Source organism: Pseudonocardia adelaidensis, from assembly GCF_039543345.1.
GTDB classification, from domain to species: domain Bacteria; phylum Actinomycetota; class Actinomycetes; order Mycobacteriales; family Pseudonocardiaceae; genus Pseudonocardia; species Pseudonocardia adelaidensis.
This window is the reverse complement of record NZ_BAABJO010000019.1, coordinates 114,835-155,819: the sequence shown is the minus strand read 5'-3', so window position 1 is coordinate 155,819 and position 40,985 is coordinate 114,835. Positions and strand designations below refer to the sequence as shown.

The following is a 40,985-nucleotide window of genomic DNA, read 5'->3' as shown; positions in this document are numbered from 1 at the left end:
ACTCGGCGCTGCTCGACTCGGCGCTGCTCGACTCGGCGCTGCTCGACTCGGCGCTGCTCGACTCGGCGCTGCTCGACTCGGCGCTGCTCGACTCGGCGCTGCTCGTCTCGGCGAGGTAGCGCCGGAACCGCCGGCGCACCACCTCGGCGATCGCCGCGACGTCACCGCCGTCGGCCCCACCCCGGATCTCGAACCGGCGGTACTCCGACTTGCGGGCGAGCCCGTCCTCGAACACCACGAGCGACGCCACGACGTTGCTGCCCTGCACGTGGCTCACGTCGACGCACTCGATGCGCAGCGGCGCGCTGTCGAGGCCGAGCGCGTCCTGGATCTCCTGCAACGCCGCGGAGCGCGCGGTGAGGTCGCCCGCGCGGCGCAGCTTGTGCTGGGTGAACGCCTCCGCGGCGTTGCGCGCGACGGTCTCGGCCAGCGCGCGCTTGTCGCCCCGCTGCGGCACCCGCAGGTGCACCCGCGATCCGCGCAGCCCGGACAGCCATTCGGCGATGGAGCCTGCGTCCGAGGGCAGTTCCGGCACGAGGATCTCGCGGGGTACGGGCTGGGTGGCGTCGTCGGCCGACCCGGCGAGCGCCGCCTGCTCGCCGTAGAACTGGGTGAGGAACCGCTCCACGAGCTGCGCGGTGTCGGTGGGCTCGACCTTGTCGATCACCCATCCGCGCTGGCCGCGCACCCGCCCGCCGCGGACGTGGAAGATCTGCACCGCGGCCTCGAGCTCGTCCTCGGCGAACGCGACGACGTCGGCGTCGGTGCCGTCGCCCAGCACCACGGCCTGCTTCTCCATGGCCCGGCGCAGCGCTCCGATGTCGTCGCGCAGCCGGGCGGCCCGCTCGAACTCCAGCTGCTCCGATGCGTCGGCCATCTTCCGCTCGAGCTGGCGGACGAGGTGGTCGGTGCGGCCGGAGAGAAAGTCGCAGAAGTCCTCGACGATGCGGCGGTGCTCGTCGGCGTCGACCCGCCCGACGCACGGCGCCGAGCACTTGTCGATGTAGCCCAGGAGGCAGGGCCGCCCGATCTGGCCGTGGCGCTTGAACACCCCGGCGCTGCACGTGCGCGCCGGGAACACCCGCAGGAGCAGGTCGAGGGTCTCCCGGATGGCCCACGCGTGCGCGTACGGCCCGAAGTAGCGCACACCCTTGCGCCGCGGGCCGCGGTAGACGTGCAGCCGCGGGAACTCCTCGTTCATCGTGACCGCGAGCACCGGGTAGGTCTTGTCGTCGCGGTACCGGACGTTGAACCGCGGGTCGAACTCCTTGATCCAGTTGTACTCGAGCTGCAGCGCCTCCACCTCGGTGGTGACGACGGTCCACTCGACCTTCGCCGCGGTGGTGACCATCTGCCGGGTGCGCGGGTGCAGGCCGGTGAGGTCGGCGAAGTAGGAGTTGAGCCGCTGCCGCAGGCTCTTCGCCTTGCCGACGTAGATCACGCGCCCGTGCGGGTCGGAGAACCGGTAGACCCCGGGCGCCTCCGGGATGGAGCCGGGCGCCGGGCGGTACCGGGAGGGGTCGTTCGAGACGGGATCGCGCATGGCTCCTCAAGGGTAGGACCGCGGCGCGACACGCCCGGGCGGGGCTGCCTGCCCGGCGCGTCGCGGGCGTGGTGTAGGCGCTCCCCGGAACTGTCACCGCCCCGTGGTTACATCTCCCCACCACGAACAGACGTTCGATCCGGGGGGATGTCATGGGTGCGGAGAAGATCGGCACGGCCGCGATCGGAACAGCGAAGCTCGCCACCGTCCGCAAGCTGCTCGCCAAGGCCGAGCGTGCGGCCACCGCGGCCGAGTCGGAGGTCTACACCGCCAAGGCCGTGGAGCTGATGGCCCGCCACGGCATCGACGCCGCCCTGCTCGCCGCCGCGCATCCCGGGAGCGACGGAATCGGCCCGCTGCGGATCGCGATGCAGGACCCCTACAGCGCCGGCAAGGCCCGCCTGCTCGGCTGGACGGCCGCCGCCCTCGGGTGCCGATGGGTGCTGCACGGCGCGTGGGGCGGCAAGGTCGCCGCCGTCACGGTGTTCGGGCACGCCTCCGACCGCGAACGGGTGGAGCTGCTCTACACGTCGTTGCTGCTGCAGGCCACCACGCAGCTCGTACGGGTCCGACCACCCCGGCCGGGTGAATCGGTGGCGGCCTACCGGAGGTCGTGGCTCGAGGGGTTCGCAGCACAGGTCCACCGCCGCCTCGCCGATGCCGAGGAGCGCGCCGCCGGCCACGCCACCACCCGCACCCCCGCGGGCCCGCACCCCGGCGTCGCCGTGGTGCTCGCCGACCGGCGCCGCCGCGTCGACGAGGAGTTCGCCTCCGCCTACCCCCGCCTCGCCACGCTGCGGCCGAGCGTCCTGTCCGGCTCCGGCCGCGCCGCAGGCGCCCTGGCCGGGCAGCGCGCGGACCTCGGCGGGGCCGGTGGGCTCGGGGTGGGGAGGCGGCGGGCGCTCGGAGCGTGAGGGCGGGCCGCCGGGACAGAGCCGGGCCGGGTCCCCCGGGGCAGGGCCCCCGGGGCAGGGCCCCCGGGGCAGGGGTGACGGGGCAGGGACCGCCCGGGCAAGGGGTGCAGGGGCAGGAGCAAAGCCGCCCGGGGCCGGTTGAGACCGGGCCGAGAGAACCGCCCGGGCACGAGCCCGGCCTGGCGGGACAGGGCCGCTGTCGGGCCGGGCTGCCATTGCCGCAGGCTTGTGATCGTCGTTTGCGGTTGTAGAGCCGCAGACAGTGATCAGGCCCTCCGCCGCCGAATCGGCGATCAACAGATCGCGCCGCGCGTCCACCCGGGCAGGCCCCGGCCTGTCCGCGAAGCTGCCCGGAGCGGCGGCACCGCACGATGCCGCACGATGCGCGGCGCCACCGGAGGCCCTCGAGGTGGGACTCCGGGACAGAGGCGCCGGAATCGGCCTGCAGGCACCTGATCAGCAGGAATGGGACATGAGCTGCAGGGATGCAGCTCACGTCCCGATCCGGCCGATCACCACGCCCGGCGCCGTCCTCGGGTTGGCGAGACCACGGCGATCAGGGCCGACCGACGCGCTCCCGGGTCAGACCGGCAGGGCGATGAGCCGGTCCACCACCGTGTCCAGCCGCTCCGCGGCCACGTGCGGGCGCTCCACCACGTCCGGCACGGCCCCCTCCAGCCGGGTGGCGAGGCCGCCGATGAGCCCGGCCCGCACGGCGCCGTGCACGTCCCAGGAGTGGGCGGCCACGAGCGCCACCTTCTCGGGCGCCAGCTCCACCCGCTGGCAGGCCCAGTGGTACACGCGCGCGGGCGGCTTGAACGAGGCGATCCGCTCCGTGGAGAACGTGTCGCGCAGGTAGGTGCGCAGGCCGGCCTTGTCGAGGGCGTCGCAGGCCACGGACTCGGTGCCGTGGGTGAACCCGAACGCCGGGATCCGGGCCCGGGCGAGCGCCATCAGGGCGGGCTCGACGTCCGGGTGGGGCGGCAGCTCGCGGAACCCGGCGAGCACGTGCTCCACGGCCTCGTCGGAGAGGGAGTGGCCGACGGTGGTGCGCAGTGCGGCGCGGGCGACGTCGCCGAAGGGGCGCACCGCGCCGGCGAGCGTGTGGGCCATCCCGTCACGGAGCGTGCGCACGAAGAAGAGCTCCCACTCGTGCTCGGGGCGCCCCACGTCCACGAACCGGGTCCGGAGGGCGTCGACCTGCAGCATGGTCTCGAACACATCGAAGAGCACGGCACGCGGCCGCCTATCGGGAGCTCGCACCCCGCCCGTGACGGCGGCGCCCGACGCGATCGTCATCGGTCCCCTTCCTGGGATTGCCCGTGGCCGGCACCCCGTTCGGGTGAAGATCGTCTCTCAGCGCGACGGGGCGTTGCGTTTCGGCAGCGGTGAGTAGCGCCGAACGGCTCGCAACACGCGCCGAACGCGCAGCGCCCGCAGCGGGGCGAGTGCGTAGCCCGGGTAGCTCGCCAACCACGTCGCGCTGCCGAGGCTCACCGCGTCGGCGCCCGCCCAGAAGTACTCGCGGCAGTCGGCCACCGTGCGGATGCCGCCGGTGGCGATGATCGGGAGCGTCACGCCGGCCTCGCGCAGCTCACTCACCACGCGCAGCGCGATCGGCTTGACCGCGCGCCCGGAGAGGCCGCCGTAGCGGTTGGCGAGCCACGGGGTGCCGGTGCGCGGGTCGAGCCGCAGCGCCTTCACCGTGTTGATCGCCGTGAGCGCGGACACCCCGGCCGCCGCGGCCTGCTGGGCGTTGCGCAGGTAGTCGTAGTCGGGCGAGAGCTTGAGGATCACCGGGTGGTTGCTGCGGGGCACGGCCTCGTCGAGGACGTCCCGCAGGATCGTCGAGAAGTCGAAGTTGACGTTGTGGCAGCTCACGTTGAACTCGACGGCGGCGATGTCGCCCGCGGGCACCGCGGCGTTCACCCGGTCCACGAGCGTCACGAACTCCTCGGCGGAGAAGCCCCCGAGGGAGATGATCGTGCGCTGGTCGCGGGTGCGGGGGTAGTAGTCGCGCAGATAGGCGTCGATGCCGATGTTGCACCAGCCGAACGCGTTGAGGAACCCGCTGTCGGTGCCGCGCAGCACGGTGCCGTACCGCTTGAGCAGGCCGGGCAGCTCCCGCAGCGTCCAGTCGTCGCGGGTGGTGAAGTGCCCCTCGCGCGGCTCGACGGTGAGCGTGCGCGTGGTGACGGCACCGAACTCCGACAGCGGCACGAACAGCGACACCGGGCTCATGCCGTACGGCAGGAGCGGCGAGTTGGCCACGCCGTACCCGAGCAGGCTCGAGGAGGTGACGAGGCGGTTGCGGAGCACGATGTCACCCAGCCGCACGCTCTCGGGCGGGTCGAGGGGACGCGTCTCGCGGGAGCGCAGCACGGCCCCGATGCTACGTGGGCTCGTCAGGTGGGCGTCAGGAGGAGGAGCGCGAGCGGGCGTGCAGGGCACGCACCCGGGTGATCGCGTCCACCGCGCGCTGCCCGTCGACGGCCTGGATGGCGAGGACGGGCAGGTACTCGTCGTCGGGCAGGTCCAGCCGGGCCCACGAGGCGCCGTCCGGGAACGCCACCCGCAGGACGAGCGACCAGGGCAGCCGCCGCGTGACGAGGATGTTGCGCACCTCGATGCCCTCGAGGTCGGCCCGGACCCGGGGGCGGGCGCACAGGAGCAGGCCGCCCGCGATGAACAGCCCGAGCAGCACCAGTGCCACCTGGTCGGCGAACCGGAAGAACACCCCGGTCTGGACCGTCCTCAGCACCACGGCGATCCCGGCGAAGAGCCCCACGATGACCACCGCGCCCACCCAGGACGCGACCAGCATCTTGCGCGGGCGCACCACGACGACGTCGTGGTCCGTGGTGCTCACGGCGCCCACCGTACCGGCCTGCGGACCGGTCACCGCCCGGTCCTCAGGTCACGCAGCACGAGCGCCGTCCGCAGCGCGGCGACACACGCCTCCTCACCCTTGTCCTCGGCGGCGCCGGGCCTGCCGGAACGGTCCAGGGCCTGCTCGCGGGTGTCGCAGGTGAGCACGCCGTTGCCCACCGGGGTGCGCTCGTCGAGCGCCACGCGGGTGAGGCCCGCGGTGACGGCGTCGCACACGTACTCGAAGTGCGGGGTGCCTCCGCGGATGACGACGCCGAGCGCCACCACGGCGTCGTGCCGCGCGGCCAGCTCCTGGCAGACCACGGGCAGCTCCACGGTGCCGGGGACGCGCACCACGGTGGGCGGTTCGGCGCCCGCCTTCGCCGCCGTGGCGACCGCCCGCTCCAGCAGCACGTCCACGATCTCCGCGTGCCACGTCGTGGCCGCGATCGCCAGGCGCAGGCCCGACGCGTCCGGCAGCGAGGCCTCCGGACGGCCCTCCCCGCTCATGTCTCCCCCTCTACGAACCCGTCCCTCTACGAACCCGTGCTGTCGGCGAGCGCCTCACCGAGATCGGGGAGATCATGCCCCATCCGGTCGCGCTTGGTGCGCAGGTACCGCAGGTTCTCGCGGTGGGCGCGGACGGGCAGCGGCACCCGACCGGTGATCGTCAGCCCGTAGCCCTCGAGCCCCGCGCGCTTGTCCGGGTTGTTGGTGAGCAGCCGCATGGACTTGATGCCGAGATCGGCGAGGATCTGCGCACCCGTGCCGTAGTCGCGGGCGTCGGCGGGCAGGCCCAGGGCGAGGTTGGCGTCGACGGTGTCGGCGCCCGCCTCCTGCAGCTGGTAGGCCTGCAGTTTGTGCAGCAGGCCGATGCCCCGGCCCTCGTGCCCGCGCATGTAGAGCACCACGCCACGGCCCTCGGCGGCGACGGCGGCGAGTGCGGCGTCGAGCTGCGGCCCGCAGTCGCAGCGCAGCGAACCCATGACGTCTCCGGTGAGGCACTCGGAGTGCACGCGCACGAGCACGTCCTCGCCGGTGCTCTCGGGGGTGGCGACGTCGCCGCGCACCATCGCGATGTGCTCGATGCCGTCCAGCAGCGAGTCGTAGCCGTACGCGATGAAGTCGCCGTGGGCGGTGGGGATGCGGGCCTGGGCCACGCGCACCACGTGCTTCTCGTAGCGGCGCCGGTAGGCGATGAGGTCGGCGATCGTGATGAGGGTGAGGTCGTGTTCCTCGGCGAAGACCTGCAGTTCGTCGGCGCGGGCCATGTCGCCCACGTCCTTCTGCGACACGATCTCGCAGAGCACGCCCGCCGGCCGGAGCCCGGCGAGGCGCGCCAGGTCGACCGCGGCCTCGGTGTGGCCGGGGCGGCGCAGGACGCCGCCCTCGCGGGCCCGCAGCGGGAGGATGTGGCCGGGGCGCACGAGATCGCCGGGGCCGGTGGACGGGTCGGCGAGCAGCCGGATCGTGTGGGCCCGGTCGGCCGCCGAGATCCCGGTGGTGACGCCCGCCTTCGCGTCGACGGTGACCGTGAACGCGGTGCGGAAGCTGTCGGCGTTGGTGTGGTGCATGGGCGGCAGGTCGAGCCGGTCGCACTCGCTCTCGGTGAGCGGCACGCAGATGTACCCGGACGTGTAGCGCACCATGAACGACACGAGCTCCGGCGTGGCCATCTCGGCCGCGAAGATCAGGTCGCCCTCGTTCTCGCGGTCCTCGTCGTCGACGACGACGATCGCCTTGCCCGCCCTCAGGTCGGCCACCGCGCGCTCGATCGACTCGAAGCCGCCCGGCGTCACCGGCCGCGCCGCCTCACCATCCACCCCTGCACTCACCGGGCCCCGGCCTCCTCAGTGTTCCGGCGGGGCGCCACCTCGTTGTTCCCGTACCCCGCCGTGAGCCGCTCGACGTACTTCGCCACCACGTCGACCTCCAGGTTCACGGTATCCCCCGGCTGCCGGAATCCGAGTGTGGTGTGTGACAAGGTCGTGGGGATGAGTGCCACGGTGAACGTGTCGGCCGACACGCCGGCCACGGTGAGCGACACCCCGTCCACCGTGATCGAGCCCTTCTCCACGACGTAGCGGGCGAGGTCGGGGGCGAGGCTGAAGCGAAGCTCGTCGGTGCGCTCGCCGGGCGAGCGGGAGAGCAGCGTGGCGACCCCGTCGACGTGGCCCTGCACGATGTGGCCGCCGAGCCTCCCGTTCACCGGTACGGCCCGCTCCAGGTTCACCCGCGTGCCGGCGACGACCGCCCCGAGGCCGGTGCGCTTGAGCGTCTCGGGCATCAGCTCGACGGTGAACGTGCCGTCGGTGCTGCCGCCCGGGTCCACCACCGTGAGGCAGACACCGTTGACGGCGATCGAGTCGCCGTGGTGGGCGTCGGAGGTGACGGTGCCCGCGCGCACGGTGAACAGCACGACGTCCGCGTCCTCCCGCACCTGCGTCACCTCGCCGATCTCCTCGACGATCCCCGTGAACATCCCCGCTGTCCCCTTTCCCACCTGGCCGCCTTCCGCACCTGCCGGTGCCAACCCGACTGGCGGGCCGATCGTTCCCGCTCAGCCCCAGCGGTGCGCGGACGCGCCGCGCACCTGCTCGCGCAGCGCCTCCACCGCGCGTGCCGGCTCGGCCGCGCCGTACACGGCGGACCCGGCCACGAAGCAGTCGACGCCCGCCTCCGCGGCCGCCTCGATCGTGTCCGCGTTGATGCCGCCGTCGATCTCGACCAGCAGCGTGAGGTGCCCGGTGTCGACGAGGCGGCGGGCGGTGCGCACCTTGTCGAGGACCTCCGGGATGAACTCCTGCCCGCCGAACCCCGGTTCGACGCTCATGACGAGCAGCGTGTCGTAGTGCCGCAACGTCTCCAGGTGCGGCTCGAGCGGCGTACCGGGCTTGATCGACAGTCCGGCGCGCGCCCCGGCGGCGCGCAGGTCCTTCGCCAGCGCGACCGGCTCGCGGGAGGCCTCCGCGTGCACCGTGACGTTGTGGGCGCCCGCCTCGGCGTAGCCGAGGGCCCACCGCTCCGGGTCCTCGATCATCAGGTGGCAGTCGAGCGGCACGTCGGTCGCCTTGCGCAGGGCCTGCACCACGGGCAGGCCCAGCGTCAGGTTCGGCACGAAGTGGGCGTCCATCACGTCGACGTGCAGCCAGTCGGCCCCGCGGCCGGGCGGTCCCGCCACCGCGGCGGCCTCGTCCGCGAGCCGGGCGAAGTCGGCCGCGAGGATGCTCGGCGCGATCATGGGGTGCACCCATGGAGGGTACGCCGGGCTCAGGTGGACGGCGGGGTCACCGCCACCAGGTACCGGGCCACCGAGGCATGCGGGTTGACGAAGCGGTGCGGGATCGTCGAGTCGAAGTGGCAGCTGTCGCCCGCGTCGAGGTCGTACACGTCCCGACCGACCTCGACGCGCAGGCGGCCGGTGAGCACCAGCACGCACTCCTCCGACGCGTGGGACCGCCGCTCGCCCGAGGACGCCGCCCCCGGTTCGATGGCCGCCTCCAGCAGCTCGAGCCTGCCGCCGGTGCGGGACACCTGCGAGTACACGATCTGCCCCTGCGGGGACGACACCCGCCGCCGCGCGTCCTTGCGGACCACCGTGACGGGCTCCGGCTCGTCCTCGCGGAACAGGTCGAACAGCGGCACGCCGAACGCGTCGGAGATGCGCCGCAGCGTCTCCAGGCTCGGGTCGGTGATGCCGCGCTCGACCTGGCTGATCATGCCGACCGACAGCCCGGTGAGGCCGGCCAGCTGGTGGAGGGTGAGCCCCTGCTGCTGCCGCAGCTCCCGGATCCGGCCGAGCGTCATGTCGTCATTGTGCCGACGGGGCCGGACGGCGGACCGGTGCCACGGCCGGGCCGAGGCCGACCGCCACCGCGTCCGCCGACGGCGGTCTCGTCAGCAGGCTGACCACGATCGCCAGCACGAGGTTGACGACGAGCGCGGGGAGCCCCACGACGGTCCCCGCGGGGAAGAGGGCCTGGGCGGGGGCGCCCAGCTGCGGGACGGCGACGATCAGCCCGCCCACGACCGCGCCCGCGGTGAGCCCGGCGGCAGTCACCCGGCGCCACAGCACGGACAGGAACAGGGCGGGCGCGAGCTGGCCGACCGCGCTGTAGACGCCGGTCATGATCGTCAGCAGCGTGTCGCTCCGCAGCGCCGTGAAGAGCACCGCGACCACGGTGAACGCGACGACCCCGACGCGGGTCGCCCCGAGCGACGACTTCAGGTCCGGCCGCGCGAGCCCCAGCACGTTGGAGGTGAACATGCTGCTCGAGGTGAGCATGAGCACCGCCGTCGGCACGAGCGCGACGAGCACCCCGGCCCCCGCGAGGAGCCCGACGACCCAGTCCGGGTAGTACTCCCGGACGAAGATCAGCAGTGAGCCGTTGGCGTCCGCGGCGGGCAGGTCCGGCATCGCGAGCAGCGCCGCCATCGCGATGATGACGATCAGCACGTAGAACAGCGAGTACAGCGGCTGGATGATCTGGTTCTTGCGGATGGTCCGGATGTCCTTCGCGCTGAAGCACACCTGGAACGCGTGCGGGAGCGCGAACGCGCCGAGCGGGGTGAGCAGCAGGAAGCTCATCCACCACCACTGGTTGGTCGCCGTTCCACCGCCGATCCCCGGCAGGGTCGCGGCGTCGGGGTGCGCCGCCCGCACGCCGTCGAACACCTCGCCGATGCCGCCGACGCCCGCGGCGCCCGCCGCCCCGGCCGCGACGACGAGGAGCATCACCACCAGCAGGACGTCCTTGACCACGGCGACGAACGCGGCGCTGCGCATCCCACCCACGAGCACGAACAGCGCCACGACGAGGCCGCCCGCCGACACGTAGGCGATCGCGGGCACGTCGAGGCCGAACAGCGTCTCGAGGATGAGCGCGAGGCCGGTGAGCTGGACCCGGCTGTAGAGCAGGAGCGCGATGACGCCGAACACCGTGAGCAGGGCGCCGAACCACGGGGCGTCGAAGCGGGCGGCGAAGAAGTCGCCCATGGTGACGAGGCCCCGCTCCTTGCCCGCCCGCCAGATCCGCGGCACGAGGAAGTAGCCGACGGATGCGGTGAGCACGACGGTGCCCAGCACGTAGAACCCTGCGGCGCCGGTGCTGAACACGCCCTGGGACGCGCCGAGCAGCGCGAACGTCGTGAACGTCTCGCCGACGAGCAGGAACCAGAACAGCCACGTGCCGAATCGCCTGCCGCCGACGGACCACTCCTGCACGTCCATCCTGGTGCCGCGCAGCGCCAGCAGGGTGCCGCCGAGTACCGCGCCGACGGCGACGACGAGCCCGATCGCCAGTGCCATCTCACACCCTCTCGACGTCGCCGTTGCGGCTGTCGATCGCGAACACGACGCCGATGGCGACGCTGCCGACGATGACGCCGGCCGTCATCCAGACCAGGAGGAACGGGACGGACCCCCAGACGTAGGCCTTCTGGTTGACGAACGGGACGGCCACGATGCACCACAGGAACGGGATCGCGAGCAGCCACCAGTGGCGTCGGGGCCTGCGTGGGGCCGACGTCGTCGTCGGCTCGTCGTCCGGCATGGTCGCTCCATCCGTTTCATCAGGAGTGAAACGCCGACAGTGTGGTGCTCATGTACCCGCACGTCAACGCGTGGACAGAGTCCGCGGCCGTGCCCTACTTTCACTACAGCTGAACCAGGGAGGTGCTCGTGCTGGTCGCGATCCGCGCAGACAGGCTGGTGCCCGACAGCGCAGCCGAACCGATCGCGGACGGAGCCGTCGTCGTCGACGGCGACACGATCGTCGCCGTCGGGCCGTGGGGTGACGTCGCGGGTGCGACGGGGGATGGCGAGGTGCTCGACCTCGGGGACGTCACGCTGATGCCGGGGATGGTCGACTGCCACGTCCACCTCACGATGGATCCGGCGGCGGGCCACACGTCGGCGGCCCCCACCCTGACCGACGCGGACGCCGAGCGCCTGATGGCCGCCAACGCGAGCAGGCTCCTCGACGCGGGCGTGACCACGGCCTGCGACCTCGGCGCCCCCGGCGTCGTCGCCACGACGGTCCGCGACCGCATCGCCCGCGGCGAGGTCGAGGGCCCCCGGCTGCTCGTCGCGAACGCCCCGATCACCGTGCCCGGCGGGCACGCGCACGCCATGGGCGGCGAGGCGAGCGGCGTGGACGAGGTGCGGGCGATGGTCCGCAGGCGGGCGGCCGAGGGCGCCGACCTGATCAAGGTGATGACCACCGGTGGGTTCATGACCGCGGGCAGCCGCCCGTGGGAGGCCCGCTACTCGCTCGACGAGCTCGTGGCCGTCGTGGAGACCGCGCACGAGCTGGGGATGCGGGTCACGACGCACGCCCTCGGCGTGGAGGGCATCGAGCGTGCGGTGGCGGCGGGAGTCGACACGATCGAGCACTGCGGGTGGGTCACCCGCGACGGGTCGCGGTTCGACGAGCGGATCGCGCGCGCCATCGCCGACAAGGGGGTCGGCGTCAGCCCCACGATGAACTCGGCGTGCCTGGCGCAGGACTACTTCTGCCCGTGGGACGAGCGCGACCACGTGGTCGACAACCTGCGTGCCATGCACCGCGCGGGAATCAGGCTCGTCGCGGGTACCGATGCGGGCATCGGCCTCGTCCACTTCGAGCGCTACGCCGACGGGCTCTCCGTGTTCGCCGATGCCGGCATGTCACCGCGGGAGATCCTCGCCGCGGCCACGTCTCTCGCGGCCGAGGTCTGCCGGGTCGCCGACCGGACGGGCCGGCTGGCCCCCGGCCTCGCCGCGGACGTCGTGGCCGTGGACGGCGACCCGACCGCCGACCACCGCGCGCTGGCCCGCCCGGTGTTCGTGATGGCGAGGGGAAGGCGCCACACCATGGCGCCGATCCCCGCGCTCGGGGAGCGCGCCGCCGAGGCCCGGCGCATCCAGCAGACCCTCCGCGCGGGGGCGGAGCGCACGTCATGAGCGAGCTTGCGAGCGAATCATGTTGCAGCGCCCGCGCGAAGCGCCGGCCGAGCGCAAGCGAGGCCGAGCGATGAGCGGCACACCCGAACGGTTCCGGCAGCGCTTCCCCGCCCTGCGCGACACCGTGCACCTCGCCAGCTGCAGCCAGGGTGCGCTGTCCGACGCGCTGTCCGCCGCGCTCGCCGAGTTCCAGTCCTCGCTGCTGGAGCACGGGGCCCCGTGGGGCATCTGGATGCAGCGCTGGGAACGGGCGCGGACGGCGTTCGCGGCGTTCATCGGGGCCGAGCCGGACGAGGTCGCGATCGTGTCCTCGGCGTCGCACGGCGCCTACCAGGTGGCCTCCACGCAGCGCTTCGGCGAGGGCAGGCGGCTCGTCACGACGGACCTCGAGTTCCCCTCGGTGGCGCACGTGTGGCTCGCGCAGCGCACCCGGGGGGTCGAGGTCGTGCACGTGCCCGCCCGGGACGGCGTGGTCCGGGTCGAGGACTACGCGCGCCTGGTCGACGAGCGGGCCGCGCTCGTGTCGGTGCCGCTCGTCACCTACGCGAACGGGTCGCGGCTGCCGGCCCGCGAGGTCGTCGCGCTCGCCCGCGAACGCGGCGCGCGCACGGTGGTCGACGCCTACCAGGGTGCGGGCGTCGAGCCCGTCGACGTCCGCGAGCTGGACTGCGACTACCTGATCTGCGGGAGCCTGAAGTACCTGCTCGGCATCTCCGGCATCGCGTTCCTCTACGTGCGCGATGGGCTGCGGGACGAGGTGCCGCCCGCGCAGACCGGGTGGTTCGGGCGGGTCGACCCCTTCGGGTTCGACCCCCGCTCGATCGACTACCCGGACACGGCACGGCGGTTCGAGAGCGGCACGCCGTCCGTGCCGTCCGCGTACGGCGCGGTCGCCGGGCTCGGGATGCTCGCGCCGCTCGACCCCCATGACGTGCGGCGGCACGTCGCCGGGCTCACGGCGTCGCTCGACGCCGAGCTGCGCGCCACGGGCGAGCGGCTCGACTCACCGGCCGACCCCGCGCTGCGCGGCCCGATGGTCGCGCTGGTCGACGACGACCCGGACGCGCTCGCCGGGTTCCTCGCCACGCGCCGGATCGTCGCGAGCCCCCGCGGCCGCGCGGTGCGCCTGTCGTTCCACTACTACAACGACGACTCCGACGTGCGGCGGCTGCTGGAGGCCCTCCGGGAGTACCGCCGCGGGTGAGGGGCCGTCAGGAAGGCCGGCGCAGCAGCGCGAGGAACATCGCGTCGGTGCCGTGCCGGTGCGGCCACAGCTGCGCGGTCGGCCCGTCGCCGAGGTCGGGCACGCCGGGCAGGCACTCGCGCGCGTCGAGCTGCTCCACGTCCGGGTGCTTGCGGCGCACGGCGGACAGCACACCCGCGGTCTCGGAGATGTGCGGCGAACAGGTCACGTAGGCCACCACGCCGCCGGGCCGCACGTGCCGCAGCGCGGCCGTGAGCAGCTCCCGCTGCAGCCCCGTGGACCGCGCGACGTCCGACGGCTGCCGCCGCCACCGCGCCTCCGGGCGCCTGCGCAGCGCCCCGAGGCCGGTGCAGGGCGCGTCCACGAGCACGCGGTCGAACGCCGCATCCGGCAGCGGGGCCGCGCGCCCGTCGGCCCGGTGCACGGTGACCGGGAGCCCGTCGGTGGCCCGCCGCACCAGGCCGGCGCGGTGCTCGCTGGGCTCGACGGCGTCGAGCGTGCCGCCGTCGAGGGCGACCAGGCCGCCGAGCAGGGCGGCCTTGCCGCCGGGCCCGGAGCACAGGTCGAGCCAGCGGCCGCCGTCCTCGCCGGTGAGCGGGGCCCGGGTGAGGGCGAGGGCCACGAGCTGGCTGCCCTCGTCCTGGACGATCGCGAGCCCCTCGCCCACGGCGTCGATCTCGCCGACGTCGCCGCCGCCGGGAGCGAGGTGCACGCAGTAGGGCGAGTAGGGGGCCTCCTCGCCGCCGGTGACGAGCGCGAGCTCGGCTGCGGTGATCTCCCCGGGCCGGGCCAGCAGGTGCACGGCGGGGCGCGCGTCGTCGGCGGCGAGCGCGGCCTCCAGCTCGGCCGCGGGGTCCGCTGAGCGGCCGAGCGCGTCGGCGAACGCCTGCGCGATCCAGCGCGGGTGGGAGTGGGCGAACGCGGCGTGCCCCACCGGGTCCTCGTCGGCGGGCGGCGCGAGTGCGGCCACCCAGGCCAGCTCGTCGCGTTCGCCGACCCGGCGCAGCACGGCGTTGACGAACCCGCCCGCCCGGCTCCCGGCCTCGGCCCGCACCAGCTCCACGGTGGTGGCCACCGCGGCGTGCGGCGGGATCCGGGTGCGCAGGAGCTGGTAGGCGCCCAGGCGCAGCGCGTCGAGCACGCCGGGCTCCACGCGCGCGAGCGGCCGGTCGGTGCACTCGTCGATCACGGCGTCGAGCAGGCCCTGCGCGCGCAGGGTGCCGTAGCCCAGCTCGGTGGCGAGCCCGGCGTCGCGGTCACGCAGGCGGTACCGGCGCAGGATCGCGGGCAGGGCGAGGTTGGCGTAGGCGTCCCGGGTGCGCACGGCGGTGAGCAGCTCGAGCGCGGCCAGCCGGGCCGGGTCCGGCTCCGGCGGCCGGGGTGGGCCCTCCCGGCCGCGCGGCGGCCCCGAACGGCGCGGGCTCGGGCCGCGGTCCCGCCGCGGCCTGCCGGGTCCTTCCCGCCGCGGACCGACGCCGTTCACGCCAGCCGCTCCCCCGCGGCGATCCGCACGCCGCGGGCCCAGTCCGCGGCCGGCATGGCCCGCTTGCCCACCGGCCGCACCTCGCCCAGCTGCACGGGCGCGCCCGCGGTGCCGACGAGCACACGCCGCTTCTCCGCGCGCAGATCCCCCGGCGCGAGCTCGGGCGCATCGTCGGGACGGGTGACCGGACCGAGCCCCAGCCGTTCCTCCCGGAACGTGGTCCAGGCTCCCGGGTCCGGGGTGACGGAGCGGATCAGCCGGTCGATAGCGACGGGCGGCGCGGTCCAGTCGACGTGGGCGTCCGCGGTGGTGACCTTCGGAGCGAGCGAGACGCCCTCGGCCGGCTGCGGCCGGGCCTCGAGGGTGCCGTCCTCGATGCCGTCGAGCGTGGCCGCCAGCAGGGAGGCGCCCGAGGTGGCGAGCCTGCCCAGCAGGTCGCCCGCCGTGTCGGCGGGACGCACCTCCTCGGTGACGACGCCGAAGACCGGCCCGGTGTCGAGCCCCTCCTCCAGCCGGAACGTGGTGGCACCGGTGATCTCGTCGCCGTGCCGCAGCGCCGCCTGCACCGGTGCCGCGCCGCGCCACGCGGGCAGCAGCGAGAAGTGCAGGTTGACCCACCCGTACCGGGGGACGTCGAGGGCCTTGCGGGGCACCAGCGCGCCGTAGGCGACCACCGGGCAGCTGTCCGGGGCGAGCTCGGCGAGCCGCGCGAGGAACTCGGGCTCGGACGGCCGCGCGGGGGTGAGCACCGGGACGCCCGCCTCGTCGGCGAGCCGGCCGACGGGTGAGCGCACCAGCTTGCGGCCGCGGCCGGCGGGTGCGTCCGGCCGCGTGACGGCGGCGACGACCTCGTGCCGCGGGGAATCCAGCAGCGCCCGCAGGGACGGCACCGCCGCATCGGGGGTGCCGGCGAAGACGAGACGCACTACCTGACCTTCCCGAACAGCGGGTGCGGGCTCTCCCGCACCTCCGGCATCGACCCCTGGAACCACTCCGCGGCGCGGATCTCGGCCATCGCCTGCCGGCGGGTCTCCGGGTCGAGGCGGTCGACGAACAGCACGCCGTCGAGGTGGTCGGTCTCGTGCTGGATGCAGCGGGCGAGCAGCTCGCTGCCCTCGACGACGACGGGCTCGCCGTGCATGTTCCAGCCCCGCGCCACGACGTGCAGGTGCCGGCGGCAGTCCCAGCGCAGGCCCGGGATCGACAGGCACCCCTCCGGCCCGACCTGTTCCTCGTCGCCGACGACGTCCCAGGTGGGGTTGACCAGGTGCCCGGCGAAGCCGTCGCAGTCGTAGGTGAAGACGCGCAGCCCCACCCCGAGCTGCGGCGCGGCGAGGCCCGCCCCGCCCTCGTCGTGCATCGTGTCGGTGAGGTCGGCCACGAGCTTGCGCAGCTCGGCGTCGAACGTGGTGACCTCGGCGGCGCGGGTGCGCAGCACCGGGTCGCCGAACAGCCGGACGGGAAGGACGGACACGCAGGCTCCTCCAGGGGGCGCCGCGCGGACGATCGGTGGCGCGGGAGCGGGACGCGCGGCGGCGACCCTCGATTCTGCCACGCGTCCGGGGCGACCCTTCAGCCGATCTCCACGGGGTCGAGCCGGACGCGGACGGGGTCGGTGGCCTTGCGCGCGGTGCGCCCGGCCTGCGCGGCGTGCAACGCGGCGGCGAGGGCCCTCCCCTGGGCACGCGGCACCCGCACCAACGCGCGCTCGCGCACCTCGGAGTCCCCCTGCCGGCCGTGTTCGGGCCGGTCGGGTTCGAGCTCGACCGGCCCGAGCACCTCGGCCGTGGGCAGGTCGGCGAGCACCCCGTCGACCACCTCGGCGACGGCGGTGGAGCCACCCTCCACCGATGCCATCCGCACGGCGGGCGGGAAGCCGACCTCGGCCCGGCCGGCGAGCTCGGCGTGCGCGTGACCCGCCGGGTCCCAGCGCACGAGCGCCTGCACGACGGGCAGCTCGGCGTCGGCCATCACGATCACGCGCCCGCCCGCGCCGTGCGGCACCACGAGCCCCGCCGCGGCGAGCCACCGGCGCAGGGTCTCCTCGACGACGCGCAGGTCGGGCCGGGAGAGCAGGGCCCACCCGTCCAGCAGCAGTGCCGCGCCGAAGCCGCCGGGGACGCGGGGCTCCGCGCCGGGCGTCGCCACCACGAGCTCCGGCCGCGCCGCCACCTCGGCGAGCACCGGCGCGCCGCCGCCGGACGCGCGGACCGTGGTGCCCGGGAACGCCCGGCCGAGCTCCTCGGCCGTGCGGCCGGCACCGACGACCCCGGCCCGCAGCCGGCGCGACCCGCACGCCGGGCAGCGGAAGGCCGTCTCGGGCCGCCCGCACCAGCGGCAGTGCGGCAGCTCCGCATCGCCGGCGTCGGCGGACCTGCGGCCGGTGAAACCCAGCGGGCCCGCGCAGTGCCGGCAGCGGGCGGTCTCCCGGCAGGCGCCGCAGGCGAGCCACGGCAGGTAGCCGGAGCGCGGCACCTGCACGAGCACCGGGCGCCCGGCGGACAGCGCGGTGCGCGCCGCCTCGAACGCCACGTGCGGCAGCCGCGCCGCCCGCGCGCTCGGGTCGCGCGCGAGCTCGGCGTCGGACTCCCCCGCCGCCGCCACCCGCGGCATCGCGTCCCGGACGGCGAGCCGGTCCGCCACCACCTCGCGCGCCCAGCCGGACTCGACGAGCAGGTGCGCCTCCGCGGTACGCGCGAACCCGGCCACCAGCAGCGCGGCGCCCACCCCGTGGGCGCGCAGCACGAGCACGTCGCGGACGTGCGGGTACGGCGCGCGCGGCTCGGCGTGCAGGTCGTCGCCGTCGTCCCACACCGCGAGCAGCCCGAGCGCCTCGACCGGCGCGAACGCGGCGGACCGCGTGCCCACCACCACCCTCACCTGCCCGCGCCGGACGGCGAGCCAGCGCCGGTACCGCTCGGCGGGTCCCAGGTCCGCGGTGAGCGCGACCACCGCACCGTCGCCGAGCAGCCTCGTGCAGGCGGTGTGCAGGGCGTCGACGTCGCGCTGGTCGGGCACCACGAGCAGCGCCCCGCGCCCGGCGGCCGCGGTGGCGGCGGCGGCCTCGGCGAGCCGCTGCGGCCAGTCCTCCCCCGGCAGGGCCTGCCAGACCGCGTGGGCCGCGCGGCCCCCCGCGAGGGCGTCGAGCAGGGCGGTCCCGCGCCCGTACCGCGCCCACCCGTCCCGGGCGACCTGCGGCGACCCGGCCCGCTCCCGCTCCTCCGGTGCCTCCCCCTCGACGCGGGCGTGCCGGGGCGGGACGGCGAGGCGCAGGACGTCGGCGAGGACGCCCGCGTACCGGTCCGCCACGGCCCGGCAGAGCGTCGCCACCTCCGTGGACAGCACCGGCTCCGCCGAGACGACCTTGTCCACCCATGCCAGGCGGCCGCCGTGCGCGGACTCCGCCACCCGCTCCAGCAGGTAACCGTCCACCGCGCGCCCGGCGAACCGCACCCGCACCCGCACCCCGGGCACCGCGTCGGCGTCGAGGTGCTCGGGCACCCGGTAGTCGAACGGCCGGTCCAGGTGCGGGAGCGGGACGTCGACGGCGACCCGCGCAACCGGGAGGTGGGCGGCCTGCTGCCACTCGCCCCGGTGGGAGGTGCGGGTGCGCCCCCGCTGGCGCTGGGCCACCGTGCTCACCTCTGGCGGCCCGGGGCGGTCGTCAGGCGCCTGCCGCGGCCTTCAGCGCGGCGGCGCGGTCGGTGCTCTCCCACGGCAGCTCGACGTCGGTGCGGCCGAAGTGCCCGTACGCCGCGGTCTGGGCGTAGATCGGGCGCAGCAGGTCGAGGTCGCGGATGATCGCGGCCGGGCGCAGGTCGAAGACCTCGCTGATCGCCGACTGGATCTTCACCGGGTCGACGTGCTCGGTGCCGAACGTCTCGACGAACAGGCCCACCGGAGCTGCCTTGCCGATCGCGTACGCGACCTGCACCTCGATGCGCTCGGCGAGCCCCGCGGCCACCGCGTTCTTGGCGACCCAGCGCATCGCGTAGGCGGCGGAGCGGTCGACCTTGGACGGGTCCTTGCCGGAGAACGCCCCGCCCCCGTGCCGGGCGAAGCCGCCGTAGGTGTCGACGATGATCTTGCGGCCGGTGAGACCCGCGTCACCCATCGGGCCGCCGACGACGAACCGGCCGGTGGGGTTGACCAGCAGCCGCACGTCGGCGACGTCCAGGCCGAGCTCCGAGATCTCCGGGCCCACGACGTGCTCGCGGATGTCGGGCGCGAGCAGCGCGTCCAGGTCGATGTCGGCGGCGTGCTGGGTGGAGACGACCACCGTGTCGAGGCGCACGGCCTTGTCGCCGTCGTACTCGATGGTCACCTGGGTCTTGCCGTCGGGGCGCAGGTACGGCAGCACACCGGACTTGCGGGCCTCGGTGAGGCGGCGCGCCAGCCGGTGGGCGAGCGCGATCGGCAGCGGCAGCAGCTCCGGGGTGTCGGTGTTGGCGTAGCCGAACATCAGGCCCTGGTCGCCCGCGCCCTGCCGGGCGATCTCGTCCTCGGAGGACTCCACCCTGCTCTCGTACGCGGTGTCGACGCCCTGCGCGATGTCGGCGGACTGCGCGCCGATCGCGACGTTCACGCCGCACGACGCCCCGTCGAAGCCCTTCGCCGACGAGTCGTAGCCGATCTCGAGGACCTTCTCCCGCACGAGCGTGGGGATGTCCGCGTACGCGCTGGTGGTGACCTCGCCCGCCACGTGGACCTGCCCGGTGGTGACGAGCGTCTCCACCGCCACGCGGCTGCGTGGGTCCTGCGCCAGCAGCGCGTCGAGGATCGTGTCGCTGATGGCGTCGCACATCTTGTCCGGGTGACCCTCGGTCACCGACTCGCTGGTGAACAGCCGCCGCCCTGGTGTCGCCACGCCGTACTCCGTCCGCTCTCTCGCCGGGATCCCCGCGCACCCCATGTCCGACGGGCGAGCCTAGTCGACGCATCGAACGGGGCCGGGGGCACCAGGTCACCTCGCTCGCCGAGCACGCAACGTCACGTCGTGCACGACACGCCCCCGGCTCGTCAGTCCATCCGGTGATGTTGCGCTCGGTAGCGAATCGGTAACGGAAACGCTCGTTGGTTCCCTGCGAAGGCCCAATTCCACGGAGGAAACCTGATCATGAAGGCCCCCAAGTCGCTGTTCGACCGACCCGGCCGCGCCACCGCCGTCGTCGGTGCGGTGGTCGCGGTCAGCGCGACCGCGGCCGTCGCACTGCTCTCCGGCACCGCCGCCGCCACGCCCGAAGCAGGCAAGGACGGCAAGTGCACCAAGAACGTCAACGTCCGGGCCGAGCCGAACGCCAGCTCGCGGATCGTCGCGCTGTGCGAGGAGGGCACCGCGGTCCAGGTCGGCGAGGCCCGCGACGGGTTCCTGCGGCTCACCAACCTCGGCGGCTGGGCGGCGCAGGAGTACGTCTCGGTGAACGGCCGCGCCCCCGCACCCGCCGCACGAGCGACCAACTCGGAGGACGACGACTCCGAGGGCGCGAGCAACCGCCACTCGGGCCGATCCGGCGACGCCCACGAGAGCGGCCGGGCCGGCCACCACGGCCGGCAGGGCACGCACGGCGGCAACAGCGGCGGCGCGGGTGGGAGCAGCGCCGACGACAACGACAACGCCGACGAGAACGCCGACGAGAACGCCGACTCCTCCGACCCGGCGGACACCGACGAGTCGGAGGACTCCGAGGACTCCGCCCCCGCGCCGGCGCCGCGTTCCGGCGGCCTCGGCGGCCTCATCGGCTGAGCCGCATCGGCGGCCACCCCACTCCGCGGGGCGGGCTGCGCCGGGTACCCCCGGACCCGCAGCCGCGCCCGCTCCGCGGGCTTTCCCGATCCGGGCGACTACCCCAGGCGGGCGGCCACCGCGTCCCAGACGTGGGAGGCCAGAAGCGCCTTCGAGCCGGACTCGAGCTCCCGCTCCGTGCCGTCGGCACCCAGGAGCCACCCCGCGTTGTCCGGCACCTCGAACGCGCGCCCGTCCCCGACCGCGTTGACGACGAGCAGGTCGCAGCCCTTCCGCGCCAGCTTGGCCCGGCCGTGGTGCAGCGGGTCGCCGGACGCGTCACCGGTCTCCGCCGCGAACCCCACGACGATCTGCCCCGGCTCCCGGGCGCCGACCAGCTCCACGAGGATGTCCGGGTTCAGCGCGAGCCGCAGCGGCGGTGGTTCCGAACCGTCTTTCTTGATCTTGTGTGCCGCGAGGGTGTCGGGCCGGAAGTCGGCCACCGCGGCCGCCATCACCACCGCGTCGGCCCCCTTCGCGGCGGCGTGCATCGCGTCGCGCAGCTCGAGGGCCGACCCCACCCGCACCACGTCGACGGCGGCCGGGTCACCCAGGTCGGCGGTGTGCGCGGCCACCAGCGTGACGTGCGCGCCGCGCTGGGCCGCGACGCGCGCGAGCGCGTAGCCCTGCCGTCCCGACGAGCGGTTGCCGAGGTAGCGGACCGGGTCGAGGGCCTCCCGCGTGCCACCGGCGGACACGACGACGCGGCGGCCGGCGAGATCCCGCGGCAGCGCGTCCCCGCGCTCCAGCAGCAGCCGGGCGAGCTCCGCGATCTCGGCCGGGTCGGGCAGCCGTCCGGGGCCCGTGTCGGCGCCGGTGAGGCGCCCGGACGCGGGCTCCATCACGACGACACCACGGGACCGCAGCAGCTCGACGTTGGCCCGCGTGGCGGGGTGCTCCCACATCTCCGTGTGCATCGCCGGCGCGAACAGCACCGGACACCGGGCGGTGAGCAGCGACGCGGTGAGCAGGTCGTCGGCCCGGCCGGCGGCCGCGCGCGCCATCAGGTCGGCGGTGGCCGGTGCCACGACGACGAGCTCGGCCTCCTGGCCGAGCCGGACGTGCGGCACCTCCGGCACATCGCTGAAGACGCCGGTGTGCACCGGCCTGCCGGACAGCGCCTCGAAGGTGGCGGCCCCGACGAACTCCAGCGCCGAGGGCGTCGGCAGCACCCGCACGGAGTGGCCTGTCTCGGTGAGCCGGCGCAGCAGCTCGGCGCTCTTGTAGGCGGCGATGCCCCCGGCCACGCCCAGCAGGACGCGGGGGGACACCGGCTACTCGCCTTCGGTGTGCTCGAGCAGCCCGGCCTGGATCTCGCGCATCGCGATCGACAGCGGCTTCTCGCGCGGGCCCGGCTCGACGAGCGGGCCGACGTACTCCAGCAGGCCCTCACCGAGCTGCGAGTAGTAGTCGTTGATCTGGCGGGCCCGCTTGGCGGCGTAGATCACCAGCGCGTACTTGGAGCTGACCTGGCCGAGCAGGTCGTCGATGGGCGGGTTGGTGATGCCCTCGGGCGTGGAACCGGCGACGACACCGGTCAGCGGCATGCTCACGAAGAAGACTCCTGGGGGAAGGGCCGTGCGGCGGGATGACCCGCACCGACCAGCAAGTCTACCAACCGGGAAACGACGTCCTGCAGATCGGCATTGACGATGACCACGTCGAACTCGTCGCAGGCCGCGAGCTCCTCGCGGGCGGTCCGCAGCCTGCGCCGGAACTGCGCGTCCGACTCGGTGCCGCGCCCGCGCAGGCGCCGCTCGAGCTCCTCGAGCGACGGCGGCGCCAGGAACACCGTGACCGCCTCCGGCAGCACGGCCTTGATGGTGCGGGCCCCGGCCAGGTCGACCTCGACGAGCACCGGCTTCCCGGCGGCCAGGGCCTGCTCCACCGGCTCCCGCGGGGTGCCGGAACGCTGCAGCCCGCCGTGGATCTCGGCCCACTCGAGGAGCTCGCCGCGGGCGATGAGCTCGTCGAACCCGTCGGGGCCGACGAAGCGGTAGTGCACGCCGTCGACCTCGCCCGGTCGCGGGTCGCGCGTGGTGGCCGACACGCTGAAGAACAACTCCGGCAGCCGGCCGCGCAGCGCGTCGACCACGCTGGACTTGCCGACGCCGGAGGGGCCGGCGAGTACCACCAGCCGACCCCTCCGCACGTCACGAGACACGGTGCTCAGTCTCCCAGTGCTCGATCCCTTTGAGCCCCGGACTCCCGGCCTCAGGACTCGAAGTCGGCCAGCAGCGCCTTGCGCTGCCGGTCGCCGAGCCCGCGCAGCCGGCGCGACGGTGCGATCTCGAGCCGCTCCATGATCTGAGCGGCGCGGACCTTGCCGACACCCGGCATCGCCTCGAGCAGGGCCGAGACCTTCATCTTGCCCAGAACCTCGTCGGTATCCGACTGCTTCAGGACCTCCCCGATGGTCGTCCCGCCACGCTTGAGCCGGTCCTTCAGCTCGGCCCGGGCCCGGCGTGCCGCAGCCGCCTTCTCCAGGGCGGCAGCACGCTGTTCCTCGGTCAGCTGGGGAAGGGCCACAGTCTCCTCCGTCTTTCTCCGTGCAGCCTGCAACCAGGCGCATCCTCACCACCGTCGCGGGCCCGGCCCGCGGCTCCCACCGAACGTACTCACGCCTGCCCCGGAAGGGGAAACGGGGGTGCCACCTGCCGGTTCTCCGAGCGACCCACCCGTCCGGGTGATACCACGGGAAAGCGCCTGATCGGGGATGCGACCCGCCCGCTCGGCGCACCGGACCGACCGCCGCCTGCGCGCCGGCGGGCCGCGAACCGCCTCGAACCCGACAGACCGACCGACTCCCCCAGACGGGCGAGCCGCACCCGCCCGCGCCGACGAGTCGTGCGGGCGCGCCGAGCTGCCGGGACCCGCTGCCGGCGGAGGCCGGGACGCGATGAACGACCGTGCGCCCTGAGCGATATCGCGACACGGATGGCGCGATGCCCGAGAAGCTGGGCGGATGACGGCGAGCACGTTCAGCGGTCAGGTCGCCGAGTTCTACGCGCGGTTCCGCCCGCGGCTACCCCGATGCGGTCCTCGACCGGCTCGCCGCCGCGCTCGGCCTGCACACCGGCTCCCGGGTGCTCGACATCGGCTGCGGCACGCGACGCAGCCACGATCGGGCAAGCGCTGCACTGGATGGACGTGCCCGCGTTGTTCCGCACGCTGCGCCGGCTCGTGCGCCCCGGTGGTGGCGTCGCCGTCGTCACCAACGGGAACCGCAGTGGGCTGCTGGACACGCCGTGGTCGCGAGCCCTGAAGGCGCACCTGGAGGCGTGGCTCGGGAAGCCGCTCACGGCGCGCTGCGGCACCGGCGGGGAGGCGCAGCGCGCGACCGGGAGGGCCTCCTGGTGGGCCGCAGCGCCGCCCTCGCCGTCACTCAGTAGCACCGCGCACACCCCCTGGGTACCGCACACACCGCGGGCGTGGTGTGCGGCCCCGATCCGGTGTGTGCGGTGGCTAGGCCAGGGCGGCCAGCTCGTCGCGGAGCGACTCCGCCGCCGCCCGCAGCGCGGTGACCGTAGGGCCGGCCGCGAGCACGGAGCGGGAGGCCGCGGGCAGGACGATGCCCCGCACGCCCTCGAAGATCGCGGCGACGTCCGCGGGACCCGCACCCTGGGCACCCAGCCCGGGGGCGAGCACCGGACCGTTCAGGGCGGACAGGTCGAGCCCGTGCTCGCGGGTGGCGCCGATCACCACGCCGACGTCGCCGAGGGGCGTCGCGCCCGCGTTGCGCGCCGCCGCCCCGTCCACCATCGCCTGGGCCGTGCACCGGCGGTGGTCGACGGGCCCGAACTCCGCCAGCTGCACCTCGGCACCCTCCGGATTGGACGTCCGGGCCAGCACGAACGCCCCCCGCCCCGCGTCGGCCGCCGTGTCGAGGGCCGGGGCGAGCGACCCGAAGCCCAGGTACGGCGACAGCGTCACGGCATCGGCCCCGAGCGGCGCGCCGACGCCGAGGTACGCGTCGGCGTAGCCGTCCATGGTGGAGCCGATGTCGCCGCGCTTGACGTCCAGGAGCGTGAGCGTGGGCGAGCCGGCGAACGCCGCGAGGAGGTCCTCCAGCACCGCGATGCCGCGCGCGCCGTGCCGCTCGAAGAACGCCGACTGCGGCTTCACCACGGCCACGTGCCCGGCGAACGCGGCCGCGCACGCCTCGGCGAACCGGGCGAGCCCGGCCGCGTCGTCGGTGAGACCCCACGAGGCGAGCAGGGCCGGGTGCGGGTCGATCCCCGCGCACAGCGGCCCGCGCTCGCCGACCGCGGCGGCCAGCCGGGCCCCGAACGCGCTGCTGCCACGCCCTGCTCCAGAGGGCGTCACGACCGCGCCTTCAGCAGGCTCGCGTGGGCGTCCTGCAGCGAGCGGACGCCGATCCGGCCCGCCTTCATGGCCTCGATGCCCTGGACCGCGGCACCCGCGCCCTGCACCGTGGTGATGCACGGGACGCCCCGGGCGACGGCCGCGGAGCGGATCTCGTAGCCGTCCACCCGGGGCCCGGAGTTGCCGTACGGGGTGTTGATGATCAGGTCGACGTCGCCGGCCAGGATCCGGTCGACGATCGTCTCCCCACCCTCTGTGCTGCCGTCACTGTGCTTGCGCACCACCGTCGCGGCCACCCCGTGGCGGCGCAGCACGTCGGCGGTGCCCTCGGTCGCGAGCACCTCGAACCCGAGGTCGGCCAGGCGCAGCACCGGGAACACCATGGCCCGCTTGTCCCGGTCGGCCATCGAGACGAAGACGCGGCCGGAGGTGGGCAGCGACCCGTACGCGCCGGCCTGCGACTTGGCGAACGCCGCCCCGAACGAGGCGTCGAAGCCCATCACCTCGCCGGTGGACTTCATCTCCGGGCCGAGCAGGGGGTCGACGCCGTGGCCCTCGACGGTGCGGAACCGGTGGAACGGCAGCACCGCCTCCTTGACCGCGATCGGGGCGTCGGGCGGCAGCTCGCCGCCGTCGCCGTGGCCCGGGAGCAGCCCCTCGGCGCGCAGCTCGGCGATCGTGGCGCCGAGCATGATCCGCGCCGCCGCCTTGGCCAGCGGCACGGCCGTCGCCTTGGAGACGAAGGGGACGGTCCGCGACGCCCGCGGGTTGGCCTCCAGCACGTACAGCGTCTCGCCGTGCAGCGCGTACTGGACGTTGAGCAGGCCGCGCACCCCGACGCCGTGCGCGATGGCCTCGGTCGAGCGGCGGACCTGCTCCAGCACCGAACGGCCCAGCGTGATCGGCGGCAGCGCGCACGACGAGTCGCCGGAGTGGACTCCTGCCTCCTCGATGTGCTCCATCACGCCACCGATGAAGACCTCGCTGCCGTCGCACAGCGCGTCGACGTCGATCTCGATGGCGTCGTCGAGGAACCGGTCGACCAGCACCGGCCGGTCCTCGCTGATCGTGGTGGCGCGCGAGATGTAGCCGGCGAGCGTCTCGTCGTCGTACACGATCTCCATGCCGCGCCCGCCGAGCACGTAGGAGGGCCGCACGAGCACCGGGTAGCCGATCCGCGCTGCGATGGCGCGGGCCTCGTCGAACGAGGTGGCCATGCCGAACGCGGGCGCGGGCAGCCCCGCCTTGCGCAGCACCTCGCCGAACGCGCCGCGGTCCTCGGCGAGGTCGATCGCGGCCGCGGACGTGCCGACGACCGGAACGCCCGCCGCGGTGAGCCGCTGCGCGAGCCCGAGCGGGGTCTGCCCGCCCAGCTGCACGATGACGCCTGCGACGGTGCCGGACACCTGCTCGGCGTGCACGACCTCGAGGACGTCCTCGAAGGTGAGCGGCTCGAAGTACAGGCGGTCGGCCGTGTCGTAGTCGGTGGAGACGGTCTCCGGGTTGCAGTTGACCATCACGGTCTCGAACCCGGCCTCGCGCAGCGCCATCACCGCGTGCACGCACGAGTAGTCGAACTCGATGCCCTGCCCGATGCGGTTCGGCCCCGAACCGAGGATCAGGACCTTCGGCTTCTCGGTCTGCGGCGCGATCTCGGACTCGGCAGCGGGGTCGGTCTCGTAGGCGCTGTAGTGGTACGGCGTCCGGGCGGCGAACTCGGCCGCGCAGGTGTCCACGGTCTTGTAGACCGGGCGGATGCCGAGCCGGTGCCGCAGCGAGCGCACGCCGTCCTCGCCCGCGAACTCGGGCCGCAGCACCGCGATCTGGCGGTCCGAGAGCCCGGCCCGCTTCGCCCGCCGCAGCAGCGGTGCGTCGAGCACCGCCGCGTCCTCGATCTCCTGCCGCAGCTCGGTGAGCCCCAGGATCTGGTCGAGGAACCACGGGTCGATACCCGACTCCGCGGCAACGTCGGCCACGCTGCGGCCCATCCGCAGCGCCTGCTCGACGGCGTAGATGCGCCCCTCGCGGCTCGCGGCCACGTCCGGGTCGCCGTCCGGGTCGAGGGCGGTCCAGAACCCGACGCGCGAGGTCTCCATCGACCGCAGTGCCTTGCCGAGGGCCTCCTGGAACGACCGGCCGAGCGCCATCGCCTCACCGACGCTCTTCATCGTGGTGGTGAGCTCGGGGTCGGCGCCGGGGAACTTCTCGAACGCGAACCGCGGGATCTTCACGACCACGTAGTCGAGCGTGGGCTCGAACGCGGCCGGGGTCTCGCCGGTGATGTCGTTGCGGATCTCGTCGAGCGTGTAACCGATCGCCAGCCGCGCGGCGATCTTCGCGATCGGGAAGCCGGTGGCCTTGGAGGCGAGCGCCGACGACCGCGAGACGCGCGGGTTCATCTCGATGACGACGAGCCGTCCCGTGCCCGGGTGCACCGCGAACTGGATGTTGCAACCGCCGGTGTCGACCCCCACCGCGCGCAGCACCGCGATGCCGACGTCCCGCATGCGCTGGTACTCGCGGTCGGTCAGCGTCATCGCCGGGGCCACGGTGATCGAGTCACCGGTGTGCACGCCCATCGGGTCGAGGTTCTCGATCGAGCAGACGACGACCACGTTGTCGTGCTTGTCGCGCATCAGCTCGAGCTCGTACTCCTTCCACCCGAGCACGGACTCCTCGATCAGCACCTCGGTGACCGGGGACGCGGCGAGCCCGGTGCTCGCCAGCCGCTCCAGGTCCTCCGGGGTGTGCGCCATGCCGGAGCCGAGGCCGCCCATCGTGAACGAGGGCCGGATCACCACGGGAAGGCCCAGGTCGGCGGCCGCGGCCCGTACCTCGTCCATCGAGTGGCAGACGGCGCTGCGCGGCACGTCGCCGCCGACCGACTGCACGATCTCCTTGAACTTGAGCCGGTCCTCGCCGCGCTGGATGGCGTCGATGTCGGCGCCGATCAGCTCCACGCCGTAGCGCTCCAGCACGCCGCTCTCGTGCAGGGCGACCGCGGCGTTCAGCGCCGTCTGCCCGCCCAGCGTCGGCAGGATCGCGTCCGGCCGCTCGGCGGCGATCACCTGCTCCAGGAACTCGGGCGTGACCGGCTCGACGTAGGTGGCGTCGGCGAACTCGGGGTCGGTCATGATCGTGGCCGGGTTCGAGTTCACCAGCGAGACCCGCAGGCCCTCGGCCCGCAGCACGCGGCAGGCCTGCGTGCCGGAGTAGTCGAACTCGGCGGCCTGGCCGATGACGATCGGGCCGGAGCCGATCACCATCACGTGCCGGATGTCATCGCGCCTCGGCATCAGCCCTTGCTCCCGTCCATGAGCTCGACGAACCGGTCGAACAGGTCCGCCGCGTCGTGCGGGCCCGCTGCCGCCTCGGGGTGGTACTGCACGCTGAACGCCGGCACGTCGATCGCCCGCAGGCCTTCGACGCACCCGTCGTTCGGGCAGGTGTGGCTGATCTCGGCGGCGCCGAACGGGGTGTCGAACCGCTCCCCCGCCTCGCCCTCGACGGCGAACCCGTGGTTCTGCGAGGTGATCGAGACGCGGCCGGTGGCGTGCTCGATCACGGGGATGTTGATGCCGCGGTGGCCGTAGCGCAGCTTGTACGTGCCGCGCCCGAGCGCACGGGCGAGGATCTGGTTGCCGAAGCAGATCCCGAACGTCGGGATCCGGCGCTCCAGCACCTGGCGGGTCAGCGCGACGGGCGCGTCGGCCGTGGCCGGGTCGCCGGGACCGTTGGCCACGAAGAACCCGTCCGGTGCCAGCTCGTCGATCTGCTCCATCGGCGTGCCCGCCGGCAGCACGTGCACCTCGATGCCGCGGGCCGCCATCATGCGCGGCGTGTTGAACTTGATCCCGACGTCCAGCGCCGCCACCCGGAACCGGCGCTCGCCGTCGGCGGGCACGACGTAGGGCTCGCGCGTGGTGACCGCGCCGTAGAGGTCGGCGCCCTCCATCTGCGGGCTTCCGAGCACCCGTGCCACGAGCTCGTCGTCGGGCCCGAGCGCGTCGCCGGAGAAGACCCCGGCGCGCATTGCGCCGCGCTCGCGCAGGTGGCGCACCAGTGCCCGGGTGTCGATCCCGGAGATCCCGACGATCCCCTGCTCCCGCAGCGCGTCCTCCAGGGAGCGGCGGGAGCGCCAGTTCGACGGCGTGCGCGCGGGGTCGCGCACCGCGTACCCGGCCACCTGGATGCCGCGCGACTCGTCGTCCTCGTCGTTCCAGCCGGTGTTGCCGATCTGCGGCGCGGTCTGCACCACGATCTGGCGGTGGTAGGACGGGTCGGTGAGCGTCTCCTGGTAGCCGGTCATCCCCGTGGTGAACACGGCCTCGCCGAGGCCCTCGCCGCGGGCGCCGTACGCCTCGCCGCGGAAGATCCGCCCGTCCTCGAGCACGAGCAGTGCCGTCTCCAGCAGCGCCGTCATGCTTGCGCCTTCCCTTCGGCTACCGATCCGTTCCGCGAGGTCACCCGACCCCGAAGCACCGTGGCAGCCACCGTCGCCGGCAGCCGCATCCCCTCGAAGGGGGTGTTGGACGCCCTGCTGGCCAGGGCCGCGCCCCGCACCGTCCAGGCGCCGTCCGGGTCGACCAGCGCGAACGTGGCGGGCTCGCCCACCGCGACCGGCCGGCCCTGGTCGGGCAGCCCCGCGATCTCCGCCGGCCGCTCCGAGAGCACGCGGGCGACCCCGCGCCAGTCCAGCAGGCCGGGCTCGACCATGGTGTGCACCACCACTGACAGCGCGGTCTCCAGGCCCAGCATTCCGGGACGTGCCGCGGCCCACTCCGTGTCCTTGTACTGCGCGGCGTGCGGCGCGTGGTCCGTGCCGACGACGTCGATCACGCCCTCGGCCAGCGCCGCCCGCATCGCCTTCGTGTCCTCGCCGGTGCGCAGCGGCGGGTTGACCTTGTTGACCGGGTCGTAGCCCGTGAGCGCCGCGTCCGTGAGCAGCAGGTGGTGCGGGGTGACCTCGGCCGACACCCGCACGCCCTGCGCCTTCGCCGCGCGCAGCACCTCGATCGTGCGCAGCGACGAGACGTGGCAGACGTGCAGCGCCGCGCCCGCCTCGCGCGCCAGCGCGCAGTCGCGGGCCACGATCGTCTCCTCCGCGGTGGCGGGCCATCCGGTGAGCCCGAGCTGCGAGGCCACCACGCCCTCGTGCGCCTGGGCGCCGGTGGTGAGCCGGTGGTCCTCGGCGTGCTGCGCGATCACGACGTCCAGGGCCGACGCGTATTCGAGGGCCCGCCGCATGATCACCGGGTCATGCACGCAGCGGCCGTCGTCGGAGAACATCCGCACCCGGGCGCGTGAGCGCGCCATCGTGCCGAGCTCGGCCATCTTGGCACCCTCGAGCCCGACCGTGACCGCGCCGACCGGGTGGACGTCGACCAGCCCGACCTCCTCGCCGCGGCGGCGCACGTGCTCCACGACCACCGCGGTGTCGGCCACCGGGTCGGTGTTGGGCATCGCGAAGACGGCCGTGTACCCGCCGCGGGCGGCCGCGCGGGAGCCGGTCTCGATCGTCTCGGACTCCTCGCCGCCCGGCTCGCGCAGGTGGGTGTGCAGGTCGACGAAGCCCGGAAGCAGCACGGCGCCCTCGGCGTCGAGCACCTCGACGTCCGCCGGCCGGTCCAGGCCCGCGCCGATGTCGGTCACCACGCCGTCGCGCACGAGCAGGTCGACCGCGTCCTCGCCGTACGGCCGCGCGTTCGTGATCAGCAGGTCGGTCCCGCTGCGGTCGGTCATTCGGGAGCTCCCGCGAGGAGGTGGTAGAGGACGGCCATCCGGACGTGCACGCCGTTGGAGACCTGCGCGAGGATCGCGGACGACGGGCTGTCGGCCACCGCGGGCGCGATCTCCATGCCCCGCACCATCGGGCCGGGGTGCATCACCACCGCGTGCCCGGGCAGCAGCCGCGCGCGCTCGTCGGACAGGCCGTAGCCGATCGCGTACTCGCGCGCCGACGGGAAGAACGCCCCGTGCATCCGCTCGGCCTGCACGCGCAGCATCATCACCGCGTCCAGCGCGGGCAGCTCGGCGTCCAGGTCGGGGCTCACGCGGCAGGGCCACTGCTCGATGCCCACCGGCAGCAAGGTCGGCGGTGCCACCACCACCACCTCGGCGCCGAGCGTGGCCAGCAGGAAGACGTTGGAGCGCGCCACGCGGCTGTGCAGCACGTCGCCGACGATCCCGATCCGGCGCCCGGCGACCCCGCCGAGCCGGTCGCGCAGCGTGGCCGCGTCCAGGAGGGCCTGGGTGGGGTGCTCGTGCGTGCCGTCGCCGGCGTTGACGATCGAGGTGTGCGTGCCGGTCTTCTCGGCGTCCCGGTCGATCCAGCCCGCCAGCCGGTGCGCGGCCCCGGACGCCGGGTGGCGCACCACCACGCAGTCGGCGCCGACGGCCGACAGGGTGAGCGCCGTGTCGCGCAGCGACTCGCCCTTCCCCACCGACGAGCCCGACGCGCTGACGTTGATGGTGTCGGCGCTCATCCACTTGCCCGCGGCCTCGAACGACACCCGGGTGCGGGTGGAGTTCTCGTAGAACATCGTGATCACGGTGCGGCCGCGCAGCGTGGGCAGCTTGCGCACCTCGCGGCCCAGGAGCGCCTGCTTGAGCCGGTCGGCCGTGTCGAGCAGGCCGGTGGCGGCCGCGGCGTCCAGGTCGGTGACCGAGAGCAGGTGCTTCACGACCCCGCCCTCCGCAGCCGGACGCCGTCCACCCCGTCGGTCTCCGCCAGCAGCACGAGCACCTGCTCGTCCCGCGCGGTGGGTACGTTCTTGCCGACGTAGTCGGCGCGGATCGGCAGCTCGCGGTGCCCGCGGTCGACGAGCACTGCCAGCTGCACCGCACGCGGCCGCCCGTGGTCGGAGAGCGCGTCGAGCGCGGCGCGCACGGTGCGGCCCGACATCAGCACGTCGTCGACGAGCACGACGAGCGCGTCGTCGAGCCCGCCCTCGGGGACCGCCGTGTCCTCGAGGGCGCGGGCCGGCCTGCGGCGCAGGTCGTCGCGGTACAGGGTGGGGTCGACGGAACCGACCCGCACGTCGGTGTCCTCGAACTCGCTGATCGCCGCCGCGAGTCGGCGGGCGAGGACGGCCCCGCGGGTGGGGATGCCGATCAGCACGACGTCGGCCATGCCGCCGTCGCCCGTCGCGGTCTTCTCGATGATCTGGTGCGCGATGCGCGCGATGGTGCGGGCGACGTCGGCGGCTCCGAGCAGCTCCCGGGTGGGAGCGCCCTCGCCTGCCGGGCCCCCGCGGCGGTGCTCCGCCACAGAGATTCTCCTTCCCCGCCTCACGGGACGGGCCTTAAAGGAACCGGTCGCCCGGACGCTACCAGCGCGCTGCCCGCCGGCCCGTGTTCGCGCGCCGTGACATCGCGGATGTCACAGGCCGTACGCTCCCGCGCCACCCACACATACCCCACCCGTCACGGCGTGATGGTGCGACTGAGACCATCACCCCGGCCATGCCTGCGTCGTGGGCGACGTAACGCCTGGCGGGGGACGCTCGATCAGCCGTTCGAGTGGTCTCGGTCCACTGTGGTACCGGGAGGGGGGACGACAACTTGACCGATTGTCGGGGCGCGCGCATGATTACTCTCCGTATCTAGACATTGCTCCCTGGGTGGCCGCGGTAGCGGGGGGTCCACCCGGGGCGCGAGGACCGGCGCCGAGGGCGCCGGGACCGCAGCACCACCGGAACAGCTCGGTCCCGCGGCCGGGCGAGCAGCAAGTGAGGAGGTCGCCAGATGGGCGACTACGCCAAGGCGCTCGGCGGGAAGCTCCGCGCCATCCGGCAGCAGCAGGGGTTGTCGCTGCACGGCGTCGAGCAGAAGTCCGGCGGTCGCTGGAAGGCCGTCGTGGTGGGCTCCTACGAGCGCGGCGACCGCGCCGTCACCGTGCAGAAGCTGGCCGAGCTGGCAGACTTCTACGGCGTTCCCGTCGCCGAACTGCTCCCCGAGGGCCGCGTCCCGTCCGGATCGGAGCCCGCCACCAAGATCGTGATCAACCTCGAGCGGCTCCAGCAGCTCCCCGCCGACAAGGTGGGCCCGCTCGCCCGCTACGCGGCGGCGATCCAGAGCCAGCGCGGGGACTACAACGGCAAGGTGCTGTCGATCCGCTCCGAGGACCTGCGGTCGCTGTCGATCATCTACGACATGACGCCCGGCGAGCTCACCGACCAGCTGATCGACTGGGGCGTGCTGCCGCCCGAGGCCCGTCCCAGCGCCTGATCACGAGGCGCCTGATCACGAGGCGCCTGATCTCGACGCCTGATACGCCTGATCTCGACGCCTGATCTCGGGCGCCTGCCCCCGGCAGCGCCTCGTGCACCGGGCGGCGCACCCGCCGTCGACGGGTGGCGCCGCGCCGCGGGGTCGCCGTTCACGCGGCGTCCACCCGGATCACGAGTTTCATCACGTCGCCGGGGCGGCGCAGCGCGTTCTCCACGGCCGCCGGGGCCTCCGGCAGCGGTACCTGGTGCGTCACGAGCCGCTCGACCTGCGCCCGGTGCCGCCCGACCAGCTGCACGGCCTCGGCGAAGTCGGCGCGGGTGCACACGGTCGAGCCGAGCAGGTCGAGCTCCTTGCGCGTGAACGCGTTGACCGGCAGCGCCACCTCGTCGTGCGAGATGCCGACGACGACCACGCGTCCGGCGGGCGACACCATCGTCACCGCGTCGGCGATCGCGGACGGCTGCCCGGTGCAGTCGACGACCACCGCGGGTCCCTCGTCGCCCGCCCAGTCGCGCGCCGCCGCCACGACGTCCGCCTCGTCGGCGCGGAGCACGTCCGCCCCCGCCGCCGCGGCCGGTGCCAGCCGGTCCGCCACCACGTCGGTGATCAGTACCCGGGCGCCGCGATCGAGCGCGCCGATCGTGACCGCCTGGCCGATCGGCCCGGCACCGAGCACGACCACCGGGTCGCCGCCGGCGACGGCGCCCCGCACCAGCGCCCGCACCGCGATCGACATCGGCTCGCAGAACGCCCCGAGGACCGGCGGCAGGTCACCGACGTCGAAGACCTGCCCGGCCGCCACCGTGACGCGCTCGGCGAGCGCGCCGTCGACGTGCACCCCGACCAGCCGGAAGTACGGGCACGCGTTCGGCCGCCCGATCCGGCACGCCCGGCACCGCCCGCACGACGAGAGCGGGTGCACGGCCACCCGCTGACCCACCGCGAGCCCCGGTGGGCCACCGGGGCCCAGCGCCTCGACGACCCCGGCGAACTCGTGGCCCTGCACCCGCGGGTACTGCGAGCCGAACGCGGGCGGCGTCGCCAGCTCCCCGGTGAAGAAGTGCAGGTCGGACCCGCAGATCCCGACCGCCTCCGGCCGCACCAGCACCTGGCCGGGCCCGGGCTCCCCGGGGTCGGCCACCTCGCCGACCTCCATGGTCCCGGCCCCACTCGTCACCACTGCCCGCATACCGCCGCACGCTAGTGAGAACGCCGGGGGGAGGCGGACGGCCGCCGGGACCTGTGCGCGGGGGCGCGGGAACGGTGCGCGCAGGCGCGGTTCCCGGTGATCCTTCCACGAGGCGGCACCGCGCCTTGACACCGCGCGGACGCGGCAACTGTGATTGGCCCGGGGTCAGGCGACCGCGAGGAGGCGGATCGACGATGGCCGTCCTCGTCGACACGCGCGGCGTCCCGCCCGGCGAACGGTTCGCGTGCTGGCACGAGGCCGCATCGAAGATCTTCTTCCCGCTGGAGATATCACTGCGGACATCACTGGGCACCGAGCGGGAACGGCCGAAGCCCTTCTTCGGGCGGGTGCTCGGGCACCGGCTCGGCCCGATCCAGGCGTTCCGGGTGACCGGCGACCCGAACACCTGCACCCGCACGCCGCGCGGGATCCGGGCGGGCGACCCGGAGGAGCTGCAGCTGCACCTCGTCCGCCGGGGTAACTGCCGGGTCAGCCAGCAGGACCGGGCGAGCGCGCTCGTGCCCGGCGACCTGGCCGTCCAGGACACCTCCCGGCCCTACACCATCGACGTCGTCGACGGTACGGGCGACGAGCCGTTCGAGCTGATCGTCCTCAACTTCCCGAAGTACCTCCTCGGCCCGCACGGCGACCGCATCACGGCCCGCTCGGCCGTGCGCGTCGCGGGCGACTCCGGCCTCGCGGCACCCGTCGGGTCGTTCCTCACCGGGCTGCTCGACGGGCTCGACGAGGGGTCCGTCGCCGAGACCGACGGGCTGACCGACAGCATGGTCGGCCTGCTCCGCTCGCTCTTCGGCACCGGCCGGGCGGCCGCGCCGGGCGATCCGGCCGCGCTCCTGCTGCGCCGCATCCACGCCTACATCGAGCGGCACCTGGCCGAACCGGGCCTCGGCCCGGAGCAGATCGCCCGTGCGCACTTCATCTCCGTGCGCTACCTGCACAAGCTCTTCCAGCGCCAGGGCGCATCGGTCTCCAAGCTCGTGCAGCGGCGCAGGCTGGAACGCTGCCGGCGCGACCTGGCCGACCCGGCGCTCGCCGGGCACACCATCGAGTCCATCTGCCGGGCGTGGGGCATGCCGAACCCCGACCACTTCGGCCGCGTGTTCCGGGCCGCGTACGGCTGTCCGCCCCGGCAGTGGCGCGCACGCGCGATGGGAACGCGCTGACCGCCGCTCCCCTGCGGTGGTCCGCCGTACGATCCCGCTGTGCATGAGGCCGGCAGGCTGCGTTCCTGGGCGTACGCGCTGCGCACCACCAACCCGCCCCCGGGCAGCGTCGAGGCCGGCCGGGTGGGCGTGGTCACCCGCTGGATCGTGGTGAGCCGCGCGGCCGTGCTGCCGATGACCCTGGTCTCGGGGCTGGTGGCCGCACTGCTGGCCGTCGGCGAGCCGGGGCTGGACGGGCGGTGGCTCACGCTCGCCGTGGCCGGGATCGTGCTCGCGCACATCGCGAACAACCTCATGAACGACCTGTACGACACGCAGGCCGGCAGCGACACGGCGAGCTACCCCCGCGCCCTCTACGCGCCGCACCCGGTGCTCTCCGGGCTGGTGTCGCGGCGGGCGCTCGTCGTCGCGATCGTGCTGGTCAACCTCGCCGACCTGGCGATCCTCGCGGTGCTGGCGCTCGCGCGCGGCGGGCTGGTGGTGGCGTTCGCCGTGGCCGGGTTCGTGCTGAGCGTCGCCTACACCGCGCCCCCGCTGCGGCTGAAGAAGCGCGGGCTCGGCGAAGCGGACGTGCTCGTGGTGTGGGGCCCGCTGATGGTCGGCGGCACCTTCTACGCGGCCACCGGCACGATCACCTGGGCGGTGCTGCTCGCGTCGCTGCCCTACGGCCTGCTCTGCACCACTGTGCTGATGGGCAAGCACACCGACAAGATCCCCTTCGACGCGCCGCTCGGGATCAGGACGCTGCCGGTGCTCCTCGGCGAGCGCCGCGCCCGGGCCGGGACGCTCGCGCTGATGGCCGGCTTCTACGTGCTGGTGGGCCTGTGCGTTCTGGTGGGTGCGATGCCGTGGCCCGCGCTCCTCGTGCTGCTCGCGCTGCCGCGGCTGTGGCAGGTGTGGCCGCGGTTCCGCCGCCCGCCCCCGGACGAGCCGCCGCCGGGCTTCCCGGTGTGGCCGCTCTGGTACGCGGCACTGGCCTGGGTGCACGTCCGGACGGCCGGCGCGCTCCTGGTGATCGGCCTCGCGGTGGGTGCGGCGTGGTAGGAGCCGGCTAGCGGGTGGCGCGCAGGTGCTCGGCGATGTCGGCGATGCGGCCGAGCACCCCGTTGAGGAAGCGCGGGCTGTCGTCGGTGGAGAGGGCGCGCGCCAGCTCGACCGCCTCGGTGATCGCCACCGGGTCGTCGATCTCGTCGACCCACAGCAGCTCGAACACGCCGATCCGCAGCAGGGTGCGGTCGACCGCGGGCATGCGCGCCACCGTCCAGCCCTCGGCGTGCTCGGCGAGGAGCTGGTCGATGCGCTCGCGGTGGGCCACGACGCCCTCGACGAGCATCGCGGCGTAGTCCGACACCGGCGGGGCGTCGTCGGTCTCGCGCCGGTGCGCCAGGACGGCCAGCGGGTCGTCGCCCCTGGCCTCGGACTCGAAGAGGATGTCGAGGGCCCGTTTGCGCGCCCTCGTGCGGGCCCGCTGCAGCCGCTCGGGCATCAGCCGGATACGCGGCCGAGGTAACGCCCGTCGCGGGTGTCCACCTTGACCTTCTCGCCGGTGGTGACGAAGAGCGGCACCTGGATCTCGGCGCCGGTCTCCAGTGTGGCCGGCTTGGTGCCGCCGGTGGACCGGTCGCCCTGCAGGCCCGGGTCAGTGTGGGAGATCACCAGCTCCACCGACGTGGGCAGCTCGACGTAGAGCGCGGTGCCCTCGTGGAAGGCCACCATCGCGGTCTGGTTCTCGAGCATGAAGTTGGCGGCGTCACCGACCGTGCCCTCCGGCACCGGGATCTGGTCGTACGTGTCGCCGTCCATGAAGACGAAGTCGGCGCCGTCCCGGTACAGGAAGGTCATGTCGCGGCGGTCGACGGTGGCGGTGTCGACCTTGGTGCCGGCGTTGAAGGTCTTGTCGACCACCTTGCCGGTGAGCACGTTCTTCAGCGTGGTGCGCACGAAGGCGCCGCCCTTGCCGGGCTTCACGTGCTGGAACGCCGTGACCGACCACAGCTGGCCGTCCAGGTTCAGCACCAGACCGTTCTTGAGGTCGTTCGTCGTGGCCACGTGCGCCTGACTCCTTGCGTCGTTGACGGGCGCGCAGGGTCGATCGCTCTCGTCACGCGCCGGGGGTTGCTCCATGAAGCGGCGCGCTGCAGCGGCGCCGTCGTCCGCGCTCCAGTTTACCGTCAGACCTCGAGCAGCTCGCGCGTGGTGTGGGTGAGCAGCTCGGGGCCGGAGTCCCGCACCGCGAGCGTGTCCTCGATACGCACGCCGCCACGGCCAGCGAGGTAGACCCCGGGCTCCACCGTCACCACCATTCCGGCGGCGAGCGCCCCGGTGCCGGTCTTGCCGACGTACGGCGCCTCGTGGATCTGCAGGCCCACACCGTGGCCCAGCCCGTGCACGAACTCCTCGCCGCGCCCCGCCCGCTCGACCACGCCCCGGGCGGCGGCGTCGACCGCCGTGACCTCGGCGCCGGGCGCCAGCGCCGCCCGGCCCGCCGCCTGCGCCTCGGCGACGAGCGCGTGCAGCTCGCGTTGCCAAGCGGCGGCCCGGCCGAGTACGACGGTGCGGGTCATGTCGGAGTGGTAGCCGTCGACGAGGGCGCCGAAGTCGAGCTTCACCAGGTCGCCCGGCCGCAGCTCGGCCGCCGTCGGCCGGTGGTGCGGCACCGCCGAGTGCGACCCGGCGGCCAGGATCGTCTCGAACGCGGGGCCGGTGGCCCCGTGGGCCCGCATCCGGTCCTCCAGGTCGAGCGCCACCTCCCGCTCGGTGCGCCCCGGGCGCAGCCCGCCCGCGGCGAGCAGGTCGGCCAGCGCGGCGTCGCCCACCGCGCACGCCCGCCGCAACGCCTCGACCTCGTCGGCGTCCTTCACCGCCCGCAGCCCCTGCACGAGCCCGGGCGCCCGGAGCAACGGCACCCCGGCGGCGGCCTCGACCAGCGCCTCGTGCGCGTCGACGGGGACCGAGTCGGACTCGAAGCCCAACCGCTCGACCGAGAGCGCCGACGCCCGCTTGGCCAGCTCCGGCGCGCAGGCCCGGTCGACCACCGCCTCCAGGTCCGGGACCTCGTCCGCGGCCTGCGCGCGGTAGCGGCCGTCCGTGCAGAAGCGGCTCGCGCCGTCGCCGTCCACATGCACGAGCAGCGCCGCGTTGGAGCCGGTGAAACCGGTCAGGTAGCGGACGTTGACCAGGTCGGTGACGAGCAGGGCGTCGACGCCCGCGCCGGGCAGCAGCGCACGCAGGGCCGACCGCCGGGCCGGGAAGGACATGACCCCACCCTATGTGTCTTCCCGGCCCGACCCGGGTAGGTCTCGGCATGAGAATCGGTACGAGCATCGGGCTGATCGCGCTCGGCCTGATCCTCGCCCTCGCCGTGCGAATCGACCTGGGCGGGATCGACCTCGAGCTCATCGGCTGGATCCTGACCATCGTCGGCGTCATCGGGCTGGTCGCGAGCGTCGTGCTGGCCCGCCAGGCCCGGCCCGTCGTGCGGCGGGAGGCCGAGTACCCGCCGCCGCACACCCACCCGCCGGACCCGCGCTACCCGGACCCGCGCTACTAGACCTGCGCTGCTAGACCTCGGCCTGGGTGTGGGCGGCGATCCACCGCAACGCGAGCGGGTAGCCGTCCACACCGAGCCCGACGATCACGCCGGTGGCCACCCCGGAGATGTAGGAGTGGTGGCGGAACTCCTCCCGCCGGTGCACGTTCGTGATGTGCACCTCGATCAGGGGCGCGGTGAGCTGGGCGCACGCGTCGCGCACCGCCACCGAGGTGTGCGTCCACGCGGCGGCGTTGAGCACAACGGGCGCGCCGGCGTCGGCGGCCTCGTGCAGCCAGCCCAGCAGCTCGCCCTCGTGGTCGGTCTGGCGCACCGAGACCTGCAGGCCCAGCTCGGCACCGCTGCGCTTGCACAGCGTCACCAGGTCGGCGTACGTGGTGCGGCCGTAGACGGCGGGCTCGCGGGTGCCGAGCCGGCCAAGGTTCGGCCCGTTGAGGACGAGAACCGTGGTCATACCGGCGCTCCCGTCGACACCGCCGCGTACGCGCGCTCCAGGAGCTCCGGCTCCGGGCCCTCCAGCCGGCCGGGCTTCGCCAGCCCGTCCAGCACCACGAACCGCAACGTGCCCGCCCTCGCCTTCTTGTCCCCGCGCATCGACTCGACCAGCTCGGGCAGCACGCCCGCCACGTAGCCGACGGGCAGCCCGAGCGAGGAGAGCACGGCCCGGTGCCGGTCGGCCGTCGCGTCGTCCAGCCTGCCCGCGGCCCGCGCCAGCTCGGCCGCGAACACGAGACCCACGCTCACCGCGGCCCCGTGGCGCCAGCGGTACTCCTCGCGCCGCTCGATGGCGTGCCCGAGGGTGTGGCCGTAGTTGAGGATCTCCCGCAGGTGCGACTCGCGCAGGTCGGCGGCCACGACGTCGGCCTTCACCCGGATCGAGCGCTCCACCAGCTCCGGGAGCACCGGGCCCGCCGGGTCGAGCGCCGCCGCCGGGTCCGCCTCGATGCGCTCCAGGATCACCGGGTCGGCGATGAACCCGGTCTTGACGATCTCCGCGCTCCCGGCGACCAGCTCCGGCGCCGGCAGCGTGTCCAGCACCGCGAGGTCGACGAGCACCGCGGACGGCTCGTGGAACGCCCCCACGAGGTTCTTGCCCGCCGCGGTGTTGATGCCGGTCTTCCCGCCGACCGCCGCGTCGACCATCGACAGCAGCGTGGTGGGCACGTGCACCACCCGCACACCACGCATCCAGGTGGCCGCGACGAAGCCGGCGAGGTCGGTGACCGCGCCACCGCCGAGCGACACCACGACGTCGGCGCGCGTCAGCCCGATCCGCCCGCAGACCTCCCAGCAGAAGCCGGCGACGGCCAGAGCCTTGCCGTCCTCCGCGTCGGGGACCTCCACGCGGTGCGCGTCGACGCCCGCGCCCTCGAGCTCTGCCCGGACCGCTTCCGCCACGTCGGCCAGCGCGGGCTGGTGCACGATCAGCGCGGCCGCGGCGCCCAGCCCGGTGACGGTGGCCGCCAGCTCCGCGCGGACCCCGCGGCCCACGAGCACCGGGTAGGGCCGCTCGGTGGCCACATCGATCCGCACGGTCGCGCTCACGGCGATCACCCTACTGACGGCCGCCGCGCCGACCGGCGGACGGGTCAGAGGCGGACGGTGGGGTCCGGCAACGCCGCGCCGCCCCGCGGGGTGGGCCGGTCGAGCGGGTCGTCCGGGTCGAGCGGATCCGGCGGCGCCGAGGCGGGGATCTCCCCGAGCGCCTCCAGCACCGCCCGCGCCACCTGGTTGGGGCTGCGCCGGTCGGTGGCCACCTCCACGGTG

The 40,985-nt window shown here is 74.3% G+C and carries 41 protein-coding genes (1 of these 41 running past the window's edge); 8 read left to right on the top strand and 33 right to left on the bottom strand.

The features are described from left to right. On the bottom strand, nucleotides 1-1,543 hold a 1,543-nt coding region (uvrC, locus tag ABEA81_RS24535), incomplete at its 3' end, for an excinuclease ABC subunit UvrC (protein ID WP_345607662.1). A gap of 152 nt (nucleotides 1,544-1,695) precedes the next feature. Here uvrC and ABEA81_RS24530 point away from each other — a divergent pair. Beyond that, nucleotides 1,696-2,457, top strand: coding sequence for a DUF2786 domain-containing protein (locus tag ABEA81_RS24530; RefSeq protein WP_345607661.1), 762 nt, complete (start codon nucleotides 1,696-1,698; stop codon nucleotides 2,455-2,457). Nucleotides 2,458-3,039: 582 nt separating this feature from the next. On the opposite strand, the gene ABEA81_RS24525 is transcribed toward ABEA81_RS24530, so the two are convergent. The 10 genes from ABEA81_RS24525 to ABEA81_RS24480 all read right to left on the bottom strand — a co-directional run bounded on the left by ABEA81_RS24525 (nucleotide 3,040) and on the right by ABEA81_RS24480 (nucleotide 10,877). Continuing rightward, nucleotides 3,040-3,756, bottom strand: a complete 717-nt coding sequence (locus ABEA81_RS24525) for an HAD-IA family hydrolase (protein WP_345607660.1) — start codon at nucleotides 3,754-3,756, stop codon at nucleotides 3,040-3,042. 57 nt (nucleotides 3,757-3,813) lie between these two features. After that, a complete protein-coding gene (locus tag ABEA81_RS24520) occupies nucleotides 3,814-4,839 on the bottom strand; it encodes a beta/alpha barrel domain-containing protein (RefSeq protein ID WP_345607659.1) in 1,026 nt (341 codons plus the stop codon). A 34-nt stretch (nucleotides 4,840-4,873) separates the two neighbouring features. Then, nucleotides 4,874-5,281, bottom strand: a complete 408-nt coding sequence (locus ABEA81_RS24515; protein WP_425570649.1) for a PH domain-containing protein — start codon at nucleotides 5,279-5,281, stop codon at nucleotides 4,874-4,876. A 74-nt stretch (nucleotides 5,282-5,355) separates the two neighbouring features. Further along, nucleotides 5,356-5,835: a 6,7-dimethyl-8-ribityllumazine synthase gene (gene ribH, locus ABEA81_RS24510; RefSeq protein WP_345607657.1), complete on the bottom strand. Its 480-nt coding sequence runs from the start codon at nucleotides 5,833-5,835 to the stop codon at nucleotides 5,356-5,358. 26 nt (nucleotides 5,836-5,861) lie between these two features. Further along, a complete protein-coding gene (locus tag ABEA81_RS24505; RefSeq protein WP_345607656.1) occupies nucleotides 5,862-7,160 on the bottom strand; it encodes a bifunctional 3,4-dihydroxy-2-butanone-4-phosphate synthase/GTP cyclohydrolase II in 1,299 nt (432 codons plus the stop codon). Further along, nucleotides 7,157-7,807, bottom strand: a complete 651-nt coding sequence (locus ABEA81_RS24500) for a riboflavin synthase (protein WP_345607655.1) — start codon at nucleotides 7,805-7,807, stop codon at nucleotides 7,157-7,159. Before ABEA81_RS24500 ends, ABEA81_RS24505 begins: the two co-directional genes overlap by 4 nt. 78 nt (nucleotides 7,808-7,885) lie before the next feature. Next, the gene (rpe, locus tag ABEA81_RS24495; protein ID WP_345607672.1) at nucleotides 7,886-8,566 is read right to left on the bottom strand and encodes a ribulose-phosphate 3-epimerase; all 681 of its coding nucleotides are present in this window, start codon (nucleotides 8,564-8,566) and stop codon (nucleotides 7,886-7,888) included. A 29-nt stretch (nucleotides 8,567-8,595) separates the two neighbouring features. Then, on the bottom strand, nucleotides 8,596-9,132 hold the full coding sequence (locus ABEA81_RS24490; protein WP_345607654.1) for a helix-turn-helix domain-containing protein: 537 nt from the start codon (nucleotides 9,130-9,132) through the stop codon (nucleotides 8,596-8,598). Between the two features lie 4 nt (nucleotides 9,133-9,136). Next, nucleotides 9,137-10,633, bottom strand: a complete 1,497-nt coding sequence (locus tag ABEA81_RS24485; RefSeq protein WP_345607653.1) for a sodium:solute symporter family protein — start codon at nucleotides 10,631-10,633, stop codon at nucleotides 9,137-9,139. 1 nt (nucleotide 10,634) lies between these two features. After that, complete coding sequence (locus tag ABEA81_RS24480; RefSeq protein WP_345607652.1) at nucleotides 10,635-10,877, bottom strand: DUF3311 domain-containing protein; 243 nt, start codon at nucleotides 10,875-10,877, stop codon at nucleotides 10,635-10,637. 128 nt (nucleotides 10,878-11,005) lie between these two features. On the opposite strand from ABEA81_RS24480, the gene ABEA81_RS24475 reads away from it, so the two are divergent. Both ABEA81_RS24475 and ABEA81_RS24470 read left to right on the top strand, forming a co-directional pair. Beyond that, nucleotides 11,006-12,268, top strand: coding sequence for an amidohydrolase family protein (locus ABEA81_RS24475; protein WP_345607651.1), 1,263 nt, complete (start codon nucleotides 11,006-11,008; stop codon nucleotides 12,266-12,268). A gap of 70 nt (nucleotides 12,269-12,338) precedes the next feature. Beyond that, nucleotides 12,339-13,472, top strand: a complete 1,134-nt coding sequence (locus tag ABEA81_RS24470; protein WP_345607650.1) for an aminotransferase class V-fold PLP-dependent enzyme — start codon at nucleotides 12,339-12,341, stop codon at nucleotides 13,470-13,472. A gap of 7 nt (nucleotides 13,473-13,479) precedes the next feature. Here ABEA81_RS24470 and ABEA81_RS24465 read toward each other — a convergent pair whose 3' ends face one another. The 5 genes from ABEA81_RS24465 to metK form a co-directional block, all read right to left on the bottom strand. Then, the gene (locus ABEA81_RS24465; RefSeq protein WP_345607649.1) at nucleotides 13,480-14,955 is read right to left on the bottom strand and encodes an RsmB/NOP family class I SAM-dependent RNA methyltransferase; all 1,476 of its coding nucleotides are present in this window, start codon (nucleotides 14,953-14,955) and stop codon (nucleotides 13,480-13,482) included. Next, nucleotides 14,952-15,881, bottom strand: coding sequence for a methionyl-tRNA formyltransferase (gene fmt / locus ABEA81_RS24460; protein WP_345607648.1), 930 nt, complete (start codon nucleotides 15,879-15,881; stop codon nucleotides 14,952-14,954). Before fmt ends, ABEA81_RS24465 begins: the two co-directional genes overlap by 4 nt. Further along, nucleotides 15,881-16,429, bottom strand: a complete 549-nt coding sequence (gene def / locus ABEA81_RS24455) for a peptide deformylase (protein WP_345607647.1) — start codon at nucleotides 16,427-16,429, stop codon at nucleotides 15,881-15,883. The genes fmt and def overlap by 1 nt, the downstream gene beginning before the upstream one ends. A gap of 98 nt (nucleotides 16,430-16,527) precedes the next feature. Next, the gene (locus tag ABEA81_RS24450; RefSeq protein ID WP_345607646.1) at nucleotides 16,528-18,588 is read right to left on the bottom strand and encodes a primosomal protein N'; all 2,061 of its coding nucleotides are present in this window, start codon (nucleotides 18,586-18,588) and stop codon (nucleotides 16,528-16,530) included. Between the two features lie 31 nt (nucleotides 18,589-18,619). After that, nucleotides 18,620-19,867: a methionine adenosyltransferase gene (gene metK, locus ABEA81_RS24445; protein ID WP_345607645.1), complete on the bottom strand. Its 1,248-nt coding sequence runs from the start codon at nucleotides 19,865-19,867 to the stop codon at nucleotides 18,620-18,622. A gap of 204 nt (nucleotides 19,868-20,071) precedes the next feature. On the opposite strand from metK, the gene ABEA81_RS24440 reads away from it, so the two are divergent. Continuing rightward, a complete protein-coding gene (locus tag ABEA81_RS24440; protein ID WP_345607644.1) occupies nucleotides 20,072-20,698 on the top strand; it encodes an SH3 domain-containing protein in 627 nt (208 codons plus the stop codon). A gap of 98 nt (nucleotides 20,699-20,796) precedes the next feature. Here the strand turns inward: ABEA81_RS24440 and coaBC are convergent, their stop codons facing one another. From coaBC to pyrR, 10 genes are all read right to left on the bottom strand, one after another. Next, entirely contained in the window at nucleotides 20,797-22,008 is a 1,212-nt protein-coding gene (gene coaBC, locus ABEA81_RS24435) for a bifunctional phosphopantothenoylcysteine decarboxylase/phosphopantothenate--cysteine ligase CoaBC (RefSeq protein ID WP_345607642.1), read from the bottom strand. Nucleotides 22,009-22,011: 3 nt separating this feature from the next. Then, nucleotides 22,012-22,284 (bottom strand): DNA-directed RNA polymerase subunit omega, encoded by a 273-nt coding sequence (gene rpoZ, locus ABEA81_RS24430; RefSeq protein ID WP_343945613.1) that lies wholly within the window; start codon nucleotides 22,282-22,284, stop codon nucleotides 22,012-22,014. A gap of 2 nt (nucleotides 22,285-22,286) precedes the next feature. Then, entirely contained in the window at nucleotides 22,287-22,889 is a 603-nt protein-coding gene (gene gmk / locus ABEA81_RS24425; protein WP_345607641.1) for a guanylate kinase, read from the bottom strand. A 62-nt stretch (nucleotides 22,890-22,951) separates the two neighbouring features. After that, the gene (mihF, locus tag ABEA81_RS24420; RefSeq protein ID WP_142101581.1) at nucleotides 22,952-23,266 is read right to left on the bottom strand and encodes an integration host factor, actinobacterial type; all 315 of its coding nucleotides are present in this window, start codon (nucleotides 23,264-23,266) and stop codon (nucleotides 22,952-22,954) included. Nucleotides 23,267-24,202: 936 nt separating this feature from the next. After that, a complete protein-coding gene (gene pyrF, locus ABEA81_RS24415; RefSeq protein WP_345607640.1) occupies nucleotides 24,203-25,063 on the bottom strand; it encodes an orotidine-5'-phosphate decarboxylase in 861 nt (286 codons plus the stop codon). After that, a complete protein-coding gene (carB, locus tag ABEA81_RS24410) occupies nucleotides 25,060-28,359 on the bottom strand; it encodes a carbamoyl-phosphate synthase large subunit (RefSeq protein ID WP_345607639.1) in 3,300 nt (1,099 codons plus the stop codon). The genes pyrF and carB overlap by 4 nt, the downstream gene beginning before the upstream one ends. Then, a complete protein-coding gene (carA, locus tag ABEA81_RS24405; protein ID WP_345607638.1) occupies nucleotides 28,359-29,486 on the bottom strand; it encodes a glutamine-hydrolyzing carbamoyl-phosphate synthase small subunit in 1,128 nt (375 codons plus the stop codon). The genes carB and carA overlap by 1 nt, the downstream gene beginning before the upstream one ends. Beyond that, the gene (locus ABEA81_RS24400; protein WP_345607637.1) at nucleotides 29,483-30,805 is read right to left on the bottom strand and encodes a dihydroorotase; all 1,323 of its coding nucleotides are present in this window, start codon (nucleotides 30,803-30,805) and stop codon (nucleotides 29,483-29,485) included. Before ABEA81_RS24400 ends, carA begins: the two co-directional genes overlap by 4 nt. Further along, nucleotides 30,802-31,746: an aspartate carbamoyltransferase catalytic subunit gene (locus tag ABEA81_RS24395; RefSeq protein WP_345607636.1), complete on the bottom strand. Its 945-nt coding sequence runs from the start codon at nucleotides 31,744-31,746 to the stop codon at nucleotides 30,802-30,804. The genes ABEA81_RS24400 and ABEA81_RS24395 overlap by 4 nt, the downstream gene beginning before the upstream one ends. Continuing rightward, nucleotides 31,743-32,333 carry a bifunctional pyr operon transcriptional regulator/uracil phosphoribosyltransferase PyrR gene (gene pyrR / locus ABEA81_RS24390; RefSeq protein ID WP_345607635.1) on the bottom strand — a complete coding sequence of 197 codons (591 nt, stop codon included), beginning with the start codon at nucleotides 32,331-32,333 and terminating at the stop codon, nucleotides 31,743-31,745. Before pyrR ends, ABEA81_RS24395 begins: the two co-directional genes overlap by 4 nt. Nucleotides 32,334-32,809: 476 nt before the next feature. Here pyrR and bldD point away from each other — a divergent pair, with 476 nt between their 5' ends. Continuing rightward, entirely contained in the window at nucleotides 32,810-33,292 is a 483-nt protein-coding gene (gene bldD / locus ABEA81_RS24385; RefSeq protein ID WP_324245992.1) for a transcriptional regulator BldD, read from the top strand. Nucleotides 33,293-33,443: 151 nt separating this feature from the next. Here bldD and ABEA81_RS24380 read toward each other — a convergent pair whose 3' ends face one another. Beyond that, nucleotides 33,444-34,484, bottom strand: coding sequence for an alcohol dehydrogenase catalytic domain-containing protein (locus ABEA81_RS24380; protein ID WP_345607633.1), 1,041 nt, complete (start codon nucleotides 34,482-34,484; stop codon nucleotides 33,444-33,446). A 194-nt stretch (nucleotides 34,485-34,678) separates the two neighbouring features. On the opposite strand from ABEA81_RS24380, the gene ABEA81_RS24375 reads away from it, so the two are divergent. Further along, on the top strand, nucleotides 34,679-35,668 hold the full coding sequence (locus ABEA81_RS24375) for a helix-turn-helix domain-containing protein (RefSeq protein ID WP_345607632.1): 990 nt from the start codon (nucleotides 34,679-34,681) through the stop codon (nucleotides 35,666-35,668). Nucleotides 35,669-35,707: 39 nt separating this feature from the next. After that, nucleotides 35,708-36,712, top strand: a complete 1,005-nt coding sequence (locus ABEA81_RS24370) for a prenyltransferase (protein WP_345607631.1) — start codon at nucleotides 35,708-35,710, stop codon at nucleotides 36,710-36,712. Between the two features lie 7 nt (nucleotides 36,713-36,719). Here ABEA81_RS24370 and nusB read toward each other — a convergent pair whose 3' ends face one another. The 3 genes from nusB to ABEA81_RS24355 form a co-directional block, all read right to left on the bottom strand. Further along, a complete protein-coding gene (gene nusB, locus ABEA81_RS24365) occupies nucleotides 36,720-37,154 on the bottom strand; it encodes a transcription antitermination factor NusB (RefSeq protein WP_345607629.1) in 435 nt (144 codons plus the stop codon). Then, nucleotides 37,154-37,717, bottom strand: coding sequence for an elongation factor P (gene efp, locus ABEA81_RS24360; RefSeq protein WP_345607628.1), 564 nt, complete (start codon nucleotides 37,715-37,717; stop codon nucleotides 37,154-37,156). Before efp ends, nusB begins: the two co-directional genes overlap by 1 nt. 122 nt (nucleotides 37,718-37,839) lie before the next feature. Beyond that, nucleotides 37,840-38,925, bottom strand: a complete 1,086-nt coding sequence (locus ABEA81_RS24355) for a M24 family metallopeptidase (protein ID WP_345607627.1) — start codon at nucleotides 38,923-38,925, stop codon at nucleotides 37,840-37,842. Nucleotides 38,926-38,972: 47 nt separating this feature from the next. Here ABEA81_RS24355 and ABEA81_RS24350 point away from each other — a divergent pair, with 47 nt between their 5' ends. Further along, the gene (locus ABEA81_RS24350) at nucleotides 38,973-39,218 is read left to right on the top strand and encodes a DUF6458 family protein (RefSeq protein ID WP_345607626.1); all 246 of its coding nucleotides are present in this window, start codon (nucleotides 38,973-38,975) and stop codon (nucleotides 39,216-39,218) included. Between the two features lie 10 nt (nucleotides 39,219-39,228). Here ABEA81_RS24350 and aroQ read toward each other — a convergent pair whose 3' ends face one another. The 3 genes in view from aroQ to ABEA81_RS24335 are tightly spaced (at most 44 nt apart) and all read right to left on the bottom strand, a layout consistent with a single transcriptional unit that may run on beyond the window. After that, nucleotides 39,229-39,672: a type II 3-dehydroquinate dehydratase gene (aroQ, locus tag ABEA81_RS24345; RefSeq protein WP_345607625.1), complete on the bottom strand. Its 444-nt coding sequence runs from the start codon at nucleotides 39,670-39,672 to the stop codon at nucleotides 39,229-39,231. After that, complete coding sequence (gene aroB, locus ABEA81_RS24340; RefSeq protein WP_345607624.1) at nucleotides 39,669-40,763, bottom strand: 3-dehydroquinate synthase; 1,095 nt, start codon at nucleotides 40,761-40,763, stop codon at nucleotides 39,669-39,671. The genes aroQ and aroB overlap by 4 nt, the downstream gene beginning before the upstream one ends. A gap of 44 nt (nucleotides 40,764-40,807) precedes the next feature. Beyond that, nucleotides 40,808-40,985: the 3' end of a shikimate kinase gene (locus ABEA81_RS24335; RefSeq protein ID WP_345607623.1), read on the bottom strand. The gene runs 443 nt beyond the window's last position; only the last 178 of its 621 coding nucleotides appear in the window; its start codon lies beyond the right edge, outside the window; it ends in the stop codon at nucleotides 40,808-40,810.

Excerpts from the sequence above, each read along its gene's own strand:
- bldD (WP_324245992.1), top strand. The coding sequence starts at position 32,810 with ATGGGCGACTACGCCAAGGCGCTCGGCGGGAAGCTCCGCGCCATCCGG.
- metK (WP_345607645.1), bottom strand. The coding sequence starts at position 19,867 with ATGGGGTGCGCGGGGATCCCGGCGAGAGAGCGGACGGAGTACGGCGTG.
- ABEA81_RS24490 (WP_345607654.1), bottom strand. The coding sequence starts at position 9,132 with ATGACGCTCGGCCGGATCCGGGAGCTGCGGCAGCAGCAGGGGCTCACC.
- ABEA81_RS24500 (WP_345607655.1), bottom strand. The coding sequence starts at position 7,807 with ATGTTCACGGGGATCGTCGAGGAGATCGGCGAGGTGACGCAGGTGCGG.
- aroQ (WP_345607625.1), bottom strand. The coding sequence starts at position 39,672 with ATGACCACGGTTCTCGTCCTCAACGGGCCGAACCTTGGCCGGCTCGGC.
- carB (WP_345607639.1), bottom strand. The coding sequence starts at position 28,359 with ATGCCGAGGCGCGATGACATCCGGCACGTGATGGTGATCGGCTCCGGC.
- rpe (WP_345607672.1), bottom strand. The coding sequence starts at position 8,566 with ATGATCGCGCCGAGCATCCTCGCGGCCGACTTCGCCCGGCTCGCGGAC.
- ABEA81_RS24440 (WP_345607644.1), top strand. The coding sequence starts at position 20,072 with ATGAAGGCCCCCAAGTCGCTGTTCGACCGACCCGGCCGCGCCACCGCC.
- carA (WP_345607638.1), bottom strand. The coding sequence starts at position 29,486 with ATGACGGCGCTGCTGGAGACGGCACTGCTCGTGCTCGAGGACGGGCGG.
- ABEA81_RS24515 (WP_425570649.1), bottom strand. The coding sequence starts at position 5,281 with ATGCTGGTCGCGTCCTGGGTGGGCGCGGTGGTCATCGTGGGGCTCTTC.
- ABEA81_RS24485 (WP_345607653.1), bottom strand. The coding sequence starts at position 10,633 with ATGGCACTGGCGATCGGGCTCGTCGTCGCCGTCGGCGCGGTACTCGGC.
- rpoZ (WP_343945613.1), bottom strand. The coding sequence starts at position 22,284 with ATGCCGCTGACCGGTGTCGTCGCCGGTTCCACGCCCGAGGGCATCACC.
- nusB (WP_345607629.1), bottom strand. The coding sequence starts at position 37,154 with ATGCCCGAGCGGCTGCAGCGGGCCCGCACGAGGGCGCGCAAACGGGCC.
- ABEA81_RS24350 (WP_345607626.1), top strand. The coding sequence starts at position 38,973 with ATGAGAATCGGTACGAGCATCGGGCTGATCGCGCTCGGCCTGATCCTC.
- ABEA81_RS24470 (WP_345607650.1), top strand. The coding sequence starts at position 12,339 with ATGAGCGGCACACCCGAACGGTTCCGGCAGCGCTTCCCCGCCCTGCGC.
- ABEA81_RS24480 (WP_345607652.1), bottom strand. The coding sequence starts at position 10,877 with ATGCCGGACGACGAGCCGACGACGACGTCGGCCCCACGCAGGCCCCGA.
- ABEA81_RS24530 (WP_345607661.1), top strand. The coding sequence starts at position 1,696 with ATGGGTGCGGAGAAGATCGGCACGGCCGCGATCGGAACAGCGAAGCTC.
- ribH (WP_345607657.1), bottom strand. The coding sequence starts at position 5,835 with ATGAGCGGGGAGGGCCGTCCGGAGGCCTCGCTGCCGGACGCGTCGGGC.
- ABEA81_RS24375 (WP_345607632.1), top strand. The coding sequence starts at position 34,679 with ATGGCCGTCCTCGTCGACACGCGCGGCGTCCCGCCCGGCGAACGGTTC.
- ABEA81_RS24525 (WP_345607660.1), bottom strand. The coding sequence starts at position 3,756 with ATGACGATCGCGTCGGGCGCCGCCGTCACGGGCGGGGTGCGAGCTCCC.
- ABEA81_RS24355 (WP_345607627.1), bottom strand. The coding sequence starts at position 38,925 with ATGTCCTTCCCGGCCCGGCGGTCGGCCCTGCGTGCGCTGCTGCCCGGC.
- ABEA81_RS24380 (WP_345607633.1), bottom strand. The coding sequence starts at position 34,484 with ATGCGGGCAGTGGTGACGAGTGGGGCCGGGACCATGGAGGTCGGCGAG.
- ABEA81_RS24400 (WP_345607637.1), bottom strand. The coding sequence starts at position 30,805 with ATGACCGACCGCAGCGGGACCGACCTGCTGATCACGAACGCGCGGCCG.